At 61.9% G+C, this 40,574-nt stretch carries 24 protein-coding genes and 1 tRNA gene; 14 read left to right on the top strand and 11 right to left on the bottom strand.

From position 1 onward, the window contains the following. Positions 1-290: 290 nt before the first annotated feature. The gene (locus tag ACYQ1A_RS20300; protein ID WP_499365332.1) at positions 291-2,489 is read left to right on the top strand and encodes a RelA/SpoT family protein; all 2,199 of its coding nucleotides are present in this window, start codon (positions 291-293) and stop codon (positions 2,487-2,489) included. Here ACYQ1A_RS20300 and ACYQ1A_RS20295 read toward each other — a convergent pair. From ACYQ1A_RS20295 to ACYQ1A_RS20280, 4 genes are all read right to left on the bottom strand, one after another. Next, complete coding sequence (locus tag ACYQ1A_RS20295; RefSeq protein ID WP_499365329.1) at positions 2,486-4,723, bottom strand: fimbria/pilus outer membrane usher protein; 2,238 nt, start codon at positions 4,721-4,723, stop codon at positions 2,486-2,488. The genes ACYQ1A_RS20300 and ACYQ1A_RS20295 overlap by 4 nt on opposite strands. Before the next feature lie 95 nt (positions 4,724-4,818). After that, positions 4,819-5,463: a fimbrial biogenesis chaperone gene (locus tag ACYQ1A_RS20290; RefSeq protein ID WP_499365325.1), complete on the bottom strand. Its 645-nt coding sequence runs from the start codon at positions 5,461-5,463 to the stop codon at positions 4,819-4,821. A gap of 213 nt (positions 5,464-5,676) precedes the next feature. Then, positions 5,677-6,174 (bottom strand): Csu type fimbrial protein, encoded by a 498-nt coding sequence (locus ACYQ1A_RS20285; RefSeq protein WP_499365321.1) that lies wholly within the window; start codon positions 6,172-6,174, stop codon positions 5,677-5,679. 266 nt (positions 6,175-6,440) lie between these two features. Beyond that, complete coding sequence (locus tag ACYQ1A_RS20280; RefSeq protein ID WP_499365317.1) at positions 6,441-7,454, bottom strand: Csu type fimbrial protein; 1,014 nt, start codon at positions 7,452-7,454, stop codon at positions 6,441-6,443. Positions 7,455-7,929: 475 nt separating this feature from the next. On the opposite strand from ACYQ1A_RS20280, the gene ACYQ1A_RS20275 reads away from it, so the two are divergent. Next, positions 7,930-9,810 (top strand): methyl-accepting chemotaxis protein, encoded by a 1,881-nt coding sequence (locus ACYQ1A_RS20275; RefSeq protein WP_499365314.1) that lies wholly within the window; start codon positions 7,930-7,932, stop codon positions 9,808-9,810. A 64-nt stretch (positions 9,811-9,874) separates the two neighbouring features. On the opposite strand, the gene pyk is transcribed toward ACYQ1A_RS20275, so the two are convergent. Both pyk and ACYQ1A_RS20265 read right to left on the bottom strand, forming a co-directional pair. Continuing rightward, complete coding sequence (gene pyk / locus ACYQ1A_RS20270; protein WP_499365310.1) at positions 9,875-11,311, bottom strand: pyruvate kinase; 1,437 nt, start codon at positions 11,309-11,311, stop codon at positions 9,875-9,877. Positions 11,312-11,495: 184 nt separating this feature from the next. Beyond that, positions 11,496-11,570 (bottom strand) — tRNA-Arg (locus ACYQ1A_RS20265). 658 nt (positions 11,571-12,228) lie between these two features. On the opposite strand from ACYQ1A_RS20265, the gene ACYQ1A_RS20260 reads away from it, so the two are divergent. Together ACYQ1A_RS20260 and ACYQ1A_RS20255 are read left to right on the top strand one after the other, a co-directional pair. Further along, entirely contained in the window at positions 12,229-12,945 is a 717-nt protein-coding gene (locus ACYQ1A_RS20260) for a PEP-CTERM sorting domain-containing protein (RefSeq protein WP_499365306.1), read from the top strand. Positions 12,946-12,947: 2 nt separating this feature from the next. Then, positions 12,948-13,544: a PEP-CTERM sorting domain-containing protein gene (locus tag ACYQ1A_RS20255; RefSeq protein ID WP_499365303.1), complete on the top strand. Its 597-nt coding sequence runs from the start codon at positions 12,948-12,950 to the stop codon at positions 13,542-13,544. Positions 13,545-13,607: 63 nt separating this feature from the next. Here the strand turns inward: ACYQ1A_RS20255 and ACYQ1A_RS20250 are convergent, their stop codons facing one another. Continuing rightward, positions 13,608-13,940: a YnfA family protein gene (locus ACYQ1A_RS20250; protein WP_499365300.1), complete on the bottom strand. Its 333-nt coding sequence runs from the start codon at positions 13,938-13,940 to the stop codon at positions 13,608-13,610. Positions 13,941-14,074: 134 nt separating this feature from the next. Continuing rightward, entirely contained in the window at positions 14,075-14,524 is a 450-nt protein-coding gene (locus ACYQ1A_RS20245) for an energy transducer TonB (RefSeq protein ID WP_499365296.1), read from the bottom strand. Between the two features lie 389 nt (positions 14,525-14,913). Between ACYQ1A_RS20245 and ACYQ1A_RS20240 the strand changes: the two genes are divergently transcribed. Together ACYQ1A_RS20240 and ACYQ1A_RS20235 are read left to right on the top strand one after the other, a co-directional pair. Continuing rightward, positions 14,914-15,606, top strand: coding sequence for an SOS response-associated peptidase (locus ACYQ1A_RS20240; RefSeq protein ID WP_499365292.1), 693 nt, complete (start codon positions 14,914-14,916; stop codon positions 15,604-15,606). Between the two features lie 117 nt (positions 15,607-15,723). Next, positions 15,724-16,920 carry an MFS transporter gene (locus tag ACYQ1A_RS20235; protein ID WP_499365290.1) on the top strand — a complete coding sequence of 399 codons (1,197 nt, stop codon included), beginning with the start codon at positions 15,724-15,726 and terminating at the stop codon, positions 16,918-16,920. A 60-nt stretch (positions 16,921-16,980) separates the two neighbouring features. Here the strand turns inward: ACYQ1A_RS20235 and ACYQ1A_RS20230 are convergent, their stop codons facing one another. Further along, complete coding sequence (locus ACYQ1A_RS20230; RefSeq protein WP_499365287.1) at positions 16,981-17,526, bottom strand: glutathione peroxidase; 546 nt, start codon at positions 17,524-17,526, stop codon at positions 16,981-16,983. A gap of 720 nt (positions 17,527-18,246) precedes the next feature. On the opposite strand from ACYQ1A_RS20230, the gene pulA reads away from it, so the two are divergent. Continuing rightward, positions 18,247-21,321, top strand: coding sequence for a pullulanase-type alpha-1,6-glucosidase (pulA, locus tag ACYQ1A_RS20225; protein WP_499365284.1), 3,075 nt, complete (start codon positions 18,247-18,249; stop codon positions 21,319-21,321). An 84-nt stretch (positions 21,322-21,405) separates the two neighbouring features. Here pulA and ACYQ1A_RS20220 read toward each other — a convergent pair whose 3' ends face one another. Together ACYQ1A_RS20220 and ACYQ1A_RS20215 are read right to left on the bottom strand one after the other, a co-directional pair. Continuing rightward, positions 21,406-22,809, bottom strand: a complete 1,404-nt coding sequence (locus tag ACYQ1A_RS20220) for a tetratricopeptide repeat protein (RefSeq protein WP_499365281.1) — start codon at positions 22,807-22,809, stop codon at positions 21,406-21,408. Positions 22,810-22,924: 115 nt separating this feature from the next. Then, complete coding sequence (locus ACYQ1A_RS20215) at positions 22,925-23,542, bottom strand: flavin reductase family protein (protein WP_499365279.1); 618 nt, start codon at positions 23,540-23,542, stop codon at positions 22,925-22,927. Positions 23,543-25,181: 1,639 nt separating this feature from the next. Between ACYQ1A_RS20215 and ACYQ1A_RS20210 the strand changes: the two genes are divergently transcribed. The 7 genes from ACYQ1A_RS20210 to thpR all read left to right on the top strand — a co-directional run. Next, a complete protein-coding gene (locus ACYQ1A_RS20210; RefSeq protein ID WP_499365277.1) occupies positions 25,182-25,775 on the top strand; it encodes a discoidin domain-containing protein in 594 nt (197 codons plus the stop codon). Positions 25,776-25,910: 135 nt separating this feature from the next. Further along, positions 25,911-29,348, top strand: a complete 3,438-nt coding sequence (gene recC / locus ACYQ1A_RS20205; protein ID WP_499365274.1) for an exodeoxyribonuclease V subunit gamma — start codon at positions 25,911-25,913, stop codon at positions 29,346-29,348. Further along, positions 29,341-33,015, top strand: a complete 3,675-nt coding sequence (gene recB / locus ACYQ1A_RS20200; protein ID WP_499365270.1) for an exodeoxyribonuclease V subunit beta — start codon at positions 29,341-29,343, stop codon at positions 33,013-33,015. The genes recC and recB overlap by 8 nt, the downstream gene beginning before the upstream one ends. Then, positions 33,002-35,020, top strand: coding sequence for an exodeoxyribonuclease V subunit alpha (gene recD / locus ACYQ1A_RS20195; protein ID WP_499365266.1), 2,019 nt, complete (start codon positions 33,002-33,004; stop codon positions 35,018-35,020). Before recB ends, recD begins: the two co-directional genes overlap by 14 nt. Before the next feature lie 61 nt (positions 35,021-35,081). Next, positions 35,082-35,309 (top strand): hypothetical protein, encoded by a 228-nt coding sequence (locus ACYQ1A_RS20190; RefSeq protein WP_499365263.1) that lies wholly within the window; start codon positions 35,082-35,084, stop codon positions 35,307-35,309. 833 nt (positions 35,310-36,142) lie between these two features. Further along, positions 36,143-40,093, top strand: coding sequence for a trifunctional transcriptional regulator/proline dehydrogenase/L-glutamate gamma-semialdehyde dehydrogenase (gene putA / locus ACYQ1A_RS20185; protein ID WP_499365259.1), 3,951 nt, complete (start codon positions 36,143-36,145; stop codon positions 40,091-40,093). A 64-nt stretch (positions 40,094-40,157) separates the two neighbouring features. After that, positions 40,158-40,574: RNA 2',3'-cyclic phosphodiesterase (thpR, locus tag ACYQ1A_RS20180; RefSeq protein ID WP_499365257.1), on the top strand; the 417-nt coding region annotated here is incomplete at its 3' end.

Raw genomic sequence — 40,574 nt, 5'->3', positions numbered from 1 at the left:
GATGGCGTGGCATAGCTGCGACCGCTGCCTCGTTGCTGCGCAACATCGGGTGGGCGTGGAAGCTGAGCCGTGACAATGAACGGCGGTCCAATAGGGTGGGTCGAGACCCACCATCCAAGTGGCAAGCAAGCGCACCCGCGCAAAATCTGGAGTGACGCCCCGGCGGGCCGTTGCGTACCCTGCTGCGTCTGGCCACGGCGCATCAATATGCGCTGGCGCTTTAGCCCCTCGCCCCCAGCGTGGACAACATCCATTAGAATGCCTGTTGTTTCCTGTAAGTCGAGATTCTCATGGTTGCTGTAACCCGTCCGCTCGCTCAATCCATCGCTGAAGCCGCCGACCCCGCGCGCTGGATGGAGCATCTGGTTCAGCGCTACCCGGCCACGCAAACCGAACGCTTGCGCGATGCGCTGCAGTGGGCGCAGCAACATTATGGTGATCGGCCGCAGCCGCAGACCAATGAGCCCTTGCTGCCGCATGCGGTGGCTGCGGCGTCCATCGTGGCCGATCTGAATCTCGACGTGGATGCCGTGATTGCCACGCTCCTGTTTGCCGCTGCCGACTTTGTCGACAACGCCAACGATGCCCTCACCGCACGCTTCGGGCCCGAAGTGGCGCGGTTGGTGGATGGCGTGTGGCGGGTGCGCAAGATTCATACGCTGACCCAAGGCGCGCCGCGCGCGGCCGATAATGGCGCGCAGATTGAAGCGCTGCGCAAGATGCTGCTGGCCATGGTCGAAGATATGCGCGTGGTTCTGATCAATCTGGCCTGGCGCACGCAAACCATGCACAGCCTGGCGCGGGTGCCGGACGAGCAGCGCCGCAAGCTGGCGCGCGAGACGCTGGATATCTATGCGCCGCTGGCCAACCGGCTGGGCGTGTGGCAGATCAAGTGGGAACTCGAAGACCTCGGCTTTCGCTACATGGAACCCGAAACCTACAAGAAGATTGCCCGGCTGCTAGATGAGCGCCGCGTTGATCGCGAAAGCTTTATCAATGATGTGCTCGCCACCTTACGCCGTGAGATCACCGCCGCGGGCGTGGTCCATGTCGACCTGATGGGGCGGCCCAAACACATCTACAGCATCTGGAAAAAGATGCAGAAAAAAAAGCTCGATTTCTCCGAGCTGTACGACATCCGCGCGGTGCGCGTGCTGGTGGATGACGTCAAGGATTGCTACACGGTGCTGGGCATCATCCACAACCTGTATCAGCCCATTCCCGGCGAATTCGACGACTACATCGCCCATCCTAAAGGCAACTTCTATCGCAGCCTGCATACGGCAGTCATCGGGCCGAATGACAAGGCAGTCGAGGTGCAGATCCGCACTTTTGATATGCACGAACACGCCGAATACGGTGTGGCTGCGCACTGGCGTTATAAGGAAGGCGGCAAAGGCGATAGCAAGTACGAGGAGAAAATTGCGTGGCTGCGCCAGTTGCTGGACTGGCGCGAAGACATGGCGCATGAGGCGCATCTGGCTGATGCCTTCAAGGCCGAGTTGTTCGACGACACCATCTATGCGCTGACGCCTGCGGGCCGGGTGATTGCGCTGCCCAAAGACAGCACGCCGGTCGACTTTGCCTACCATCTGCATTCGGATCTGGGCCACCGTTGCCGTGGCGCCAAGGTGGATGGGCAGATTGTGCCGCTGTCGACACCGCTCAAAAACGGCCAGCGTGTCGAGATTATCGCCGCCAAAGAAGGCGGCCCCAGCCTGGACTGGTTGCATGACGGCCTGGTCAAAAGCCATCGCGCGCAGCAAAAAATCCGCCAGTGGATCCGCCAGCAAAACCACGACGTGGTGGTCAGCAGCGGCAAGTCGTTATATGAAAAAGAAGCCGCCCGCAACGGCGCCACCCGGGTTAATCAAGAAGAAGTGGCGCATCGCTGCGGTTACAAGACCGTGGACGAGCTGTATGCCGCGCTAGGCCAGGATGAACTGTCTTTGCGCCAGTTGGCGGATGCCTTTTTTGTGGAACCGCCAGCGCCCGAAGAAACCGTGCTGCCGGAAGATGTGGTGCGGCGTGCCAAGGCCGATCAGCATGGCGAAGGCATACTGATCGAGGGCGTCGACAAGCTGATGACCTTGCTGGCGCGCTGCTGCAAACCGGTGCCGCCCGATCCGGTGATTGGTTTTGTCACCAAAGGACGCGGTATTTCTATCCATCGCCGTGATTGCAGCACGCTCAAACGCCTGGCCGAAGCCTCGCCCGAGCGCTTGATTACTGCCGATTGGGGCAAGGTCACCGGCAATACCTTTGCCACCGACATCATGATCGAAGCGCACGACCGCCCCAGCCTGCTACGCGATCTGTCCGACATCATGGCGCGCGAAAAAATCAACGTCACCGGCGTCAATACGCTGTCGCGCGATACCCTGGCGCGCATGCGTTTTACCGTGGAAATCCGCGGCGTGGACGATCTGCCGCGCATCTTTGCCCGGCTGAATGACGTGCAGGGCGTGCTGCGGATTACGCGCGTCTAGTCGACCCGCTCTTTTACTCGGCACACGTATTTTCCCAATTGCTGCAGCCCGCCCTGCCGCAGATCGAAGGGCACGCTGGCGACGCATACACCCCCTGGCGTCTGCACGCTGATCTGGTTGTGTGGCGCCAGCTCATTAAAAAAAACCTCGCCGTCGTAACCCACCGGCACGCTGGCGCCGCCCGGCTGCAGCGTGGCCAGGCTGCCCAGCGGCAATGGTGCGCCTTGCGCGTCGACCAGGCTGAACGAGGCGGCGCGGTAATGCTGCGCGCTAAAATGGGCCAGCACGCCCGCGCGGCGCTCGGGCGCGATCTCCAGCCGCGTATTGTCGAGTTGCACATCGTAGGCGACGCCAAGCGGATCAATCGCAATGCGGTTGCGCTGATAGCTGCCCAGATCGGGTACCAGCATATGCCCCGCCGCATCGGTCACCCCGACGCGCCGGTTTTCCAGCAACACCGGCACCCCGGCCACGCCATCGGTGGAGACCAGGGCAAAACCGTCGTCGATGCGGCGGCTGGCAAACACGTCGCCATCCATCCACACCAGCGCGCCCGCTGCGCCCAGATAAGCCGTGCTGGTATCGCTGTCTCGCTGCACTGCGGCGTAGGCATCGGTATAGCGGTTGCGATAATCCAGCCGCGCCAACGCGTGGCCCGGGGTGGTGGCACTCAAACGCCAACCGGTGCCGCCGGCATCATCGAGCGAGCGACTGAGATCAAAGCCGTATTGCCCAGTCCCGCCATCGCCATTGGCCGATAGCGCCGCGTTCAGATTGTTGCCGAAGTGGTAATCAAGGTTAAAAAATACGCCACGGCTGGCCGGATTCAGGGCATCGCGATAAGCGCTGGCGTAGACCGACCAATCGCGTCCGCCCTGCCACGACCAGGACAAGGAATAGACGCGCGCACTGCCCAATGCGCCCGAGCGCTGCCCGACCAGGCTGACATCAAGGCTCTGCGCGGCGCCCAGCGGCAAACCCACGCTCACCTGATCGCTTTGCGCCAGCACAGGCGCGCCTTCGTGCGCCGCCAGATCGGCATAGGCCGCATTGGCACGCGTCATCTGCGCATTAATCGAGACCGCAGGAGTAATCCACTGATAGCCCAACTGCCATTGCCGCCCAGCCCCATTGCTGAAGGCCGCGGCGCCATGCAACACGCCTGCCTGGCCCAGTTGCAGCAATGCCCCGCCCCCGGCATTGGCCAGACCCGCACCGCCCTCGCCATGGGCTTCCAGCGTAATGGCATCCGACCAGCCGTAGCGGAGCGAGCCGATGGCCACCGGCTGGCCCAGATAATCAAAACTGTTCAGGCCGTAATTGCGCCGGACAAAGCCACCATGCAGGCCAAAGTCAAAGACCCCCGGCGTCAGCAAGCGGGTGTCCACGTACAAGGGCACCTGGGTGACCACGCTACGCCCCAGCGGATCGGTGACCACCACCGTGGCCTTGCCCGCGCCGGTAATCGCAGGCGGCGTATTGAACACAAACGGGCCAGCGACATTGTTGGCGTTAAACGTGCGCACGCCATTCACATACAGATCAACCGCCGAGGGCACCACGCTGCTGCCGCCCAGCGCGGGCAAGGGCCAGGTAATCAGTTCGGGTTGCAGACTGAAATCGCGCATCCAGCCGACGCCGCCCAGATGCACCGCGCGCGACCAACTGGTGGCGCTGCTGATCTGGTCGCCCACGGTCCAGGTGGTGAGCGCGGCAGGGTCGGCGCGGGACCACCAGGTGTCGTAACGGATATAGCCGCCGCGCACGCCACTGGCGCCGCGTCCGCTGCGGTTACCCACGCCCGTACTGGATACATAGCCGTCGTGGTCAAAGGCGCGCAGTTCACTCCACAGCGCCCACTGATTGACGCCGCCCACCAGCGGCACTGATACATTGCTGTCGTAGTTAAACACCACGCCACGATCCGCGTTGGCGGGTGGCGCTGGCCGCTGCGGCGTGCCCAGCTCGATCAATTGCATACGCGCAGGCTGGGCGGTCAGGTGCAGGCGCTGTTCGGCAGCGTCAAAACGCCAGCTCAGGCCGGGCACCGCATTCAGGGCGATGCGCCCATCGGGCCCGGTCTGGTCAAACGGCAAACCAGCCGTGCGCAAACCCAGTTGTTCCAGATCCGCGCGGCGCAACCATGGCACGCCCTGTTCGATTCGCACGCTGGGCAGCACGCTGCTATCCAGCCCGTTAAGCGTAATGGCCGGATAGGTCTCGTAGCTCGCCATGCCGACGGGTGCTGGTTCTGCCGCATACGCAACGCCCGCCTGCACCAGCGCCCCCAGCACGCACACGCAGCATGCGCCTCGCATAAACGGCCGCGCTACAAGGCGGCCGTGAGCGTCTGGCCGTTAACATCGAGTTGCACCTGTTTGAAATTACCCTCATCCCACGCCGCAGGCAGACGGCGCTGCCAACTGCGGGCGCCATGTGCAAACACATAGCCGAGCAAGCCCTTATCCAGCACATGCAAGCTACCGTCGCGCGCCACCAGCGTCACGGCGCCGATGCGGGCATAGCGGCCGCCGGTGTTGCTGAAATCCAGCGTGAGTTGGCGCGATTGCAACCGGGCCTGTACCTCCACCGCGGCCGGTGCCGTCCCCGGGGGGGTGACAAACGCGGGGAGCGAATAGCGGAACATCACGTTAACACCCATTTTTGTGGCGCTGGTCTGAGTGACTTCGTCCACCCACAGCCGATAATTTTCTTCTGCCGCCAGCGGGGCGGAAGCCACCCGCACCACCCGGACCACCTGGTGCGCGCCCGGCGCCAGCTTGAGCATGGGCGGGCTGGCCAGCATGGCGTGGCTGGCGCTTAATTGATCGTCATTGGCACGCACCGCCCAGTCAAAAATGCGCACCTGCGCATAAATGGGCTGGTCACCGCTATTGGATAAAACGATTTGCGCTGGCCCGCCGCTGGATTCGATATAAACCGGCGCAACCTGCAAAGATGCTGCCAATGCCATCTTGGGTAGCCAGAACGTTGCTTTTGCCCATTTCGCCGCGCCCATTTTCGTTTCCTGATGCAGAAAGGTGTTTTCAATTTATTAGATGCCACCTTCAAGTCAAGTCTGATTTTTTTAAATAATGTTCTATCGGCGGCGAAATAGAATAAAGCCGATGGCGCAGATCGGCTTTATTTAAACATTGCAAATGAGCAATTCCATGTTGGCAATTATTCAGAAGGTAACTGTTGCCGTCACCGTCGACGTGTAATTGCCCGAAGGCGGGGTATTCTGCACCGGCACCTTGCCATACAAAGTAAGCGTCTGTTCTGCGCCACTGCCGGTGCCGCCCACCGTGTCGGTGCCTTCGGTATTACCCCAGATGCTGGTGCGCGCCGCGTCGCTGTAGATATTGTATTTGACGGTATCTTTGGCCGCGCTGGCCATCAGGCGCGATGCCACGGTGGAGCCGGTGGTATTGCCTGCATTCAGCGCGATGGTATACGGCGCTTTGTTAGTGCACATCACGTTCAAAGTGCTGGTCACTGAAGTGTCTTTATCCAGCAAACCGGTGGTACCAAAATCCATGGCATTGGCCGTGGTGAATTTGCATTGCGCCTGCACCACCAGACGGGCATCAAAAGTAGTGGTGGCGCTGCCCGCATAAGCCTGGCCGGTTAAAGCGAGCAATGCGGTCAATGCGGTCAGGGCAAAACGAATTGTGCGTGGCATGATGAGGATCTCCTGTTAAATGGATGAGCCATTAAAATCCTCATGACACCGGCATTCAATTGCACAATTACCACAAATCCGACTATTTCTGGCGTATTGATTGCGATGTTTATTTTTTACAAATCGCCGCTTGAAAAATTAACAGCGCATAAACCGGCCAGCGCATTCAATCCAGGAAAGATCTGATCGAATTGCATATCGATAAAATGGCCTGGTGGTTTTTAATCACTGATCGATAAGCCCGCAGTAGCCCGCGCGCCCTCCCCTCAATACATCACCGTCACGACCAGGGTATCCAGATAAGTACCGGCCTGCGGATTGCCCTGGGCGGGCACTTCGCCAAACGCGTCGTAGCTAACCGCCTGCCCGGTGCCGCTGCCGGACTGCGCCACGGTGTTACCGGTGCCGTTGCCCCAAACCTCGTTATGCCCCGCCGAGGTATAGATCTGATATTTGATGCTGCTGCCGCTGGCACGGTCGGTCAGCAGGCGTTGATCCAACGTGGCGCCCGGACTGCTGCCCGCATCAATCGCCAGCGCAAAGCGGACACCGCTGCTGCAAGTCACCCTGATCTTGTTACTGGCGGCCAACGGCGCTGTTTCGCTCAGCATGCCGACCTGGCCAAAATCGAGGTCATCGGCGCTAAGCACGCAATCCTTGGTGATATTGGCCGAGACGAAAACCGGTGGGCGAGTCACGGCCTGAGAACTGTTGCAGTCTTTGACGGTATCGGATTGCATGATCGAACGCAGCGCGGTAGAGCCACCGCTAAATTCATCGGTGTAGAGACCGGGCACTGCGGTACTGGGCACCTCTACCGCAGCGTAGATGGGCGTGCTGCTGAAGCCAGCGCCCGTGCTGTCCAATGGGGTGCTGATAATCGGCGGCGGATATTGCGACAGGTTGGTGGTGTTGCCCCAGATTTTGGTCAGCGCCGCATCACTATAAAAGTCGAATAGCAAAGCATTGCTTCCATTAAGCATGCGAAACGCGGTGCCGCTCATGCCACCGCTCCCGTCGCGGAAAGCCAGACAGGACAGCGCGACGCCATAGGGCGTGCCGCCGGTGCAACTGATCGCAAGCGTACTGGCAGTCGAAGCTTTGCTATCGCGCACCGGGCTGATATCGCCCATCGCCATATCAGGCACCGTGCCGTTGCAGACCAGCGCGCCGTGCGCGGGCGGTGGCGCCAAACCTGCCAGCAAACCCAGGCACAGACACAGCCGACATAGCCAGCGCCGAGGCTGCGGCTGGCGGCCGGGCCAAGCGCGCTGGCTCACCGGGGTGGCGCCGGGTGCGGCCGCCGCGCGCCGGGCCGCGTTTGGGTTGCCTTTGCCTTGGCCATGATCGTCTCCTGCAGCGCATTGCCGTTCATTTAATCTATTTAATGATTTGTTCAAGTCAAGCGACCCTGTATCCAATCCGGCCTGGCTGGAACTTGCATCGCAAAACGGCATTGCATATGCGCGATCATTAATCCGCATTGCCAATATTGTTCCGGAAATTTTAAAGCGTGATCAGCACAAGGCTGGCGCCGCCGCCCGCTGCCCATTCCGTACGCCCGTTCAATTTATTACATTAATAGTCAGCATTTTATCCCCCATTGCGCGACCTTCAACGCGTACAGGCCCGGAAATTGCTTGATAACAACCGTGTTACCGCGCCAGCAATCAATCAGGAGGACTCCTGGTTGGCTGCTCACCAAGCGCGGCGCACAGTGTTTTCTTACAAAGCAATAACGCAGGGATACGGGCTATGCACTCTCTTCGCACCAAACTGATTGTTTTTGTGGCGGTTATTACCGCTTTGGCGACGGCCATCCTGACCGGAGCGGCTTATACGCGGATGCGCAGTGAAACCATCGCGGGCATCAACCGCGAAGTGAGCGCCACCGCAGTCGGCTACAACGTGGTGCTTCGCAGTTGGCTGCAAGACAAGCAGCGTGTATTGGCGGGGGTGCAGGAGACCCTGGCGACCGCCACCGGCGATATGACGCCGATCCTGACCCAATCCGAAAAAAGCTCCACCTACGATTCGATCTATATCGGCACGCCCGATAAAAAAATGATCCAGGGTCATAACCTGGATTTGCCGCCGGGCTATGACCCGACGGTACGGCCCTGGTATAAGGATGCTTTGGCGGCTGACAAACTGATCCGCACCGCGCCCTATATCGATGCATCGACCAAACAATTGATCATTTCTTTTGCCGCCCCGGTCAAAAGCGGCGGCACGCTTAAAGGCATAGTCGCGGGCGACGTGTATTTAAGCGCCGTGGTCAAAGACGTGTTGAATATCAAACTGGGCGGCGAAGGGTATGCCTTTTTGCTGGATATGAATGGCCAGATTCTGGCGCATCGCGATACCGCATTGATCCAGAAAACCCTGGCCGACGTCAGCCCCGATCTGGCGCAAATCAAAGCGACCGCGCTGGCCGATGGCCAGATCCACGAAATCAATATCGGTGGCAAAAGCAAATATCTTTATCTGCAGCCGGTGGAAGGCTCTGATCTGGCCTTGGCCCTGGTCATTGATAAAGGCCAGGCCCTGGCCCCGCTCGACCAGATGCTGCTGCTGAGTATTGGTGCAATGATCGTGGTGCTGGTGCTGGTGTTGCCCATTGCAGGTGCGCTGATCGGCAATTTGTTGGCGGGCTTGCGCAAAGTGCGCGACGGCATGCAGGAGATCGCGCAAGGTGGCGGCGATTTGACCCGCAAGATTGAAGTGCATGGCAAAGACGAAATCGCGCAAACCGCCCAGGCTTTTAATCGCTTTACCGATCAATTGCGCCAGATGTTTGGCGATATCCAGAAAGAAAGCGATCGGCTGACCGCGGGCGTGACGGATATTAATGGTGTGCTGCGCGAATTGGCCGCAGATTCCAAACAATTGTCGGATCTGGCCGCCGCCAACGCCGCCACGATTGAAGAAATCACCGTCAGCATCAGCCATATCGCCGATAGCGCGCGCGACGCCGACGAACTGGTCACGCATACCGGCGCCTTGTCCGGCGAATCGGCGGCGACCGTGCGGGAAGTGGCCAACGAAGTGGGCAAATCCGCCAGCGAAGTCGAATCATTGGCGGGCTTGCTGGACGGTTTGAATCGGCGCTCGCAAGAAATCAGCGGGATTATCCAGGTGATCAAGGAAATTGCCGATCAAACCAATCTGCTGGCCCTCAATGCCGCCATCGAAGCCGCGCGCGCGGGCGAACAAGGCCGTGGTTTTGCTGTGGTGGCCGACGAGGTGCGCAAACTGGCTGAGCGCACCGGCCAGGCCACCTTGCAGATCACCGGCATGATCGATGGCATACGCACCGAGACCGATGCCGCGGTGACCACCATGCAGAAAACGCACGATGTGGTACGCCGTGGCGTGAGCCTGAGCGACCACGCGGCCGGCAATATCAGCACCATCCGCGAGAATATGGACGCAGTGATGTTGCGGATGGGCGAGATTGCGCTCTCGACCAAAGAGCAGCAACAAGCCACCACCGCCATGGCGCGCAGCGCTGAGAACATCACCAGCCAGATGTTGACCACCGACGCGGCGCTGCATCGCGCCACCGACAGCGTGCATCGCTTGTCCGAGCTGGCGGGTTTTCTGAAGCAGCTGTTTGGCAAATTCCGCCTGTAGCGCCTGCGGCGCACGTAAAAAAAGGCGACCATGGCGGTCGCCTTTTTTATTGCCCCGTACCGACTTAGCGGCTGCGGCGTTCGCCCACTTTAACGATCTTCAGGCTGTTGGTGCTGCCACCCAGGCCGAGGATATCGCCATAGGTAAACACCACCAGATCACCATGCTGCACCACGCCACGCTGGATCAGTTCCAGCTCGGCACGGGCCAGCAGATCCTGCTGCTTGGCGTTTTCGTAATCCATGATGAAGGGATATACGTCACGGAACAGTGCCAGGCGGGCATAGGTTTCGGCTTCCGGCGTCAGCGCGTAAACCGGCACGCCGCTGATAAAGCGCGACAGCCACAGCGCCGACGAACCCGACTGGGTAAGCGCCGCAATGGCCTTGACCTTCAGGTGGCTGGCCGCAAACAGGGCCGCCATCGCCACCGACTGATCGATGCGGGTGAAATCGCCTTGCTTCAGCACTTCGTCGCTGATGCGGTTTTCTTGCGATTTTTCGGCTTCGACACAGATCCGTGCCATCGCTTCTACGGTTTCCACCGGGAACTTGCCGCTGGCCGATTCAGCCGACAACATCACCGCATCGGTGCCATCCAGTACCGCGTTGGCCACGTCGGACACTTCGGCGCGCGTCGGCACCGGGCTGGTGATCATCGATTCCATCATCTGGGTGGCGGTGATGGTCAGCTTGTTCTTGCGGCGCGCGGCCTTGATCATTTTCTTTTGCAGCGCGGGCACGGCAGCATCGCCCACTTCTACTGCCAGATCGCCACGGGCAACCATGATGCCGTCGGAGGCATCAAGGATTTCTTCCAGATTGCCGATGGCTTCGGTCCGCTCGATCTTGGCGATCAGCAGTGCCTTGCTACCGGCAGCGCGCAACAGCGTGCGGGCCATATACATATCGGCACCGCTCTTGGGGAAAGACACCGCCACGTAGTCGGCCTTGATAATGGCGGCGACCTTGATGTCTTCCATGTCTTTGGCAGTCAGCGCCGGCGCGGTCAGACCACCGCCTTGACGGTTGATGCCCTTGTTATTGGACAGAATGCCGCCGACCTTGACCTTGGTGTAGATCTCGTTGCCCAGCACTTCGGTCACTTCGAGCACGATGCGACCATCATCCAGCAGCAGAATCACCCCGGCCGAAACGTCGTTGGGCAGCTCTTTGTAATCGAGGCCAACGCGCTCTTTGTTACCCATGGTGCAATCAGAATCAAGAATGAACTGCTCGCCATTGACCAGCTCGATCTTGCCTTCTTCAAACTTGCCCACGCGAATCTTGGGGCCTTGCAGATCGACCATCACCGCCAGCGGCGAATTAAGCTTGCCGGCGACTTCACGTACCAGGCTGGCACGGTCTTGATGGTCTTGCGCGGTGCCGTGCGAGAAATTCAGTCGCACCATGTTCACACCGGCGGAAACCAGACGCTCCAGCGTACCGACGTCGCTGGAAGCAGGGCCGAGGGTGGCTACGATTTTAGTGCTGCGTTGCATGCAAATTACTCCTGTCTTTATTCGAATTCGCGGACTTGTCGTGCTAGCTGCAGTGCTCTCTTTATGCGGAATACCTTGCGGGACAGGAAGGCACGCCTGCCAGGCGAGGCCAGTCAACAGCAACCAGGTACGGGCAGCCACAGCATGACCGTATCGTCTTGATACACGCGCGACGACCGCGCCGTGGTACCCCCAGCAGGAATCGAACCTGCAACTGGCCCTTAGGAGGGGCCTGTTATATCCATTTAACTATAGGGGCCTACCCAATCGATCGTGCTGCCTGACACGTTGACTGCACAAGCAAAGTCCGGATTTTTAGCATTCCATCCAGTACTTTTTTCTTGTTTTTCTAGCGTCGAAAGCCGGGATTTTGCCAGTGCAGTGCGACGCCATTGCTACGGCAGCGCACCGCACGGCCCGACCGGGGCTTCGCGCAATGGACGGCATTATACAGATGGGCGACAAATGGCGTGCAACAGTCCGTTTAAAACAGGGCGGAAAACGCTGCTAAAGCGCGCGGCGGCGCGTTTGTGCCCGAGCTTAGGCGGCGCAAAGGCTCAGCGTGCATGCCGTTAAAACAACACGCCCGCGGTTTGCGGGATTTTTTCGCCATTCATTTACCCAGCTACGCTTTGCCTTTCTCCGGCGTGCCACCCCACCCGCCGGGCCAAAACGCGGCAGCGCCCAGGCTCAGGCCTCCAGATTCCGGGCTCCGCTACGGCTGCTATTTGCCCATTGTTGTACAGACGAAATCAACGCCGCGCGCGCCTTCGCCCTCATCCACGACAACAAAATCCAGCCGTCAGCAATTTACGAGAAATTATGCAGAAAGCTTAGGTATCGTCCAGGATGGTGGGGGCCGCAAGCCGGGTAGTCTCAACACGGCGGGCCCTACCTTCAACCCTCGGAGACTTGCCATGTTTTCCACCTTCAAGCCCGCGCTGTTTAGCGCGGCTTTGCTATTCGCTGCGGCGAATAGCGCCCATGCACTGACTTTTGAAGATGCGGGGATATTTCCCTCTGGCCAATTTGCTGAAATCGCCCAGCCGCTGAACAACGGCGATCTGGCGGACTGGACGTCGTTTACCACCACCGGCTTTGGCAACCCCTTGTGGTATATCACCAGCGACGCCTATACCAGCACCTATGGCCAGTCGCTGCTGTTTCCGTCGGGCTCTACCGCGTTGATCAATCTCGATTATTCGCAGCAGGTTGCGTTTACCCTCAAGAATTCGGGTCAGAACGCCCAGTTTGTATTCAATGGCCTGGAGGCCGCGGCCTTCACCCAGAATCTGGGCCCTTTATTCAGCAGCGGCGCGCTGACGGTTGAGGGCTTTTTGAATGGCCAGTTAGTGGGCACGCAAACCTATATGCTCGGCCCGACCGCGTTCCAGTGGTATGACTCCGGCTTTGCCAATACCCCGGTCGACCAACTGACGTTTATTGCTACCGGCGTAGGCCGGCGCTGGCTGATCGACAATCTGGACGTGATTCCGGTGGCTAATCTTGCCACCACCCTCCCCGCCGCAGCGGTGCCCGAACCCGAAACCTGGGCCATGCTGGGCCTGGGGCTGGTGGCACTGACCGCGCGTAGCGCCAAGCTGCGCCGCCGTGCGCGTCGGCAGGAGGTTTGAGCATGCGACTTCGCCATTGGATGAGCGCCGTTGCCTTGCTGAGCGCCAGCACCGGAGCCTGGGCCGATCTGATCACTTTTAGCGATCTGCACAAGCCTGCGCATACGCCAGCGGTTTATGCCGGCTTTGAGATCAGCCCCGCGGCAAATACCGACTCGACGGCCGGTATCCTCGACGCGGCGGGCACGCAAATGCTGGAACCGGGCAACGGCAGTTTTTTGCTACGCGCTTCGGTGCCCTACTACCTTGAATCCCTGCACCTGAGCCAACTCACTTCGTTTTTTGGCAGCAGCAATCTGGTTACCCTGCTGGGTTACAACAACGGGGTGCAAGTGGCGTCGGCCAGCATTCTGATCGGGCCATGGTCGGGCGTGGCTACCGAGGGTTTCAAGTGGTACGACCTGGCGGCTTATAGCGGATGGAATACCGCCGTTGACACCCTGGTCTTCTCTGGCAATGGCAGCACCAGCGGCCCGCAATTTGGGCTGGACGCGCTGAATATCAGGCCAGTACCGGAGCCCGAAACCTGGGCGTTGATGGGGATGGGACTGGTGGGGCTGACTGCCGCTGCGCGGCGCCGCCAGCAGCAACGCGGCTGAGCGCAGGCGTCACCCTAAGGCCAGAACCAAAGCCCGTGCCAGCGATGGCCGGGCTTTGTTTTGTTATGCGGCGCGCGGCGCAAACAGGATGATCGCCATCCCGCACAAGGCGACGCCGGCCCCCAGCAGATCCCAGCCGGTGGGCCGGACGCCATCGACCAGCCATAACCACAGCAAAGCCACCGCGATATACACCCCGCCATAGGCGGCATAGACGCGACCCGCCGCGTTGGGGTGCAGCGTGAGCAACCACGCAAACAGGGCCAGGCTGAAGGCGGCGGGCAATAACAGCCAGGGCGTGGCGTCTTTCTTTAGCCAGAGCCAGGGCAGGTAGCAGCCGATGATTTCGGCTAAAGCAGTCAGTACAAATAGCGCGATGGTTTTTGGAATCAGCACGGCATAAACACCCGCATATCATGATCACCGCATGATGCGCATCCCTGCGCGGGCTGTCACGCCGGGGCGGCTGACGCTCACCGGGTCAGTGTGGCTGCCCCTTATGCACCGCTGCATGGCGCATCACACCGGGTTTACTTCGGATCTTGAAATTCAAAAGTTAAATGGAACGTGACTTCTCGCGCGGTGCCGTCGACCACCACCGGCTGCAAACGCCATGTCGAGAGTGCGGCATACACGGACTCCCACAACTCCGGCCGCGCACTGCCTTCGCGCAAGATCAGCGCCGGTACACCGTTTTTGTCGAAGGTAAGCAGCACCTTCACCTCTCCCTCGACGTTTTTGAAGGACGCGTCCGTCGCCGACGCAGGCAAGCGCCCTGCAATCAAGCGGGATGGCGGCATGCCTCGCTTTACCAATTGACGCGCGAGTTTGCCGCTCTCAATGGCAAACGCGTCGTTTTGCTCCAGGCCGGTAAACGGTTTCCCGCCGTGAAATCCGATGCCGTAAGTGTCAGGGCTCGCGCAACTTGCCAGCAGCAGCGTCAACGTGATCGCGGCGCACAACCGCAACGGAAAAACCATGATCTGGACCTTGTCAGCAAAGGGTGATGAGCGCTCGGCCAGGGGTTCATGCCCCCTGCGGTGGGCAGCGCAGGCTATGAAGCGCCCGGCTGGCAGCAGAGAGAACCCGTACGCTGGCGGCAGGTGGTACAAACACAGATCGAAAAGTGGTGTATCGAATTGTGTCGGGCATTCTAGGCAAATGCCGTGGTCACGGCGCAACGCGGGCGCTGCGCTGCAGCATGCGCGCAACAATGCGGCGCAATCGATGTGGGCAGACCCGGCACGCTGTGAGTGATGCCGGGCCATGCCCAGGCGCAATTGCCATAGCTACCCGCTACCACCGGGTACCAAACCCGCGCTGCGGCGGGCTTCTACAATGAAGCAGCTACGTTGAGGAGTACCCCACCATGTGCGGCCGACTGACCCAGGTGATTGATGGCATCCGCGTCATTATCGAAATGGGCTACACCCAGCATCCGCAACTCAAGCTTGATCTGGTGCCGCGTTACAACGTGCCGCCCGGCTCGCGGGTCGCCGCGCTGCATCGGCTGGATGACGATGGCGAGCCGCGCGTCGAAGAACTGTTCTGGAATTACCAACCGGCATGGGCCGCCAGCAAGGGCCGCGCTTACCCCAATGCGCGCATCGAAAAAGTGACCAGCAGCGGGTTTTATAAAGACGCCTGGCAAAACGCGCGCCGGGTGATTGTGCCTGCCAGTGGCTGGTACGAATGGCTGCCGCAAGCCGATGGCAGCAAGCAGCCCTATTACATCGTGCCCAAAGACGCCGGGCCGTTGTATCTGGCCGGGATTACCTTGTGGCAACCGGGCCAGCCCAGCGATGCGCCGGCGCGCGGGATGGCCATTATTACGGCGGATGCCGAGGGGGGCATGGTCGATATCCATGATCGTCGCCCGGTGGTGCTGAATGCCAGCGATGCGGCGCTGTGGCTCGATCGCATGGCGCCGTTGCCGCTGGCGGCAGAGCTGATCAGCCGCCATCGGCGTCCGAGCGAAGATTTTGAGTGGTGGCCGGTAGCGCGTGCGGTGGGCAACGTACGCAATACGGCGGCGACGCTGATTCATCCGGTGGCGCTCTAAGCCCAGGCAGACGATGCGCGCCGGGCTCACCCGTCCGGGGTATGTGCGATACGGGCCGCTTTGGCACACTGCGCCGATAGCGTGGGCTGGCCCCACATTTTGATACGCGGAGCATCAATGAACCCCTCCTCGGACACCCCGCAAGGCCTGCCCGCCGGCAAAGTCTGGGCGATGGCCGCTGCCGCCGGCATTGCGGTGGCTAACATCTATTACAACCAGCCGATGCTGGGCGTGATGGGGCATGAGCTCGGCGTGCCACAGTCGATTACTTTAGTAGCGACCGCCACGCAGTTGGGTTATGCCGCCGGCCTGATTTTGCTGTTGCCGCTGGGTGATGCCATGGACCGGCGCAAGCTGATCGCCACGCAATTTGTGGTGCTGGCGGTGGCGTTGGCAGCGGCCGCGCTGGCGCCGGGTTTAAGTTTGTTATTGCTGGCTTCGCTGGCCGTCGGCATCAGCGCGACGGTGGCGCAGCAAATTGTGCCGCTGGCCGCCCACCTCACGCCGCAAGCGCGCCAGGGCGCGGTCATCGGGCAGGTGGTGGCAGGGATTTTGACGGGCATTCTGCTTAGCCGAACGCTGGCCGGGTTTGTCGCCAGCCACGCCGGTTGGCGCGAGATGTTCTGGCTGGCCGTGCCCCTGGTCTTGATCGCGTCCGGCACCATGGCGTGGTTGTTACCGCGTGAAGCCCGCAGTGATGCGCGCCCTTCTTATATCAGTCTGCTCAAATCGCTGTTGCCGCTGTGGTTGGGCCTGCCCGCCTTGCGCCGTTCGGCCATCAGCCAGGCGCTATTGTTTGCCGGTTTCTCCGCCTTCTGGAGCACGCTGGCCTTCCGCCTGGCGCAACCGCAATTCGGGCTGGGGCCCGATGCGGCGGGCTTGTTTGGCATCGTCGGCATGGTCGGGATTTTTGCGGCGCCCATTGCCGGGCGTTACGCCGATAAAGTCGGCCCGCGCACGATCGTGCTGGTGGGTTGTGCCGCCACCGTATTGGCGTGGGTGGTGTTTGCGGCGTGGACCGCGGTGGCGGGCCTGGTCGTTGGCGTGATCGTGCTGGATTTTGGCGTGCAATCGGCGCTGATTTCTAACCAGCACTCGGTGTATCAGCTCAAACCCGAAGCGCGGGCGCGGCTGAATACCTTGTTTATGGGCACGATGTTTCTGGGCGGTGCACTGGGCTCAGCGGCTGCGGCGCTGGCGTGGCGGCATGGCGGCTGGGTGGGGATTTGCGTGCTGGGGATCGTGGTATCGCTGGCGGCGGTGGCAGTGCAATGGCTGGGACGCGGTGAAACCGTGGCAACGCATGCCGCTTGAGGTGATCCTGGCGTAATAAAGGGCCGGAACATGCCATTCCGGCCCTCCTCGCACAAACGCTTAGCGCGCCAGTTCGCGTTCGATTGCGGCAACCAGACGCTCGTCATCCGGCGTTACGTCTGGAGCAAAGCGCTCAACGACTTTGCCGTCGCGGCCGATCAAGAATTTCTCAAAATTCCACAGCACGGCAGTCTTGTCGTCGCTGTTAAAACCATAACCCTTCAGCTTTTCACGCATCGGGCCTTCGTTGACGGCCTCCGGCTGTGCAGCCACCAAGGCGCTGTACAGCGGATGCTGGTCTTCGCCTTTGACGCTGATCTTGGCAAACAGCGGAAACTGCACGTTGTAATTGGTGCTGCAAAAACTGGCGATTTCGGCATCGGTGCCGGGTTCTTGCGCGCCAAAGTTATTTGCCGGAAACGCCAGCACTTCCAGGCCTGCAGCGCGTTTGTCTTCGTACAGCTTTTCCAGGCCGGAATACTGCGGGGTCAGGCCACATTGCGAGGCCACGTTAACCACCAGCAATACTTTGCCTTCATAGGCGCCCAGCGTGGTGGGGGTGCCGTCGCCTTTGTTGACGGGTATGGAATACACAGAAGCAGACATAAGAACTCCGGATAGGCAGAGGTTGGAGGACAGCCTGCGCTGCTTTGTTAACGGCAGCAGGCACAGCGCAAGTCAGTTGGCGCATGGTGCGCTTTGTGGGTGAAGCTCGTCAATTGCATTGCGCGCAATATAAATGGACGTTTCTGCCATTTGGCTGATGGGATGAGTTGTTGTTGCGGTGGTCGAGTGGGTCTTGCGCCGCTTCATAACCAGGCAGAGTGGTTCGATTCAAGCGGCTTTGCGTGGTGGGTCTTGACCCCACCCTATTCGATTGCGCGGGATTTTGATTGCGAAGGCAGACATCGGGTGGGTCGAGACCCACCATCCAGGGTGGCATGCCACAACTGGAGTGGCCCGATTCACACGGCTTTGAGTGGTGGGTCTTGACCCACCCTACGCGATTGCGCGGGATTTTAGTTGCGAAGGCAGACATCGGGTGGGTCGAGACCCACCATCCAGGGTGGCATGCCAGAACTGGAGTGGCCCGATTCACACGGCTTTGAGTGGTGGGTCTTGACCCACCCTATGCGATTGGGTTGGACGCTCCATTCGCAGCGTTCGCATCACCTCGGCCCGCTAAAAATGCTGCTGTGCAAAATCAATCGTGATTGACACCTTGCTTACTGAGGTCTAGGTTTCAAACCGGTTTGGTAATCCATCACATAAAACTACACGCCAGACCAGGAAACGAAACGCACCCGTCGATGAGGAGATTCTGCAATGCAATTCAGCCATGGATGGCGCGGCCTGCTTGCCGCGCTGTGTACCACAGCGCTGCTGGCAGCCTGCGGTACCGGCAATGACAACGATACGGATGCTGGTGGCAGCAGCGGCGGCAACGGTGGCACGACTGCCCCGCCAGTCGCGGCAGCAACCATGCGTGTGCACTACCACCGCACCCAGAATGACACCGCCGACTGGGGCGTTTATAGCTGGAAGGGCCCCAAGGTCACCACCGCCAACTACCCGGCCGACCGCATCAAGTTCAGCAGCAGCGACAGCTTTGGCGGCTACACCGATATTGCAATGGATACCAGCAATACCGAGATGGATTTCCTGGTCATCAACGGCAACGGCGACAAAAACTGTAGCAGCGATCAGGTAGTACAACTGGCCAGCACGCTCGCCAGCGCCGGTCAGGAAATCTGGTTGCTGCAAGGCGATTGCACCATCTATGCCACGCAGCCAGCCATCCCGCTGGGCAACCTCAGCGCCGCCAGCGCCATCTGGCTGGATGCGCAAACCCTGGTCTGGGCCGACGCGCCCAGCAGCGGCAGCTACAAGTTGTACTACGCGCCGGATGGCGGCATCAGCGCCGATGCCAATGGCGTCAGTGGCGCCGCAGCCAGTGTCGATCTGACCGCCGATGGCAGCGCCCTGACGGCCACGCTGGCGGCAGCGCATCCCAACCTGGCCAGTGCCACCGTGCTCAAGCTGGCGGCGCAGGATGCCGCTACGCTCAAAACCTGGCTGAAGGGCCAGCTGGTCGCGGCCCAACTGGATAGCGCGGGCAAAGTGGTGCAAGCCACCTCGGTACAGATTGCGCCGCTGCTCGACGCGCTCTATGCCGATGCGGCCGCCGCCACGCCGCTGGGTTTGACCTTCGCCATTGACGGCACGCCGACATTTGCGCTGTGGGCACCGACCGCAACCACGGTCACGCTCAATGTCACGCCCGTCGGCGGCACGGCCACCACGCTGGCCATGACACAAGACGCCGCCTCCGGCATCTGGCAAGCCACTGGGCAGGCCGCGTGGACCAACGCTGCGTACTACACCTACGACGTCAATGTGTTTAGCCGCGCCGCGGGCAACAAACGCGTGACCAACACGGTGACCGATCCGTATTCGGTCACGCTCGATACCAACAGCCAGCACAGCATGGTGGCCAACCTGGCCTCGGCCGCGCTCAAGCCGAGCAGTTGGGATACGCAGGCGATTCCGGCGCTGGCCAGCAACGCCGATATCTCGCTGTACGAACTGCATCTGCGCGATTTCTCCATCAACGACGCCACCGTCCCGGCGGCGCATCAAGGCAAGTACCTGGCGTTTACCGACAGCAACAGCAATGGCATGCAGCATTTGCGTGCCTTGCAGGCCGTCGGGCTCACCCACGTGCACTTGCTGCCTTTGTTTGATATCTCCAGCGTCGATGAATCGGGTTGTATCAACCCGACCATCCCCAATGCGGCCGCCGATGCGCAAGATCAGCAAGCCGCTGTGGTCGCCAGCGCAGACAAAGATTGTTTTAACTGGGGCTACGACCCCTACCATTACACGGCGCCTGAAGGCAGCTATGCCAGCAATGCCGCCGATGGCACGGTCCGCGTCAAAGAGTTTCGCCAGATGGTGCAAGCCCTCCACGCCGCCGGTTTGCGTGTGGTAATGGACGTGGTTTACAACCACACCAGCGCCGCCGGGCAAGCCAGCACGTCGGTGCTGGATAAAGTGGTGCCGGGCTATTACTACCGTCTTGACGGCAATGGTGCGATCTACACCTCCACCTGCTGCAGCGACACCGCCACCGAAAACCGCATGATGGCGCGTTTGATGATCGACTCGCTGGCCACCTGGGCAGCGCAGTACAAGGTCGATGGCTTTCGCTTTGACTTGATGGGGCATATCCCGCTGGCGGTCATGCAACAGGCCCGCAGCACCGTCGACGCCGCCGCACTGCGCCCGCTGTATTACTACGGCGAAGCATGGAATTTTGGTGAAGTGCAAGACGACGCCTTCTTTGTGCAAGCCCGTCAGGCGCATATGGCGGGCACCGGCATCGGCTCATTCAATGACCGCATGCGTGATGCCGTGCGGGGCGGCGGTTGCTGCGATAGCGGTGCGGCTTTGGCGCAAAACCAGGGCTTTGCCAACGGTGCGTATCTGGCCCCCAACGGCAATAACACGCAGAGCAAAGACGACCTGCTGCATCTGGCCGATCTGGTCCGCCTGGGCATGGTGGCAACGCTGGCTGATTACACGCTGGTGGACAAGGACGGCAACAGCAAACGCGGTGACGCGCTCGATTACAGCGGCATGGGCGCGGGTTACACGCAAGATCCGCCGGAAACCATCAACTACATCGAGGCCCACGACAACCAGACGCTGTTTGACATCAACACGCTCAAGCTCAAGGCCGATACCCCGGCTGCCCAGCGCGTACGGGTGCAAAACCTGGGGGCGGGTGTGCTGTTATTGTCGCAAGGCATTCCGTTTATTCATGCCGGTCAGGACATCCTGCGTTCCAAATCGCTGGACAGTAACAGCTTTAATTCGGGCGACTGGTTCAACAAACTGGACTGGAGTTATCAGGCCAATAACTTTGGCGTCGGCCTGCCGCCCGCAGCCGATAACAGCAGCAGTTGGGACACGCTCAAGCCCTTCCTGACCAATGCCAATGTCAGCATGGGCAACGCGCAGATCGTGAACGCGCGCGATGTGTTCCGCGACTTTATGGCGATCCGGCAAAGCTCCACCTTGTTCCGTTTGCGCAGCGGCGCCGACGTTAAACAACGCGTCAGCTTTATCAACACCGGCCCCAGCCAGGTGCCGGGTGTGATCATCGAACATATCGATGGCAGCGGGTATAGCGGCGCCAACTACAGCCACGTGGTGATTGCCGTCAACGCCGACATCGTCGCCCATAGCGTGGCCGCTTCCACTTTGGCCGGCCCGAGCTACACGCTGCATCCACGGCAGCAAAGTGGTGCCGATAGCGTGGTGCAGGCGGCTACGCTGGATAGCAGCGGCAACGTCAGCATTCCGGCGCGCAGCGTGGCGGTATTTGTCGCACCCTGAGCCTGGGGATGGCAGGCCGCAATAACCAAGCCGGCGCACTCGCTATGAGTCGCCGGCTTTTTAGCGCGCTATCCAGCCATGTGGTCAGATCGGCAGCGGACCCAGCGGCGCGATCCGCTCCACCCGCCACGCCTCGCGCACGGCCGAGGCAAATTGTTCCGGTTCGCGCAGCCGCAATTCCAGCGTGCGTTGCTGGCGCGCAGCGTCCTTGAAGATCAACACCACCTTGTTGCCGCGCCGTGCGCGTTTGATCTTGAGCTTTTGCACATCGTGCTTGGGCACAAAATATTCCAGATCGCTGCATTCCGGCACAAACATCAAATTGAATGGAAACATCGGCTCGATGCGGATGCCTTCCCACGTGACCGCCACCGACAAAAAGCCATAGGCCCGCGCCACCCGGCTGAGCATGCTGGCGTCACTATTGCCCGAGGCAGCGCGTTCAAAAAACAAGGCATTGCGCGGTTTGCGTGGCCATAGCGGCTTGTGCCGCAAAGTGCGATACAGCACCGAGGCCAACAGGATGATCACGAGCGCCAGGCCCAGCTGCGCACGCAGGCTCAAATGAAACTGCAGATAATCGCTGACGCGCACGCCGTTGATATGCGGCTGCGCTTGCCATGCCAGCGCTTCTTCATCGCCTTGCGCCGCCGCCCGTTTGATCAAGCGTTCCGCTGCCACATGATCCGGCCGCCTTACGCCGCGCCCCTGGTCCAGCAAATTGCCCAACAGAAACTGCGCCTTGGCATAACCGGCGTGTGCGGCCTGGCGATACCACTGCACCGCTTGCGCATCGTCCTGCGCCACCCCCAGGCCGTGTTCATACAGATAGCCGATATCGCCCTGCGCCACCGTCTCGCCTTGCGCGGCCGCGCGGCGTAACCAGACCATGGCCTGGCGATAATCGATGGGGGCGACATGCATATACATCCAGCCCAGCTGCAACTGCCCGGTGGGGTCCCCGGCGCGCGCGCTCAATAAATAAGCATTGCGCGCCAGCGCCGTATCTTTGGGCACGGCAGTACCCGACAGGTTTTGCCAACCCACCTGATTCAGCGCCAGCGGCACACCCGCCTGGGCTGCCCGCTCGGCCCAGCGATAAGCCTTGTCGGCGTCCACCAGCGTGCCATTGCCATAAAAATACGCCTGGCCCAGATGCGCCATCGCATAGACATCGCCCAGATCGGCCGCCTTGACGAAGTAGCTGAAGGCCGCGCCCTCGTCCCGCGCCGCGCCAAAACCATGCGCGTACATCTCGCCCAGCCGCGTCAAGGCGCGTGCCCGCACCGTGTTATTGGCGCTGGCCAGTTCGCGCAAGTAGGCCGCCAGCGCCTGGTCATAAGCGCCGCGCAACACTGCGGCATCCGCTGCCGCCATCTCTGTCGTCACCGGCTTATCAACCACCAGCCCCAGCGGCCGCGCGCAGGCCGCTGCCGCCAGCCAATAGCTGGCAACACCAAGCGCTGTGAGGAAAAGCCTGAGCCGCATGCGAGATCCGGAAAGCAGAAGAGGCGCAGCCGCTGGGGCCGCGCGGAGAAAGGCTTACACTACCATTGCAAAACTGACAAATCCAGCCAGACTTACCAAGGGTAGATGGCAGGTTTCAGGCGGTGGGGCGGATCATCTGAAACATTTCGCCGATCTGCGCATAGTCGGCCTGGTAGCCCGCCCGCATCACCGGCTGCGCCGCGTGGGTATCAAACAAGCCGTCCTTGAGGAATTCCTGGCGGATATGCACCCCCACCACCTGGCCCAGCGTCAACCAGTTATTCATCGGCTTGCCCTCCAGATCATGCAGTCGCACCACCTGCAGCAACTTGCACTCCAGCGCCGCTGGCGCCGCGGCCACATGCGGCACCTTCACATTCCGCCCCGGCGCCTTGACCAGCCCGGCCAACTCAAACTCATCCACCTCCGCCGCCACCGGCGCCGACGTCTGGTTCATGGCCTGCGCCAACTCGCGGCTGGTCATATTCCAGACAAACTCACCGGTCTCTTCAATATTGCGAATGCTGTCTTTAAAGCCTTCGCTACAAAAGCCAATGATGGGTGGGAACGTCGCGAAGGCGCCAAAGAAGCTATAAGGCGCCAGATTGACCTGGCCCGCCGCGCTCTGGCTGGCAATCCAACCAATCACGCGGGGCGCAAGAATGGCTTTGAACGGATCGTGCGGCAGCTGATGGCCTACACGCGGATCGTAGAAATGCACGGCATCGGACATGGTGGGGTCTCGGCGAGGATAAGCCCGAATGAAAACATAGATCGACACCCCCCGCGTAGAGGCGCAGCGCAATTTAAAGCGCTGACATGTATCGCTTCGCGCCCGGCCACCGATGAGTCGCGCGATAAACATAAGCAGCAGTGCTCACTGTCACCGCCCAACATCCACGCCCACCCGATCAATAGGGTGGGTCAAGACCCACCACCCTAAGTCGCAAACCAGAACAACAGGACCAAACGCCCACAACAGAGACATCAAACGTAGGTGCGGGCGGCGGTGAATTGCGTTGGGCGTTCTTGCAGGTGGCTTTGGGTGGTGGGTCTTGACCCACCCTATGAGACAGCCATTCATTGTCACGGCCCAGCATCCACGCCCACCCGATCAATAGGGTGGGTCAAGACCCACCACCCAAAGTGGCAAGCCAGAACAACAGGACCAACGCCCACAACAGAGGCATCAAACGTAGGTGCGGGCGGCGGTGAATTGCGTTGGGCGTTCTTGCGGATGGCTTTGGGTGGTGGGTCACGACCCACCCTATGAGACAGCCGTTCATTGTCACGGCCCAGCATCCACGCCCACCCGATCAATAGGGTGGGTCAAGACCCACCACCCAAAGTGGCAAGCAAGAACAAACGGGCCAAACGGCACAACAGAGGCATCAAACGTAGTTGCGGGCGGCGGTGAATTGCGTTGGGCGATCTTGCGGATGGCTTTGGGGGGTGGGTCACGACCCACCCTATGAGACAGCCATTCATTGTCACGGCCCAGCATCCACGCCCACCCGATCAATAGGGTGGGTCTTGACCCACCACCCAAAGTGGCAAACCAGAACAACCGGGCCAAACGGCACAACAGAGGCATCAAACGTAGGTGCGAGCGGCGGTGAATTGCGTTGGGCGTTCTTGCGGATGGCTTGGGGTGGTGGGTCTTGACCCACCCTATGAGACAGCCGTTCATTGTCACGGCCCAACATCCACGCCCACCCGATCAATAGGGTGGGTCAAGACCCACCACCCAAAGTGGCAAGCAAGAACAACCGGGCCAAACGGCACAACAGAGCGGTCCGTTTCGGTTTTTGACCTGCGGGCCCCCTGGCGAGTGGCGGAGCCGCGAGTGGGGTCGCCTTTCTTTTGCTTACTTCTTCTTTGGCGAAGCAAAGTTGCACGATAAGTCTTTACTGAAAACCGACGTGCTCCCGGGCACCCCCGGGTATCAAAACATGCGCCGCAGGCTCAAGCGGTTAAAGCTCCATCCGACTCCCAGCAGACATCAAACCCGCCCCCGCACCCCCACCTCAAGCCCCCCATCCCTGAGACCCACCTCACAAATCCACGTAAGCATCCCCTGATACACCCACCCCCACTCCCCGCACTCCACTTCAAAATTTCCCACAAACATCACCCACCACAAGCCATTGATTTGACGAACAAAAAACAAAACCCGTCCGACAAGCCGCCCCAAGCTACATCAGCAAACCCTGTTGCACTCTTACAAACTCACCAGACATCCTCTTTCTTAAACCTGACTTAAGTCGCTGTTATGATCGCCGCAAAGCCTGAACCCAAAGGCTTCCCCTCACCCGGGAAATGAGACTTGCCAAACCTCATCAATACAACGAAAGCGAACGGAGAATAAACCCATGCATATCAAGAAACTGCTCATCGCCACCGCCCTCACCGCCACCATCGCCGCCCCGGCCATGGCGGCTACTGCCAACGTCGCCGAAGGCAAATCCGTCTTCGGCATCGGCCAGTTTGGCGGCGCCGCCCTTAGCAGCGTTACCGATGGCTTCTTCTCTTCTACCCCCAGCGTCTGGAACGCCGACGCCGCCACCTGGCAATCCAGCGGTAACGCCGCCACTGACCCGTTTCTGGTGATCGATCTGGGCGCCAATACCACGTTTAACCACCTCGTCCTGCAAGGCGCTGCCGACGCCAACTACGCCGTCAAATACGCCACCGGCGGTTTGAACTTCACCACCGCCTGGACCGCGACCGGTACCGGCGGCAATGGCCTGCAAACGTGGGATTCCGGTAGCCTGGGCGATATCACCGCCCGCTACATTGGCATCTACGCCTCGGGCGGCATCGGTCACTTTTCGGTCTCTGAATTCCAGGCCTTCCAGACCGGTACTGGCGGCACTGCCCCGATTCCGGAACCTGAAACCTGGGCGCTGATGGGCCTTGGCCTGGTCGGCCTGGTGGCCTCGCGCACACGCCGCCGCGCGGTTTAAGCCAGCCTGGCGCTGATCCGCAACGGCCGCCCTGCAGCGGCCGTTTTTTGCATCCACAGCCCCCCACGCACCCCCATACCGCGCGGCCCTTGCAGGCAGATCGGGTAAACTGCGGCTTCGACTTTCTGGAACCTCATGCGCCCGATGTCCACCTCCATCCTGCCCGGCCTGTTGGTCTTGCACGGCAATCGTCTGGAAAACCTGGGCGCTGCGGTTTTCGAGTGGCTCAAGCGCTATCCGCTGGCGCCGCTGGAAGAAGCCGTCTTTCTGGTCCAGAGCAACAGCATTGCCGAGTGGCTGAAGATGTCGCTGGCACTAGAAACCGGCATTTGCGCAGCCACGCGCGTGCAGTTGCCGTCGCAATTTTTATGGCAGTGCTACCGCGCCGCACTCGGCCGCAATGCGGTGCCGCAAGTTTCGCCGCTGGACAAAGCGCCGCTGGCGTGGCGTTTGATGCGCGTGTTGCCCACCGTATTACAGCAGCCCGGCTTTGCGCCGCTGCGGCATTTTCTGGCCGATGGCGACCTCGGCCGGCGCTATCAGCTGGCAGAAAAACTCGCCGATTTATACGATCAATACCAGGTTTACCGCGCCGACTGGCTCGCCGACTGGGCCCAGGGCCGCGACGTCTTGCGCCCGGCTGCCGGGCCAGTGCGTGAGCTGGATGAAAGCCAGCGCTGGCAGGCCGCCTTGTGGCGCACCTTGCAAGACGATGTGCCCGCACCATGGCGCGCCACCGGGCGCGACGGCGTGCACCGGCGCTTTGTGGCGGCGATGCAGGCGGGTGACGCCCCCGTCAATCCACTGCCGCGCCGCGTGGTGTTGTTCGGCATTTCGGCGCTACCGCAGCAAACGCTGGAGGCGCTGTCCGAGTTGGCGCGCCACGCCCAGGTCATCCTCGCCGTGCCCAACCCCTGCCGCTTTCATTGGGCCGACATTATGGAAGGCCGCGATTTGCTGCGCGCCAGCCGCCAGCGCCATGCCGCACGCGGCGCGCAAAATCTGGCCGACGTCGATCTGGCCGATATGCACATCCACAGCAATCCCCTGTTGGCCGCGTGGGGCCGTCAGGGTCGCGATTTTGTGCGCATGCTGGATGAATTCGACGACGCCCTTGCCGCGCAGGAGCGCTTTAACACCCGCATCGATTTCTTTAGCGAACCGGCCGACGACCACACAGCACATGGCGACACGCTGCCCTTGCTCACGCGTATCCAGGGCCAGATCCGCGATCTGGAACCGCTGCCCGCGCGCGCCGAGGCCTTGCCTGCAGCCGACCGTTCCATCGTGTTCCAGATCAGCCATAGCGCGCAGCGTGAAGTCGAGATACTGCATGACCAGTTGCTGCAACAGTTCGCCACCCCCGGCAGCACGCTGACGCCGCGCGATGTGGTGGTCATGGTGCCCGATATCGAAACCTTCGCCCCCGCCATCCGCGCCGTATTCGGCCAGTACGGCGCGCGCGATGCCCGCAATATTCCGTACCACATTGCCGATCAGAAAAACCGCGACGTCAATCCGGTGCTCAAGGCCATGGAATGGTTGTTACGCCTGCCAGAACAACGTTGCCGCCTGAGCGAATTACGCGATCTGCTGGATGTGCCGGCACTGGCACGGCGCTTTGGTTTGCACGAGGCCGATCTGCCACGCCTGGCGCAATGGATGGAACAAGCCGGGGTGCGCTGGGGCCTGTCACAAGCCCAGCGTGCCCAGCTTGATCTGGCCGCCTGCGGCGAACAAAACACCTGGTTGTTCGGGCTGCGCCGCATGTTGCTGGGCTACGCCAGCGGCGACGGCGCCCCCTTTGCCGATATCGAGCCGTATGGCGAAGTGGGTGGCCTTGATGCCGCGCTGGCCGGATCGCTGGCGGCGCTGGTGGAGCAACTGCAAAGCTGGAGCGAGCAACTGAGCCAGGCCGCCACGCCCGATGTCTGGAGCGAACGCGGCCGTGCCTTGCTGGCACAGCTGTTCGATCCGCGTTCCGAAGCCGAACGGCTGACCGTCATCGCGCTGGAAACCGCGCTGCAGCAATGGCTGGAAGCCTGCGACATCGCCGAATTCGAGCAGCCGGTTACCCTGCCGGTATTGCGTGAAGCGTGGCTGGGCCATCTGGACGAGCCGACGCTTAACCAGCGCTTTATGGCGGGCGGCGTTACCTTCTGCACCCTGATGCCGATGCGCGCCATCCCGTTCCGCATTGTGTGTTTGCTGGGCATGAACGACGGCGACTATCCGCGTCGCGCCAATCGCAATGACTTTGATTTGCTGGCAGGCCTGTACCGGCCCGGCGACCGCTCGCGCCGCGATGATGATCGCTATCTGTTGCTCGAAGCCATGCTGGCGGCGCGCGATCAGTTGTATATCAGCTACGCCGGACGCAATCCGCGCGATAACAGCGAGCAACCGCCGTCGGTGCTGGTGGCGCAATTGCGCGATTACATTGCCGCCGGCTGGGGCGACGCCACCTTGCAGGCGCTGACGACCGAACACCCGTTGCAACCGTTCAGTCGACGTTATTTTGAGGGCGGCCGCTTGTTTACCTGGGCGCGCGAATGGCGGGCAGCCCACGACGCCGTCCCCGAGACCCCGGCCCCGCCGGGCGCAGCGTGGCGGCCCGACGCCCATGCACGGCTCGATCTGGCCCAGTTGGCGCATTTTTTGCGCAACCCGGTGCAGAGTTTTTTCCGCCAACGCCTGGACGTGGTGTTTGCCGAGGCCGATATCGCCAGCGAAGACGAAGAACCCTTTGCCGTGGCCGGGCTGGAGCAATACCAGTTGGTCGACGAATTGCTGAAACACCTCGACCCGCACAGCAAGGCGCCGCTGGCCGCCAGTATCGACGCCGCCACCGCGCGCATTGCCCGCAGCGGGCGTCTGCCGATTGGCCCGCTCGGCGCGCGCGAAACCGCCACCCTGGCCGCGCTGGTGACCCCGGTGTGGCAGCAATGGCTGGAACAACTCGCCGCCTGGCCCGAGGCCGGCCCCAAGCAATTGCTGCATTTCGAGCACGCCGAACTGGTGCTGGAAGACTGGCTGGATGGGCTGCGCCAGACCGGCGCGCAGCGCGCCTGGTTGCAATTGCAGCCGGGCAATATCTGCGACAAAACCGGCCAGCCACGTGCCGACAAATTGCTGCTGGCGTGGCTGCGCCAACTGGTCGCCAGCGCCTGCGGTTACCGCGTAACCGGCATCGTGGTGGCGCGCGATGCCACGCTGACGCTAGGCCAGCCTGCGCCCGAAGAGGCCCGCGCCGCTTTGCAAGATCTGCTGACGCTGTGGCTGGAGGGCATGAATGCGCCCTTGCCGGTGGCCTGCCGCACCGCGCTGGCGTCGATCAGCAAGGCGACCGCCGATGCCGTCGCCGCCTATGAAGGCACATTTAACCTGGACGGCGAAAACACCGAACCTTGCCTCGCCCGTACCTGGCCCGACTATGCCGCACTGACCGCCGATGGCCGCTTTGCTGGCCTGGCCGAAGCCTTGTATGGCCCGCTGGAAAACTGGTTGAGCATGCAGGTCAGCGTGGCCGCCCACGCGAGCGCCGCTGCCGAACACGAGAATGCCGATGACTGAAACACCCGCCCCGGCCAGCGCCCAGCCGCTCGACGCCGCCACTTTCCCCTTATGGGGCAGCCGCCTGATCGAAGCCAGCGCCGGCACCGGCAAAACCTGGACCATCGCCGCCCTGTATGTGCGGCTGGTGCTTGGCCACGGCGGCGACGCCGCCTTTGCGCGCCCACTGATCCCGGCCGAAATCCTGGTGATGACGTTCACCCGCGCCGCCACCCGCGAATTATCTGATCGCATCCGCGCCCGTCTGGTCGAGGCCGCACGCTGTTTTCGTGGTGAAGCCGCACCCGCCTCCCACGACACATTTCTGCACAGCATGCTGGCCGCGTGGCCGGATGCGGACGCACGCAAGCAAGCCGCCCTGCGCCTGGCGCTGGCCGCGCAAGGCATGGATGAAGCCGCTGTGTTTACCATCGACGCCTGGTGTCAGCGCATGTTGCGCGAGCATGCGTTCGATAGCGGCAGCCTGTTCAACGAACAGCTGCTGCAGGACGAAACCGAGCTGCAACTGGATGCCACGCGCGATTACTGGCGCGAACATGTGTACCGGCTGGATGCCGCCGCGCTCGAGATGATCCTGAGCATGGCCAGCAGCCCGGCGCAACTGGCAAAGAAGCTGCAGCCGGTGTTACGCCTGAACGAGCGCGCGCCCGGCGACGCCGCTTTCTTTACCACGCTGGCCGAGCAAACCCGGCAGGTTGCCGCCCTCGCGCTGGCCGCCCGCCACAGCTGGAGCAATGATGCCGCCGCCTTGCAGCGGGCCTGGACCAGCGCGCGTGACCAAGGCTGGCTGGCAACCAGTTCGTACAACCACAAGAACACCCCGTTTGAGATGCGCATGGATAGCGTGCGGGTCTGGGCCGAAAGCGGCGTGCTCAACCACGCCAAAGCCAAAGAATGGCTGGGCAAACTCACGCCCGCCGGCCGCAAGTTCAGCAAAGCGGGCAGCCTGGCCGATACCGCGGTGCTGGATCATCCGGCCTGCCATGCCATCGAATGCTGGCTGGACGCCGCCGCCCGCCTTGAAAAAATGAATGCCGACTGGTTGTTACACGCCGCCGACTGGATCGAGCGCCGCATGCAGCAACTCAAAAAACAAAGCGGCAGTTTTGGTTTTGAAGACATGTTGCGGCGGCTCGACGCCGCCTTGCGCGGCGACAACGGTCCGGCTTTGCGCGCCCAGATCATCAAGCAGTATCCGGTGGCGCTGATCGACGAATTCCAGGATACCTCGCCGCTGCAATACCGCATTTTTGATGCGCTGTATCGCGTGGCCGATAACGCGGCACAGAGCGGACTGTTTTTGATTGGCGACCCCAAGCAATCGATCTATGGCTTTCGTGGGGCCGATATCCACAGCTATCTGGCGGCCCGGCGCGCCACGCGCGGACGGCATTATGTGTTGACGCGCAATTTCCGTTCGGCCGAAGGGCTGGTGGCTGCCGCTAACCGTTTGTTCCATTACGCCGAAACGCGCTGGCCCGCTGGCGCCTTCCGTTTCCGCAATGATTTGCTTAGCGACAACCCCTTGCCGTTTGATCGGGTCGATGCGCAAGGTCGGCGCGAAGTGCTGGTGGGCCGTGATGGCCCGCTGCCCGCGCTGACCTTTGCCTATAGCACCGCCTTGCTGACCAGCACCGCCACACCGCGCCGTTATGCCGAGGTGTGCGCCGAGCATATGGTGAGCTTGCTGAATGATCCCGCCGTCGGCTTTGTCCATCCGGATGGCAGCGTTGTGCGGCTGCAACCCGCCGATCTGGCCGTGCTGGTGCGTAACGGCAAAGAAGCCGCGCTGATGCGCCGCGCTTTGCAACGCCGCGGTGTGCCCAGCGTGTATTTGTCGGACAAGGATTCCGTGTTTGAAAGCCAGCAAGCCAGCGATGTGCTGCGCTGGCTAGGCGCCATCGCCTCCCCGCTCGACGCGCACGCCGCCCGCGCCGCCTGGGCCACTCCCACCGCAGGCCTGGCGCTGGCCGAACTGGAAGCGCTGGCGCAAGACGAGCTGGCCTGGGATGCGCGTATCGAACAAATGAAAGCGCTGCACCTGGCGTGGCAACGCCAGGGCGTGCTGGCCATGTTGCGGCAATGGCTGCATCTGCTGGATCTGCCGGCACGGCTGCTGGCGCAACACGGCGGCGAACGCGCGCTGACCAATTTGCTGCATCTGGCCGAACTGCTGCAAAGCGCCAGCTTGCGGCTGGATGGCGAACAGGCCCTGATCCGCTGGCTGGCCGAGCAAATTGCCGGCAACGGCGATGGCGGCGATGAGCGCATCGTGCGGCTGGAAAGCGATGCCGAACTGGTGCAGATCGTTACCGTGCACAAGTCCAAGGGGCTGGAATATCCGCTGGTGTTTCTGCCGTTTGCCCACAGTTTCCGCGAAGTGACAGCGGGCGGTTTAAGCGTGCTGGAATACCTCGACGAAGCGGGCCAGCGCCAGGTCAGTTTTGACATCAGCAGCGATGGCGTTGCCCGTGCCGATCTGGCGCGGCTACAAGAAGACCTGCGTTTGCTTTATGTGGCAGTCACCCGGGCGCGCCACGCCATGTGGTTGGGCGTTGCCGTCACCTTCAAGCGCCCCAGCCCCAGGCCCTTGCTGGACAAGAGTGCGCTGGGTTATCTGCTGGGTGGCGGCAGCCCGCTTAGCGAAACCGATTTGCCGCTTGCGCTGGCCGAGTTGCAAGCCGAAACGCCAGCGCTGGCCTTGCAGCCCGTTGCCGATGTCGACCCGCCGTTTTCGCGCCTTGTTGCGCGTGAGCAAGCGGCCGTCTTGCCCCCCGCCGCGCATTACGCCGGGGCGATTGATCAGGACTGGAGTATCGCCAGTTTTTCTTCGCTGATCCGCGATCTACGCGCTGAGGGCGTCGAAGCGGCCACCAGCGCGCGCGACGACACCCTGCAAGAAACGCCGGACGAACTGCCGGTGCGGCATACCGACCAGGCCGCCTGGCATCGCTTTCCGCGCGGGCCTTTGCCGGGCACCTTGCTGCATGACCAGCTGGAATGGCTGGCGCGCCAGGGGTTTGCCTTTGCAGCCAGCGACGACTTTGCCGTCAGCATGGCGGCGCGCTGCAAACGCGTGGGCTGGAGCAACCGCGAGGCCGATGTGATCGAATGGCTGCGCGCGATTGCGCAAACCCCGTTGCAGCCGCTCGGCATCGCGCTGGCACAATTGCCGCCAGCGCAAACGCTGCCCGAAATGGAATTCTGGTTTCCCAGCGCCGCATTGCTCAGCACCCGGATCGACGCCTTGTGCCGTCAATATCTGCTGCCCGGACAAGCGCGGCCCATCCTGGCGGCGCGCACTTTGCGCGGCATGGTCAAAGGCTACGTCGATCTGGTGTTTGAACATGAAGGGCGCTACTGGTTGGTCGATTACAAATCGAATGCCCTGGGTGTGCGCGATGCCGACTACAGCGCGGGGCGGCTGGCCGGGGCCATGGCCGAGCACCGTTATGATGTGCAAGGCACGCTGTATTTGCTGGCGCTGCACCGCTTGCTGCAACAGCGGCTGGGCGCGGCCTATCGACCGGAGCAACATCTGGGCGGCGCGATTTATTTCTTTCTGCGTGGCATCCACGGCCCCGAAGCCGGCTGTTATGTCTTGCCCGCGCATCCTCAACTTCTTGCCACGCTGGACGCCAGCCTGAAAGCCCATGAGCCAGCGTAAACCGCATCCCGATACCCTCAGTGGCGACCTGTTCGACCCACTGCCCGCCCCGCCGCAGCTCGCGACGGCCGACGTGTTGTGGGCACTACAAAGCTGGAGCGACAACGGCTGGCTGCGCCGTCTGGACGTGGCTTTTGCGCGCTTTGTCGCCGAACTTGACCCCAGCGCCGCACCCACAATCATCCTGGCCAGCGCGCTGGTGGCGCAGATGGAGGGCCGCGGCCACAGTTGCCTGGTGCTGGCCGATTTGCTGGCCGAGCCGCACAACTTGCTGACCTGGCCGAGCGAAGGCCTGAGCGCGCTGTTGCAAACGCTGCGCCAACTGCCCGGCAGCACGCACGACTGGATCGGTGCGCTGCTGGCCAGCAAGGTGGTGGGCACGCCGCACAGTGACGGCACGCAACCGCTGATCTTGCTGGATGGCCGCCTCTACCTGCGGCGCTATTTTGCCTATGAACAACGGGTCGCCAGCCAGATCCTGGCGCGCGTCGGCGACCAGTCCCGCGCCGACGCGGCAACCATCCGCCCCTTGCTGGATCGCTTGTTTGGCCAGAGCGACCAACAAGACTGGCAAAAAATCGCCTGCGCGCTGGCGGCACGCGGCCGCTTTAGCGTAATCACCGGCGGCCCCGGCACCGGCAAGACTTATACCGTGGCGCGGCTGCTGGCCCTGCTGTTTGCCGATGCCGCGCAACGCGGCGCCGCCGACCAGCTACGCATCGCGCTGGCCGCCCCCACCGGCAAAGCCGCGGCCCGCCTTAAACAATCGATCGACAAAGCGTTGAACGGGCTGCAACAACAACTGCCCGGCCTGGCGCTGACCGAACTCGCCACGCGCATGGGCGCGGCCCGCACCCTGCATGCCCTGCTCGGCGCGCGCCCCGATACCCGGCAACTGCGCCACAACGCCAGCAATCCGCTGGATATCGATGTGCTGATCGTGGATGAGGCGTCGATGATCCATCTGGAAATGATGGCCGCTTTGCTCGACGCCCTGCAGCCGCATACCACGCTGATTTTGCTGGGCGACAAAGACCAGCTGGCCTCGGTTGAAGCCGGTGCCGTGCTGGGTGATTTGTGCCGCGAAGCCGAAGCCGCTGCTTATACCCCTGCCACGCTGCAATGGATTGCCGCCGCCAGCGGGCAGCAACTGGATGCGCAGTGGCAAGGCGAAGGCAGCGCACTGGCGCAACACACCGCCATGCTGCGCGTCAGCCGCCGCTTTTCCGGGCCCATCGGCGCACTGGCGCGCGCCGTTAACGCGGGCGACGCCAACCATGCACTCAAGACCCTGCAGGAACCCAACGACGGCGAAATCGCCTGGAGCAACCACGCGCGGCCGCAAGCCGTGGTGCAACTGGCGCTGCAGGGCCGCGATGGCGCGCCGGGAGGTTATCGCAGCTATCTGGACGTGCTGGCCGCTGGCCCCAACGCCCACGCCAGCCACGACGAATGGGCGCGCCAGGTGCTGACCGCGTTCGACCGCATGCGCGTGTTGTGCGCCTTGCGTGATGGCGAATGGGGCGTATCTGGCCTGAACAGCGCCATCGAAGCCGCGCTGGTCGAACGGGGCTGGCTGCGCAAACGCGGCGAATGGTACGCCGGTCGCCCGGTGATGATTACGCGCAACGACTACGCCACCAAGGTATTCAACGGCGACATCGGCATCGCCCTGCCCGCCCCCGGCCGCAACGACGCTCTGCGTGTGTATTTTCTGGAAGGCGAAGAAGTACGCTCGGTGCTGGCCAGCCGCCTGGCCGACGTCGAAACCGCATTTGCGATGACGGTACATAAATCGCAAGGCTCCGAATTTGAACACACGGTGCTGGCCCTGCCCGACGAAGGCAGCCAGATTTTGACGCGCGAGCTGATCTACACCGGCATCACCCGCGCCCGCCTGCATTTCACCCTGGTCAGCCCCGACCCGCGCGTATTCAGCAGCGCCATCACCCACCGCACCCGCCGCGCCAGCGGGCTTGAACAAGCGTTACAGAGACCCCACTAAAGCAGGCGCGCGACGGTGCTACAATCCGTCGCGTTTGCCTATGTACAACCGGAGCAACTTGATGAAAACACGCGACAAAACCCTGGTGCCGCGCAACCCCTTTGCCGTCGCCGCCAGCCAGCGTAAAGCAGGCGCCCACGAGAAAACCGAAAAAACCAAACGCCGCGACGCCCGCCAGGCACTCAAACGCGAAATGGCCCAGGCGGATTTTAAAAAGGGCGGTTTGAAAACCAAAACGGGAGCGTTTTTTGAAAACGCTCCCGTTTTGGTTTTTGGGCTGCACGCTTGATCGATGCAATCAGATCTGCTTTTGCGGTGATTTAGCGGCGCTGCTCCGGAGCGGTGTTTGCGTTCGCATTCTGTTTGATGGCTTTGGATGGTGGGTCACGACCCACCCTATGGATCATCGTCACGGCCCAGCCACCACGCCCACCCGATGTTGCGCAGCAACGAGGCAGCAAGCCTGGCAAACCAGCGCCATTTCCTGAGCGCGCGAAGGGAGGAGACCAGTTTTACCGGGCTCCGACTGAGCGTCGCGTCCGCGGAGCGGCAGCTATGCGACCCAAAGGATTTGCTTGAGGCTTTTGACCTACCCCCCGCATTGCGGCAGCAAAGGGGCGGCCTCTTTGCTTACTTTCTCGGCTGTAGGAGAAAGTGAGGTGCTCCCGGGCACCCCCGGGTATCAAACATGCGCCGCAGGCTAAGCGGTTAAAGGTTTCAGGTCCGGCAAAGCCGGACACCCCCCCGCCGCAGGCTAAGCAGTTAAAGGCCCGTCCACCACCAGCCACCGCCCCCTCCCAGGAGCCAACCTGGTTATCCCCCACCCCCAACTCAGGCAATCTCCTTCCTGCGCGTCAACCGACGCGCGAATCTCCGTGTTTGTGTTTGTTGTTGGCCCGCCCGAGCAATCTGGCGGGCTATTTTTTTGCCCGCTTCCCACTGCCCGCACCCCCGGCAAAACCATTCGTCCACTTGGGTAAAACCATAAGGTGCAACCGCATTGCACGCCGGGTTGCACCTCCGTTATGCTCGCAGCCGTTTACCCAAAAAATCCGACGCCCACGGAGGATAGAATCCGCGCGGCGCAAGAACACGCAAGCCACTTCTGGAGCAACCGAGTCTATGAGCACCACCACGCTAGGGGTCAAGCTGGATGACCTTACCCGGGACCGCCTTAAAACCGCCGCGCAGCAACTGGAGCGCACGCCGCACTGGCTGATCAAACAAGCCATCTTTAACTTGCTGGATCAGGTCGAGCGCGGCCAACCGGTGGTGGCGCTGCAAGACGATGCCGAGGCCAGCGCGCCAGACGAAGCGCCCAAACGCGATGGCGCGGTGCAACCTTTCCTCGAATTTGCCCAGAACGTGCAACCGCAATCGGTACTGCGCGCCGCCATCACCGCCGCCTGGCGTCGCCCCGAGACCGAATGCGTGCCCTTGCTGCTGCAACAAGCCCGTATGCCCGAAGCGCAAGCCAAAGCCGCTTCGCAACTGGCGCATACGCTGGCCGGCAAACTGCGCGCGCAAAACCCTGGCGCCAGCCGCGAAGGCCTGGTGCAGGGCTTGATTCATGAATTCTCTTTGTCGTCGCAAGAAGGCGTGGCGCTGATGTGCCTGGCCGAAGCGCTGCTGCGCATCCCCGACAAAGCCACCCGGGATTCTTTGATTCGCGACAAGATCGCCCGCGGCAACTGGCATTCGCATATCGGCCAGAGCCCGTCGCTGTTTGTCAACGCCGCCACCTGGGGCTTGCTGCTGACCGGCAAACTGGTGGCCACGCATAACGAAGCCGGGCTTTCCACCGCCCTCACCCGCATGATCGGCAAAGGCGGCGAACCGGTAATCCGCAAGGGCGTCGACATGGCGATGCGCTTGATGGGCGAGCAGTTTGTCACCGGCGAAACCATTTCCGAAGCGCTGGCCAACGCGCGGCATTACGAAGGCCAGGGCTTCCGCTATTCATACGATATGTTGGGTGAGGCGGCGATGACCGATGCCGATGCCCACGCCTATATGGCCTCGTACGAACAAGCCATCCGCGCCATCGGCCAGGCCTCGGGCGGACGCGGTATTTATGAAGGCCCCGGCATCTCCATCAAGCTGTCCGCGCTGCATCCGCGTTATAGCCGCGCACAACACGAGCGCGTGCTGTCGGAACTGTATCCGCGCGTTAAAGCGCTGACCGTGCTGGCGCGCCAGTTTGATATCGGTATCAATATCGATGCCGAAGAAGCCGACCGCCTGGAAATCTCGCTCGATCTGCTGGAGCGCCTGTGTTTTGAGCCCGAACTGGCCGGCTGGAACGGCATCGGGTTTGTGGTGCAGGCCTATCAAAAACGCTGCCCGTATGTGCTTGATTACGTTCTCGATCTGGCCAAACGCAGCGGTCACCGTTTGATGATCCGCCTGGTCAAGGGCGCGTATTGGGATAGCGAAATCAAGCGCGCGCAAATCGATGGCCTGGAAGGCTATCCGGTGTACACGCGCAAGGTTTACACCGACGTGTCTTACCTGGCCTGCGCCCGCAAATTGCTCGGCGCGCCCGAAGCCGTCTATCCGCAATTTGCCACGCACAACGCCCACACCGTCGCCGCGATTTATCAGATGGCGGGGCAGAATTACTATCCCGGCCAATATGAATTCCAGTGCCTGCACGGCATGGGCGAACCGCTGTACGACCACGTCGTCGGCAAGCTGGCCGAAGGCAAACTCAACCGCCCTTGCCGCATCTATGCCCCGGTGGGCACGCACGAAACCTTGCTGGCTTATCTGGTGCGCCGCTTGCTGGAAAACGGCGCCAACACGTCCTTCGTCAACCGCATTGCGGACCAGTCGATCGCGCTGGAAGACCTGGTGGCCGATCCCGTCATCGTGGTCGAACAGATGGCGAAACAAGAAGGCACGCAAGGTTTGCCGCACCCGAGCATTCCGCTGCCGCGCGCACTGTATGGCGACGGCCGCGCCAATAGCGCCGGGCTGGATCTGGCTAACGAACAACGTCTGGCGTCTTTATCGGCCGCGCTGCTCACCGACCATGTCTGGCTGGCCACGCCGCCGAATGGGGGCGCCGCTGAGAAACAAGCGGTGCGCAATCCGGCCGACCACCGCGATATGGTGGGGTATGTGGTTGAAGCCTCGGTCGATGACGTCGCCAGCGCCCTCACCCGCGCCCAAAACGCCGGGCCCATCTGGCAATCCACGCCGGCCACCACGCGCGCCGCTTTGCTGGAACGCGCAGCCGATCTGATGGAAGCCGAAATGCAGCCGCTGATGGGTTTGATCGTGCGCGAAGCCGGTAAAACCCTGAGCAATGCCATCGCCGAAGTGCGTGAAGCCGTCGACTTTTTGCGTTACTACGCCGCGCAAGTTCGTGGCAGTTTCAGCAACGACACACATCGTCCGCTCGGCCCCGTGGTCTGCATCAGCCCGTGGAATTTTCCGTTGGCCATCTTTACTGGCCAGGTTGCCGCAGCCCTCGCCGCGGGCAATACCGTGCTGGCCAAACCGGCCGAACAAACGCCGCTGATTGCTGCGCAAGCCGTACGCATTCTGCATGACGCCGGTGTGCCGCAAGACGCGGTGCAATTGCTGCCGGGCCAGGGTGAAACCGTGGGTGCCGCGCTGGTGGGCGATGCGCGCGTCAAGGGCGTGATGTTTACCGGCTCGACCGAAGTAGCGCGCATTCTGCAACGCAATCTGGCCGGCCGCCTCGACGCGCAAGGCCAACCCATCCCGCTGATTGCTGAAACCGGCGGCCAGAACGCCATGATCGTCGATTCGTCCGCCCTGGCCGAACAAGTGGTGGGCGACGTGCTGGCCTCGGCGTTTGATAGCGCGGGCCAACGCTGTTCCGCCTTGCGCGTGCTGTGCTTGCAAGAAGACGTGGCCGATCGCGTGCTGACCATGCTCAAGGGCGGCCTGGCCGAACTGGTGGTGGGCAATCCCGACCGCCTGGCCACCGACGTCGGCCCGGTGATCGACGCCGAAGCGCAACGCAATATCAATAGCCACATCGACGCCATGCGCGCCCGTGGCCGCAAAGTGCATCAAGTGCAAACCGGCGCCGCCTGCAACCAGGGCAGCTTTGTGCCGCCCACGCTGATCGAACTCGACAGCATGGCCGAACTGGAACGCGAGATTTTTGGCCCGGTCTTGCACGTGGTGCGCTGGCAGCGGACGGCAGACCACGCCGGGCTGGATGCGCTGATCGATGACATCAACGGCACCGGCTACGGCCTGACGCTGGGCATCCACACCCGTATCGACGAAACCATCAATCACATTGTTGAACGCGCCGAGGTGGGCAATCTGTACGTCAACCGCAATATCGTCGGCGCGGTGGTCGGCGTGCAGCCTTTTGGCGGCGAAGGCTTGTCCGGCACCGGCCCCAAAGCCGGCGGCCCGCTCTACCTGCATCGCCTGCTGGCCAGTTGCCCGCGTGACACGCTGCATGCCGCCGTGCTGCTGACCTCCGGCAACGGCGCGCCGTTTGAAACCGAAGCGCGCGAGCACTTGCTGCAACCGCTGCAAGCGCTCAAACAATGGTCGAGCCAACACGCGCCGAAACTGGTTACGCTGTGCGAACGCCTGAGCGCCGCCACCGCAGTCGGTGCGGCGGTGACGCTGCCCGGCCCCACCGGTGAACGCAATACCTATACCTTGCTGCCGCGTGAGCACGTACTGTGCGCGCTGCCCGCCAATGGATCGCGTGATGATTTGTTGACGCAAATCGCCACGGTGCTGGCAGTCGGCAGCAAGGCGGTGGTACTCGATGGCGCCTATGCCGCCGTCGTGCGCGAACTGCCCAAAGCCGTGCAGGCGCGCATCGATATCCAGCCCGCCAACGCCGACCTGGCCACGCTGGAGATCGACGCCGTGTTGCATCACGGCGACGCCGACCAGTTGCTGGCCCTGACCGCCAGCATGGCCCAACGCGCCGGCCCCATCGTCGGCGTGCAAGGCCTGACGCCGGGCGCGGACAGCTTTGCGTTGGAACGGCTGCTGATTGAACGCTCGCTGTCAGTCAACACCGCCGCTGCTGGCGGCAATGCCAGCCTGATGACCATCAGCTAAACACCCGCTGAACGACACCACCCAGGCAAGACGGGGCGTGGCGGCATGGACTAATCTTTAGCCCATGACCGCCACGCCCCGTCTCTTTATCGGCCTCTCGCCCACCGAATCCGTGCGCCAACATCTGGCGCTGATCCGCCACCACGTCCACACCCGCTTTGGCGGCCGCGTGGTCAGCACGGCCAATCTACACCTGACCCTGGCCTTCCTCGGCCCGACTCCGGCCGCCCGCAGCGCCGATCTGATCCGCATGATAGACGGCCTCGGCTTTGCCCCACTCGACCTGACGCTAGACCAGATCGGCAGCTTCGACCGTGCCCGCGTGGTGTGGCTGGGACTGAGTGCGCATCATGCAGCGCTGGATAAATTGGTGGAGTCGCTACGCGCCCAATTACGCGCCGGGCAATTCCCGACCGAAGACCACCCGTTTAATGCGCATGTGACGCTGCTGCGCAAGGCAACATGCATGACGGAACCCGTG

It is taken from the genome of Silvimonas sp. JCM 19000 (assembly GCF_054652575.1).
Note: the sequence above shows the minus strand (reverse complement) of the source record. Positions and strands in the feature narration are given on the sequence as shown.

What these genes read in the sequence shown, in the direction of transcription:
- pulA (WP_499365284.1), top strand. Translation starts at nt 18,247, where the DNA reads ATGCAATTCAGCCATGGATGGCGCGGCCTGCTTGCCGCGCTGTGTACC.
- ACYQ1A_RS20220 (WP_499365281.1), bottom strand. Translation starts at nt 22,809, where the DNA reads ATGCGGCTCAGGCTTTTCCTCACAGCGCTTGGTGTTGCCAGCTATTGG.
- recB (WP_499365270.1), top strand. Translation starts at nt 29,341, where the DNA reads ATGACTGAAACACCCGCCCCGGCCAGCGCCCAGCCGCTCGACGCCGCC.
- putA (WP_499365259.1), top strand. Translation starts at nt 36,143, where the DNA reads ATGAGCACCACCACGCTAGGGGTCAAGCTGGATGACCTTACCCGGGAC.
- recD (WP_499365266.1), top strand. Translation starts at nt 33,002, where the DNA reads ATGAGCCAGCGTAAACCGCATCCCGATACCCTCAGTGGCGACCTGTTC.
- ACYQ1A_RS20290 (WP_499365325.1), bottom strand. Translation starts at nt 5,463, where the DNA reads ATGGCATTGGCAGCATCTTTGCAGGTTGCGCCGGTTTATATCGAATCC.
- ACYQ1A_RS20230 (WP_499365287.1), bottom strand. Translation starts at nt 17,526, where the DNA reads ATGTCTGCTTCTGTGTATTCCATACCCGTCAACAAAGGCGACGGCACC.
- recC (WP_499365274.1), top strand. Translation starts at nt 25,911, where the DNA reads ATGCGCCCGATGTCCACCTCCATCCTGCCCGGCCTGTTGGTCTTGCAC.
- ACYQ1A_RS20255 (WP_499365303.1), top strand. Translation starts at nt 12,948, where the DNA reads ATGCGACTTCGCCATTGGATGAGCGCCGTTGCCTTGCTGAGCGCCAGC.
- ACYQ1A_RS20295 (WP_499365329.1), bottom strand. Translation starts at nt 4,723, where the DNA reads ATGGCGAGCTACGAGACCTATCCGGCCATTACGCTTAACGGGCTGGAT.
- ACYQ1A_RS20210 (WP_499365277.1), top strand. Translation starts at nt 25,182, where the DNA reads ATGCATATCAAGAAACTGCTCATCGCCACCGCCCTCACCGCCACCATC.
- ACYQ1A_RS20240 (WP_499365292.1), top strand. Translation starts at nt 14,914, where the DNA reads ATGTGCGGCCGACTGACCCAGGTGATTGATGGCATCCGCGTCATTATC.
- ACYQ1A_RS20260 (WP_499365306.1), top strand. Translation starts at nt 12,229, where the DNA reads ATGTTTTCCACCTTCAAGCCCGCGCTGTTTAGCGCGGCTTTGCTATTC.
- pyk (WP_499365310.1), bottom strand. Translation starts at nt 11,311, where the DNA reads ATGCAACGCAGCACTAAAATCGTAGCCACCCTCGGCCCTGCTTCCAGC.
- ACYQ1A_RS20300 (WP_499365332.1), top strand. Translation starts at nt 291, where the DNA reads ATGGTTGCTGTAACCCGTCCGCTCGCTCAATCCATCGCTGAAGCCGCC.
- ACYQ1A_RS20285 (WP_499365321.1), bottom strand. Translation starts at nt 6,174, where the DNA reads ATGCCACGCACAATTCGTTTTGCCCTGACCGCATTGACCGCATTGCTC.
- ACYQ1A_RS20235 (WP_499365290.1), top strand. Translation starts at nt 15,724, where the DNA reads ATGAACCCCTCCTCGGACACCCCGCAAGGCCTGCCCGCCGGCAAAGTC.
- ACYQ1A_RS20215 (WP_499365279.1), bottom strand. Translation starts at nt 23,542, where the DNA reads ATGTCCGATGCCGTGCATTTCTACGATCCGCGTGTAGGCCATCAGCTG.
- ACYQ1A_RS20190 (WP_499365263.1), top strand. Translation starts at nt 35,082, where the DNA reads ATGAAAACACGCGACAAAACCCTGGTGCCGCGCAACCCCTTTGCCGTC.
- ACYQ1A_RS20275 (WP_499365314.1), top strand. Translation starts at nt 7,930, where the DNA reads ATGCACTCTCTTCGCACCAAACTGATTGTTTTTGTGGCGGTTATTACC.
- ACYQ1A_RS20245 (WP_499365296.1), bottom strand. Translation starts at nt 14,524, where the DNA reads ATGGTTTTTCCGTTGCGGTTGTGCGCCGCGATCACGTTGACGCTGCTG.